58 protein-coding genes (2 of these 58 cut by a window edge) are annotated in these 56,935 nt (G+C 46.5%); 32 read left to right on the forward strand and 26 right to left on the reverse strand.

Annotated features, from left to right (window positions below; translation table 11 throughout):
• From AAAA73_RS02450 to AAAA73_RS02470, 5 genes are all read left to right on the forward strand, one after another.
• Positions 1-872, forward strand: the final stretch of a protein-coding gene (locus AAAA73_RS02450; protein WP_340596567.1) for a hypothetical protein. The gene continues 1,306 nt to the left of window position 1, outside the view; 872 of the gene's 2,178 nt are visible here — the last part of the coding sequence; the start codon falls outside the window, past its left edge; its stop codon occupies positions 870-872.
• Between the two features lie 173 nt (positions 873-1,045).
• Positions 1,046-2,626, forward strand: a complete 1,581-nt coding sequence (locus AAAA73_RS02455; RefSeq protein ID WP_340596568.1) for a penicillin-insensitive murein endopeptidase — start codon at positions 1,046-1,048, stop codon at positions 2,624-2,626.
• Between the two features lie 38 nt (positions 2,627-2,664).
• Positions 2,665-3,741 carry a phosphatase domain-containing protein gene (locus AAAA73_RS02460; protein ID WP_340596569.1) on the forward strand — a complete coding sequence of 359 codons (1,077 nt, stop codon included), beginning with the start codon at positions 2,665-2,667 and terminating at the stop codon, positions 3,739-3,741.
• Between the two features lie 9 nt (positions 3,742-3,750).
• On the forward strand, positions 3,751-4,299 hold the full coding sequence (locus tag AAAA73_RS02465; RefSeq protein ID WP_340596570.1) for a tetratricopeptide repeat protein: 549 nt from the start codon (positions 3,751-3,753) through the stop codon (positions 4,297-4,299).
• Between the two features lie 119 nt (positions 4,300-4,418).
• Positions 4,419-6,119 carry a DEAD/DEAH box helicase gene (locus AAAA73_RS02470; protein WP_340596571.1) on the forward strand — a complete coding sequence of 567 codons (1,701 nt, stop codon included), beginning with the start codon at positions 4,419-4,421 and terminating at the stop codon, positions 6,117-6,119.
• Positions 6,120-6,427: 308 nt separating this feature from the next.
• Here AAAA73_RS02470 and AAAA73_RS02475 read toward each other — a convergent pair whose 3' ends face one another.
• The 5 genes from AAAA73_RS02475 to secG form a co-directional block, all read right to left on the reverse strand.
• Complete coding sequence (locus AAAA73_RS02475; RefSeq protein WP_340596572.1) at positions 6,428-6,934, reverse strand: hypothetical protein; 507 nt, start codon at positions 6,932-6,934, stop codon at positions 6,428-6,430.
• A gap of 126 nt (positions 6,935-7,060) precedes the next feature.
• A complete protein-coding gene (locus AAAA73_RS02480) occupies positions 7,061-7,786 on the reverse strand; it encodes a Mom family adenine methylcarbamoylation protein (RefSeq protein ID WP_340596573.1) in 726 nt (241 codons plus the stop codon).
• 1 nt (position 7,787) lies between these two features.
• Entirely contained in the window at positions 7,788-8,750 is a 963-nt protein-coding gene (locus tag AAAA73_RS02485; RefSeq protein ID WP_340596574.1) for a hypothetical protein, read from the reverse strand.
• A gap of 66 nt (positions 8,751-8,816) precedes the next feature.
• A complete protein-coding gene (locus AAAA73_RS02490; protein ID WP_340596575.1) occupies positions 8,817-9,623 on the reverse strand; it encodes an AgmX/PglI C-terminal domain-containing protein in 807 nt (268 codons plus the stop codon).
• Positions 9,624-9,659: 36 nt separating this feature from the next.
• Positions 9,660-10,055 carry a preprotein translocase subunit SecG gene (gene secG / locus AAAA73_RS02495; RefSeq protein ID WP_340596576.1) on the reverse strand — a complete coding sequence of 132 codons (396 nt, stop codon included), beginning with the start codon at positions 10,053-10,055 and terminating at the stop codon, positions 9,660-9,662.
• Positions 10,056-10,193: 138 nt separating this feature from the next.
• On the opposite strand from secG, the gene AAAA73_RS02500 reads away from it, so the two are divergent.
• From AAAA73_RS02500 to AAAA73_RS02520, 5 genes are all read left to right on the forward strand, one after another.
• Entirely contained in the window at positions 10,194-10,661 is a 468-nt protein-coding gene (locus AAAA73_RS02500) for a hypothetical protein (RefSeq protein WP_340596577.1), read from the forward strand.
• A gap of 69 nt (positions 10,662-10,730) precedes the next feature.
• On the forward strand, positions 10,731-11,366 hold the full coding sequence (gene tmk / locus AAAA73_RS02505) for a dTMP kinase (RefSeq protein ID WP_340596578.1): 636 nt from the start codon (positions 10,731-10,733) through the stop codon (positions 11,364-11,366).
• A 12-nt stretch (positions 11,367-11,378) separates the two neighbouring features.
• Positions 11,379-12,335, forward strand: a complete 957-nt coding sequence (locus AAAA73_RS02510; protein ID WP_340596579.1) for a DNA polymerase III subunit — start codon at positions 11,379-11,381, stop codon at positions 12,333-12,335.
• A gap of 9 nt (positions 12,336-12,344) precedes the next feature.
• The gene (locus AAAA73_RS02515; protein WP_340596580.1) at positions 12,345-13,118 is read left to right on the forward strand and encodes a TatD family hydrolase; all 774 of its coding nucleotides are present in this window, start codon (positions 12,345-12,347) and stop codon (positions 13,116-13,118) included.
• A 138-nt stretch (positions 13,119-13,256) separates the two neighbouring features.
• Positions 13,257-13,883, forward strand: coding sequence for a hypothetical protein (locus AAAA73_RS02520; RefSeq protein ID WP_340596581.1), 627 nt, complete (start codon positions 13,257-13,259; stop codon positions 13,881-13,883).
• Positions 13,884-13,915: 32 nt separating this feature from the next.
• On the opposite strand, the gene AAAA73_RS02525 is transcribed toward AAAA73_RS02520, so the two are convergent.
• Together AAAA73_RS02525 and AAAA73_RS02530 are read right to left on the reverse strand one after the other, a co-directional pair.
• Positions 13,916-14,707, reverse strand: a complete 792-nt coding sequence (locus AAAA73_RS02525) for a hypothetical protein (protein ID WP_340596582.1) — start codon at positions 14,705-14,707, stop codon at positions 13,916-13,918.
• A 128-nt stretch (positions 14,708-14,835) separates the two neighbouring features.
• A complete protein-coding gene (locus tag AAAA73_RS02530) occupies positions 14,836-15,687 on the reverse strand; it encodes a S1 family peptidase (RefSeq protein ID WP_340596583.1) in 852 nt (283 codons plus the stop codon).
• A 107-nt stretch (positions 15,688-15,794) separates the two neighbouring features.
• Here AAAA73_RS02530 and trhA point away from each other — a divergent pair, with 107 nt between their 5' ends.
• From trhA to AAAA73_RS02565, 7 genes are all read left to right on the forward strand, one after another.
• On the forward strand, positions 15,795-16,430 hold the full coding sequence (trhA, locus tag AAAA73_RS02535) for a PAQR family membrane homeostasis protein TrhA (protein ID WP_340596584.1): 636 nt from the start codon (positions 15,795-15,797) through the stop codon (positions 16,428-16,430).
• A 141-nt stretch (positions 16,431-16,571) separates the two neighbouring features.
• On the forward strand, positions 16,572-17,549 hold the full coding sequence (locus tag AAAA73_RS02540) for a beta-sandwich domain-containing protein (RefSeq protein WP_340596586.1): 978 nt from the start codon (positions 16,572-16,574) through the stop codon (positions 17,547-17,549).
• A 114-nt stretch (positions 17,550-17,663) separates the two neighbouring features.
• A complete protein-coding gene (gene gap / locus AAAA73_RS02545) occupies positions 17,664-18,671 on the forward strand; it encodes a type I glyceraldehyde-3-phosphate dehydrogenase (RefSeq protein WP_340596587.1) in 1,008 nt (335 codons plus the stop codon).
• Between the two features lie 3 nt (positions 18,672-18,674).
• Positions 18,675-19,898, forward strand: a complete 1,224-nt coding sequence (locus AAAA73_RS02550) for a phosphoglycerate kinase (protein WP_340596588.1) — start codon at positions 18,675-18,677, stop codon at positions 19,896-19,898.
• A 48-nt stretch (positions 19,899-19,946) separates the two neighbouring features.
• Positions 19,947-20,669, forward strand: coding sequence for a triose-phosphate isomerase (gene tpiA, locus AAAA73_RS02555; RefSeq protein ID WP_340596589.1), 723 nt, complete (start codon positions 19,947-19,949; stop codon positions 20,667-20,669).
• A 65-nt stretch (positions 20,670-20,734) separates the two neighbouring features.
• Complete coding sequence (locus tag AAAA73_RS02560; protein ID WP_340596590.1) at positions 20,735-21,754, forward strand: YncE family protein; 1,020 nt, start codon at positions 20,735-20,737, stop codon at positions 21,752-21,754.
• A gap of 114 nt (positions 21,755-21,868) precedes the next feature.
• Positions 21,869-22,537, forward strand: a complete 669-nt coding sequence (locus tag AAAA73_RS02565) for an O-methyltransferase (RefSeq protein WP_340596591.1) — start codon at positions 21,869-21,871, stop codon at positions 22,535-22,537.
• Positions 22,538-22,569: 32 nt separating this feature from the next.
• Here AAAA73_RS02565 and AAAA73_RS02570 read toward each other — a convergent pair whose 3' ends face one another.
• Positions 22,570-23,019 carry a hypothetical protein gene (locus AAAA73_RS02570; RefSeq protein WP_340596592.1) on the reverse strand — a complete coding sequence of 150 codons (450 nt, stop codon included), beginning with the start codon at positions 23,017-23,019 and terminating at the stop codon, positions 22,570-22,572.
• A 12-nt stretch (positions 23,020-23,031) separates the two neighbouring features.
• A complete protein-coding gene (locus tag AAAA73_RS02575) occupies positions 23,032-24,192 on the reverse strand; it encodes a hypothetical protein (RefSeq protein ID WP_340596593.1) in 1,161 nt (386 codons plus the stop codon).
• 253 nt (positions 24,193-24,445) lie between these two features.
• On the opposite strand from AAAA73_RS02575, the gene ilvA reads away from it, so the two are divergent.
• A complete protein-coding gene (gene ilvA / locus AAAA73_RS02580; RefSeq protein WP_340596594.1) occupies positions 24,446-25,651 on the forward strand; it encodes a threonine ammonia-lyase in 1,206 nt (401 codons plus the stop codon).
• Here ilvA and AAAA73_RS02585 read toward each other — a convergent pair.
• The 4 genes from AAAA73_RS02585 to AAAA73_RS02600 form a co-directional block, all read right to left on the reverse strand.
• Positions 25,644-26,435 (reverse strand): substrate-binding periplasmic protein, encoded by a 792-nt coding sequence (locus AAAA73_RS02585; RefSeq protein ID WP_340596595.1) that lies wholly within the window; start codon positions 26,433-26,435, stop codon positions 25,644-25,646. The genes ilvA and AAAA73_RS02585 overlap by 8 nt on opposite strands.
• Positions 26,436-26,702: 267 nt before the next feature.
• A complete protein-coding gene (gene msrA, locus AAAA73_RS02590) occupies positions 26,703-27,200 on the reverse strand; it encodes a peptide-methionine (S)-S-oxide reductase MsrA (protein WP_340596596.1) in 498 nt (165 codons plus the stop codon).
• Positions 27,201-27,218: 18 nt separating this feature from the next.
• Positions 27,219-28,637 carry a hydantoinase B/oxoprolinase family protein gene (locus AAAA73_RS02595; RefSeq protein WP_340596597.1) on the reverse strand — a complete coding sequence of 473 codons (1,419 nt, stop codon included), beginning with the start codon at positions 28,635-28,637 and terminating at the stop codon, positions 27,219-27,221.
• A gap of 3 nt (positions 28,638-28,640) precedes the next feature.
• Positions 28,641-29,993 (reverse strand): hydantoinase/oxoprolinase N-terminal domain-containing protein, encoded by a 1,353-nt coding sequence (locus AAAA73_RS02600; RefSeq protein ID WP_340596598.1) that lies wholly within the window; start codon positions 29,991-29,993, stop codon positions 28,641-28,643.
• Between the two features lie 93 nt (positions 29,994-30,086).
• Between AAAA73_RS02600 and hisC the strand changes: the two genes are divergently transcribed.
• Positions 30,087-31,229, forward strand: coding sequence for a histidinol-phosphate transaminase (hisC, locus tag AAAA73_RS02605; protein ID WP_340596599.1), 1,143 nt, complete (start codon positions 30,087-30,089; stop codon positions 31,227-31,229).
• A gap of 41 nt (positions 31,230-31,270) precedes the next feature.
• A complete protein-coding gene (gene cmk / locus AAAA73_RS02610; protein ID WP_340596600.1) occupies positions 31,271-31,924 on the forward strand; it encodes a (d)CMP kinase in 654 nt (217 codons plus the stop codon).
• 91 nt (positions 31,925-32,015) lie between these two features.
• Here the strand turns inward: cmk and AAAA73_RS02615 are convergent, their stop codons facing one another.
• The 3 genes from AAAA73_RS02615 to AAAA73_RS02625 all read right to left on the reverse strand — a co-directional run bounded on the left by AAAA73_RS02615 (position 32,016) and on the right by AAAA73_RS02625 (position 36,039).
• Positions 32,016-33,833, reverse strand: a complete 1,818-nt coding sequence (locus tag AAAA73_RS02615; RefSeq protein ID WP_340596601.1) for a hypothetical protein — start codon at positions 33,831-33,833, stop codon at positions 32,016-32,018.
• 52 nt (positions 33,834-33,885) lie between these two features.
• Positions 33,886-35,007, reverse strand: a complete 1,122-nt coding sequence (locus AAAA73_RS02620) for a hypothetical protein (protein ID WP_340596602.1) — start codon at positions 35,005-35,007, stop codon at positions 33,886-33,888.
• Positions 35,008-35,202: 195 nt separating this feature from the next.
• Positions 35,203-36,039 carry a LysR family transcriptional regulator gene (locus AAAA73_RS02625; RefSeq protein ID WP_340596603.1) on the reverse strand — a complete coding sequence of 279 codons (837 nt, stop codon included), beginning with the start codon at positions 36,037-36,039 and terminating at the stop codon, positions 35,203-35,205.
• Positions 36,040-36,146: 107 nt separating this feature from the next.
• Here AAAA73_RS02625 and AAAA73_RS02630 point away from each other — a divergent pair, with 107 nt between their 5' ends.
• A complete protein-coding gene (locus tag AAAA73_RS02630; protein WP_340596604.1) occupies positions 36,147-36,539 on the forward strand; it encodes a hypothetical protein in 393 nt (130 codons plus the stop codon).
• 143 nt (positions 36,540-36,682) lie between these two features.
• Positions 36,683-37,081: a hypothetical protein gene (locus AAAA73_RS02635; protein WP_340596605.1), complete on the forward strand. Its 399-nt coding sequence runs from the start codon at positions 36,683-36,685 to the stop codon at positions 37,079-37,081.
• Here AAAA73_RS02635 and AAAA73_RS02640 read toward each other — a convergent pair whose 3' ends face one another.
• The 5 genes from AAAA73_RS02640 to AAAA73_RS02660 form a co-directional block, all read right to left on the reverse strand.
• Entirely contained in the window at positions 37,082-37,483 is a 402-nt protein-coding gene (locus AAAA73_RS02640) for a hypothetical protein (RefSeq protein ID WP_340596607.1), read from the reverse strand.
• A gap of 20 nt (positions 37,484-37,503) precedes the next feature.
• Entirely contained in the window at positions 37,504-38,637 is a 1,134-nt protein-coding gene (locus AAAA73_RS02645; protein WP_340596608.1) for a hypothetical protein, read from the reverse strand.
• A 154-nt stretch (positions 38,638-38,791) separates the two neighbouring features.
• Positions 38,792-39,682 (reverse strand): alpha/beta fold hydrolase, encoded by an 891-nt coding sequence (locus tag AAAA73_RS02650; RefSeq protein WP_340596609.1) that lies wholly within the window; start codon positions 39,680-39,682, stop codon positions 38,792-38,794.
• 126 nt (positions 39,683-39,808) lie between these two features.
• A complete protein-coding gene (locus AAAA73_RS02655; RefSeq protein ID WP_340596610.1) occupies positions 39,809-40,318 on the reverse strand; it encodes a hypothetical protein in 510 nt (169 codons plus the stop codon).
• Positions 40,319-41,608, reverse strand: coding sequence for a hypothetical protein (locus AAAA73_RS02660; protein WP_340596611.1), 1,290 nt, complete (start codon positions 41,606-41,608; stop codon positions 40,319-40,321). It lies immediately after the preceding gene.
• Positions 41,609-41,840: 232 nt separating this feature from the next.
• Between AAAA73_RS02660 and AAAA73_RS02665 the strand changes: the two genes are divergently transcribed.
• The 5 genes from AAAA73_RS02665 to AAAA73_RS02685 all read left to right on the forward strand — a co-directional run bounded on the left by AAAA73_RS02665 (position 41,841) and on the right by AAAA73_RS02685 (position 46,415).
• Positions 41,841-43,643 carry a 30S ribosomal protein S1 gene (locus AAAA73_RS02665; protein ID WP_340596612.1) on the forward strand — a complete coding sequence of 601 codons (1,803 nt, stop codon included), beginning with the start codon at positions 41,841-41,843 and terminating at the stop codon, positions 43,641-43,643.
• Positions 43,644-43,764: 121 nt separating this feature from the next.
• Positions 43,765-44,760: a signal peptide peptidase SppA gene (gene sppA, locus AAAA73_RS02670; protein WP_340596613.1), complete on the forward strand. Its 996-nt coding sequence runs from the start codon at positions 43,765-43,767 to the stop codon at positions 44,758-44,760.
• Between the two features lie 3 nt (positions 44,761-44,763).
• Complete coding sequence (locus AAAA73_RS02675; protein ID WP_340596614.1) at positions 44,764-45,378, forward strand: HIT family protein; 615 nt, start codon at positions 44,764-44,766, stop codon at positions 45,376-45,378.
• Complete coding sequence (locus AAAA73_RS02680; protein ID WP_340596615.1) at positions 45,375-46,124, forward strand: rhomboid family intramembrane serine protease; 750 nt, start codon at positions 45,375-45,377, stop codon at positions 46,122-46,124. The genes AAAA73_RS02675 and AAAA73_RS02680 overlap by 4 nt, the downstream gene beginning before the upstream one ends.
• Before the next feature lie 105 nt (positions 46,125-46,229).
• Positions 46,230-46,415 (forward strand): hypothetical protein, encoded by a 186-nt coding sequence (locus AAAA73_RS02685; RefSeq protein WP_340596616.1) that lies wholly within the window; start codon positions 46,230-46,232, stop codon positions 46,413-46,415.
• A gap of 76 nt (positions 46,416-46,491) precedes the next feature.
• Here the strand turns inward: AAAA73_RS02685 and AAAA73_RS02690 are convergent, their stop codons facing one another.
• Complete coding sequence (locus tag AAAA73_RS02690; protein ID WP_340596617.1) at positions 46,492-47,427, reverse strand: hypothetical protein; 936 nt, start codon at positions 47,425-47,427, stop codon at positions 46,492-46,494.
• A gap of 21 nt (positions 47,428-47,448) precedes the next feature.
• Positions 47,449-48,459 carry a L,D-transpeptidase family protein gene (locus AAAA73_RS02695; protein ID WP_340596618.1) on the reverse strand — a complete coding sequence of 337 codons (1,011 nt, stop codon included), beginning with the start codon at positions 48,457-48,459 and terminating at the stop codon, positions 47,449-47,451.
• Positions 48,460-48,619: 160 nt separating this feature from the next.
• On the opposite strand from AAAA73_RS02695, the gene AAAA73_RS02700 reads away from it, so the two are divergent.
• The 3 genes from AAAA73_RS02700 to AAAA73_RS02710 all read left to right on the forward strand — a co-directional run bounded on the left by AAAA73_RS02700 (position 48,620) and on the right by AAAA73_RS02710 (position 52,113).
• Entirely contained in the window at positions 48,620-49,129 is a 510-nt protein-coding gene (locus AAAA73_RS02700; RefSeq protein ID WP_340596619.1) for a flagellar basal body-associated FliL family protein, read from the forward strand.
• Positions 49,130-49,280: 151 nt separating this feature from the next.
• Complete coding sequence (locus tag AAAA73_RS02705; protein ID WP_340596620.1) at positions 49,281-50,699, forward strand: M16 family metallopeptidase; 1,419 nt, start codon at positions 49,281-49,283, stop codon at positions 50,697-50,699.
• Positions 50,692-52,113, forward strand: coding sequence for a M16 family metallopeptidase (locus AAAA73_RS02710; protein ID WP_340596621.1), 1,422 nt, complete (start codon positions 50,692-50,694; stop codon positions 52,111-52,113). Before AAAA73_RS02705 ends, AAAA73_RS02710 begins: the two co-directional genes overlap by 8 nt.
• A gap of 23 nt (positions 52,114-52,136) precedes the next feature.
• On the opposite strand, the gene AAAA73_RS02715 is transcribed toward AAAA73_RS02710, so the two are convergent.
• On the reverse strand, positions 52,137-52,922 hold the full coding sequence (locus AAAA73_RS02715) for a DUF3750 domain-containing protein (protein ID WP_340596622.1): 786 nt from the start codon (positions 52,920-52,922) through the stop codon (positions 52,137-52,139).
• A 75-nt stretch (positions 52,923-52,997) separates the two neighbouring features.
• On the reverse strand, positions 52,998-53,717 hold the full coding sequence (locus AAAA73_RS02720; protein ID WP_340596623.1) for an LPXTG cell wall anchor domain-containing protein: 720 nt from the start codon (positions 53,715-53,717) through the stop codon (positions 52,998-53,000).
• A 78-nt stretch (positions 53,718-53,795) separates the two neighbouring features.
• Here AAAA73_RS02720 and AAAA73_RS02725 point away from each other — a divergent pair, with 78 nt between their 5' ends.
• Positions 53,796-54,695 carry a LysR family transcriptional regulator gene (locus AAAA73_RS02725; protein WP_340596624.1) on the forward strand — a complete coding sequence of 300 codons (900 nt, stop codon included), beginning with the start codon at positions 53,796-53,798 and terminating at the stop codon, positions 54,693-54,695.
• A gap of 115 nt (positions 54,696-54,810) precedes the next feature.
• Entirely contained in the window at positions 54,811-56,616 is a 1,806-nt protein-coding gene (locus AAAA73_RS02730; protein WP_340596625.1) for a methyl-accepting chemotaxis protein, read from the forward strand.
• Positions 56,617-56,684: 68 nt separating this feature from the next.
• On the opposite strand, the gene AAAA73_RS02735 is transcribed toward AAAA73_RS02730, so the two are convergent.
• Positions 56,685-56,935, reverse strand: partial view of a hypothetical protein gene (locus tag AAAA73_RS02735; protein ID WP_340596626.1) — the 3' portion only. 262 nt of this gene lie beyond the right edge of the window; only the last 251 of its 513 coding nucleotides appear in the window; its start codon lies beyond the right edge, outside the window — the gene reads right to left on this strand; its stop codon occupies positions 56,685-56,687.

The raw sequence follows: 56,935 nt of genomic DNA on the forward strand, positions 1-56,935 counted from the left end.
TGCAAAAAGTTGCAGCTCGCGCAAATCCAGCGACTTGTGCAGCAACGACGAAGTACTTGCTTGAGGCTATGGACAAATCCGCAATCGCAGCTCGTGATATCATGAAGCAAGCGCAAAAAGATTTGGATACAGAGCTAAGAAAATCTCCAGAGTACAACCAAATCCAGGCTCGTCTTACGGTTTTGGCTGAAAAACAAGCTCAAGCAGCTCGTATCACAAACTCTTTGGATAACTTGAGAAAATACGCGAACTCTTTCAGCCAGTCTGAAATCGACGCTGAAATGGCTCGTTTGAGAAGAGGTCTGTTCGAGACTCGTACTTTGGGTATCAACTCTCCGGTAATGGCTTGGTTTGACTACACGTCTGGCTTGCACAGAGCGTCTGTTTCCAAGTTCAAAGCTGGTTTGGCTTCTTTGCAAGAGCGTGCATTCCGCATGACTGAAGCAGGGCAGTTCATCCAAACTTATCAAGGTCCAAAATTGAATCCAAAAATCATGGCTCGTGACCGTGCAGCGGCTAACAACCTTGAGACATTGGTTCCATCCTTGTTGGTTAAAAACACTCAACTTTACGCTGACACTTGCCGTGAAACGCAAGACGTATGGAACCGTTGGGTTTCTGCAGTAGACCACTTGGCAGCCATCGAATCTTTCTGCCAAATGATCAACAACTACGTATACGACAACCGTTCTGAAGATCAGGACATGGTTCAAATGTGCCGTGGTATGCAAGCCGCTCGTGGCGTTGGTGCTTACCAATCCACTTTGGGTCGCATGAAATCAGACTTGGTGAACCAGTACACAAACAACTGGGCAATTTTGATCAAGAAAAGAATCGATGCTCTTGGCTGCGAAGCTGTGACAGCGTTCTAATCTGAACTGAAATCAAAAATTCAAAAGACCGATCCCCCAAAGGATCGGTCTTTTTTTTTGTCTGAAATTCCGCGAATTTGGTCCCCTGTATAACTTTTGGACAGGGGAGATTGTCTATATTCCAGTAGGGCGTCTTTTGGTGGAGCATGGTTCGTGCACCTACAAGTTCAGCTATGGGAAGATTACTGTCATCTCTACTTATTTTAGGTTTAATAGTTTCAGGGTGTGCCCCTCGCGGCAACAATATGCCTTCCTTGGTTCAGGATACGGCAAAAGCCCCTGAGACTCCGCAAGTTCGTCAGGCCGGCGCTTATGAAGTAATCGAAGGCTCTACACAGCTTCAAGGGATGGAAGTTAAGTTTGATAAGACCAATGCAAGAGTGACTTTGCAGGGACAAATGCAGTTGAAAACCCTGGATTCCCATCAAACGATTCCTCTCAACGTTGAATTGCAAGGTACGGCCGACGACAATGGCTTCGCGATCCTTAAGCCCGTAGGCTCTGTGGGTGTGGCAGATCTGCAATTGGCAGCCAAGGCCACGTGTTTGGGAGTGGGCAGTGATTGCTCCAGTAATTTCATTGATATCTATATCGCTTACGAAGACCGAATTTATCACCACCAGGTTGAATCCATAGAAGACACATTGGAAATGCCAGAGGCTCCTCAGGAACCGGCACAACCGACTGTGGGCGAGCAAGGTGATTCCCATGGGGATGATAACTTTGCCGATGAAGACGGCGAAGAGGGCGAAGAAGACGGCCACGACGAGATGGTGCCACCTGAAGGTATGGGTCAGTACGTGGGTGACGTTGAAAATGATATCGAAAAAGTCCTGGATGTAAAACCTAAGGCGAAGGAAGAAACTCCTAAGAAGGAAGAACCGAAGAAATCGGAAGAGCCTAAAAAGGAATCCCCTAAGCAGGAGCCACCTAAAAAAGAGGAACCAAAAAAAGTGCCTCCTAAAAAGGAAACTCCAAAGAAGGATCCTCCAAAAAAAGAGGAGCCTAAGAAATCAGAACCGAAAAAGTCTGAACCAAAAAAAGATGACAAACAGGACGATAAAAAGTCCGAAGTCGCAGAACTTCCAAAAGCTTCCACACCGCCGCAATTCAATTTGTTGGCGAAGATGGATCAGGCAGTGGGTCCTGTAAGTGCGGGCCATTTGGAAAATGCGACAGATATTTTGAGTTACCAAAAAGCATATCCAGAGACGAACTTGAATATTCTGCGTCCTACGCGCATGACTCACTTCGGTACTGTCGAACTGGCTTACCTGGTTGCGAGAATGGGCAAGTACACTCGTGCCATCGCGCCAAGCCACAGTCTGCGTCTGGGAGATCTATCCAAAAAGAATGGTGGTACGCTGGGCAGTCATAAATCCCACAAGACGGGATTGGATGCTGACATTGCTTACTATTTCAAAGCGGATAAAAACATGGCGGGCTTCTCTTCTGCATTGAAAGGTGGAAAACCCATCGGTGAATGGATGGTTTCACAACAATGGAAATTGTTTAAGTACGCGGTGAGCTCCAAGTTCGTGGACCGCATCTTTATCCATCCAACATTGAAAAAGTCCATGTGTACTCACGCCCGCAGCCAAGGTGATTTTGACACTGAGGCGGGTAAAGAGGTCCTGCGTCGTCTGGTCTCTGAGGTAAATCACTATAATCACTTCCACTTGCGCATCAAGTGTTCAAAAAGTCAGGTGCGCTGTCGCCAAATGGCAGATCCGGCTCCAGGTACAGGCTGCTAGGACTTGCCAACGAGTGCCATTATTGATGAAATATCAGGATGGCAGACTGGCGTGAATTAAGCGAAATGAATGGCGATGTGGTGTTTTTTCGATATGTCTCTGAGGGCATGGAGAAATCTCACGACGAAGTCTTTTTGTGGGATTTGGATAAAACCTATCTTGATACAACCATCGATTCACTTTCAGGTTTGCTGACGACAGTTCTGGAACGCGCCCTGAACAAAAAAAACGTTCCAGGGACAAATACACTTTTGCAGACGCTGTCAGAGTACCGCAAGGCCCAGAAGGGCTATATGTACTTTCCGATTTATTTCATCACAGCATCACCGCCGCAGATGGAAGAAAGAATCTCTGAAAAATTCGCACTGGATAACATCAGACCGTTTGGTTGTTTTTATAAAGACAATCTTGCGAATCTTCGTCCCGGCAGATTTTGGCGGCTGACCAAGCAAGTGGGTTTCAAGCTGCAGGCCCTTATGCAACTGCGCACACGTCTGGCGGAAAATGTTCGTCAGATTTGCTGGGGGGATGACAGTGAAACCGACGCGATTATTTATAATCTGTATTCAGATATTTGTTCGCGCCGTCTGGGGCCTCATGATATCCGCACGACACTTGAAAAGTTGAACGTCACGGGTGAGCAGGTCGACACGATCCTGGAGCTACAGGCGCAGATTCCTGAAAATGATCCGGTGGAAAAGATCTACATCAATCTTGCGACTGACACCGATCCCGATTACTACCTGAAATTTGGTCGCCGAACTTTGGCGACCTATAACACCTTTCAAGTCGCCATCGACATGTTCCAGGATGGACGCCTAAGTCTTGAAGGTGTTTATGCGGTTATTCAGGATATGATCTATAACTACAGCTATACTCCTGAAGAGTTGATGAAAAGCTTTGACGAGTTCATCCGTCGTGGAGTGATCGGGCAGGCGGCCTACGAAGCCGCACGCGCCTTCTTTATCGAAAAAGGTTTGTTGTATCCGTCTTATCAACCCACAGTGGCTCCCTTAAAAGAGAAAACCGTGGTCGAAGGCCGCGTCTATGAGATGGAAGGTCTGCATGAACCGTGGATTCCTGATCGCATCGATTATCTGCACGACTATCGCTAGGATTTGAATATGGATAGCAGAACTGAAATGAAAGAAGATGAAAATCTAAGATCCATACCTGTCGATCCTGTCGGATTGCGAAAGTATGTCATCGAACTATTGGATTCTCTTTCCTCAGTAAAAAGTCATGGCAAACGTGCGAGCATCCTGGGTGAGGCCGGCGTTCATCTAAGATGCCTGGGGGATCTGAAGGAAGCAGAGCAGGTTTTGCGCGAGGCGCTTCGCATTGTGGGTGAAGAACAGTTGGGGGCTCGTCGGGAGTTTCAGAATAAAATCCGCTTGGGCCATGTCTTGCAATATCAGGGGAAGTTCAAAGTCAGCAATGCACTGTTTGAAGAAGTTGTCGCAGCCTGCCGGGTGAACGAAGAGCTATCAAGCCTGTTGCCGTTCGCCCTTCAGCACGCCGGTAAAAACCTGTTTGACCAAAATAGATTCAGCGAAGCCCTGCCATTTTTCGCCGAAGCGATGGAGCTTAGACTGAAAAGCGATGCTCCCCAGGATCAGATCAAATCATCCGCGAGAGCAATTGAAAGAACCAAGGCACTTCTGCAGAATTAAACTGCACCTTAGCTGAAGCGCTCCAAAGCGATCAGGCTTGAGAGGTGGATTTTTGCGAGGAGAGGTCGTTTACGTCAGGAATCTCTAAGCCTTTTTCTGTAAATACCGATGTATTTATTATGAAGAAGTATCCTGTAATCCAACCTGCCGCGATTCTCAATATGATACAGAAAGAGACTAAAGCTGAATACTGGCGCCATCGCAACGAGGCGGAAGGAATACTCAGTGAAATTGTCGACAGCGGAAGTGCATTGGGACCTCTTTTGTTCGTTAAAGCCCCTTCATTTACGACAGTCCTTCTAAGAGGGGATATTAGTTATTCGCGATTTCGACCTGGAGATCGAGTTGATCTTCGTATTCAAAATAGTAAGAGTGATGCTTCGGCGCTATTGTCGGAAAATGGCATAGTTAAAAAAATCATTTATCCTTCTCCTGGGCGAATTGAGGTTCTAGTTGAATGCAAGCCATTTGAATTGGATGGTGTTAGGGAAGTTTTCTTATTCCAAAGTTCATCTGAAGTATTTGGTAAAATTTTAAGAAAAAGAATTGCTGAAAAAGTGAGTTCAGAGCCAGCGATTCTTGGCAATGGTCGATATGACCTTAATGACTCTGGTGCCAAATTCCGAGACCTTTTCGAGCAATTGAATCCTCCCCAAAAAGAAGCACTGAGATATTTAATGGAAAACAATTTATCAGGAGCTATACAGGGGCCTCCAGGGACGGGCAAAACCCATCTATTAAAAACCGTCGTTGAACTTGCAGTAAACTCTGGCATGAAAGTCTGTTTGGCGTCTTTTACCAATGCTGCTGTGGATAACTTGCTGTCGAGAATTGTTGGAAGCGGTGTGAAGTTTAATTGGTGGCGAGTGGGTGATATAACAAAAGTTCGTTGGGACTTATATAGTGAAAATGTGAGGGAGAACGACTTCATATCAACCATTTTTAATGAAGAGATCAACGAAGCTCAGTTAGTCGGTTCTACTTTGCACAAGCTTGCCTTCAATAAATCAGTTCCTAAATTTGACCTGTTGATTGTAGATGAAGCTGGTCAAGTTCCAATTTACTTCTGGCCTTATATTGAACGAATAGCCAATCGAGTAGTTTTAGTTGGTGACCAGCATCAGCTTTCTCCAGTTTTGGTTGCGGAACACAATGATCTTCCCTGTGATGATGTATTCTCGTTTATCGTTGGCAGTGATTCACCAATGCTGGAAATCCAGTATAGAATGCGCAGTGAAATCCAAGCGTGGTCTTCAGAAAAATTTTATCGAGGGAAACTTACTCCGAGTTCATCAAATGCCGACCGTGATTTCTTTCAGGGCAATCCTGCATTGTATACCGATGGGTTTGTCGTGCCTAAGAGATTTGATGGTGATGGGCGCGGGAATTCCTCAATAAAGGAAGCTAACTATATCTCTGATAAGGTTGAAAGACTGATTAAGAATGGTGTGGACCTCAGTAAAGTTGGAGTTATTTGCCCGTATAGGGCGCAAGCGGGGCTCGTTAACTCAACCCTGCAAACCAGGTTTGGGGTTGAGCTGGCCTCTCAGGTGTTGATCGATACTGTGGAGAGGTTTCAAGGGCAGGAGCGAGAAGCGATATTCTTGTCGTTTGGAAGCACTAGTCGAAATCCAACTGATTTAAAGTTCTTGGCAAATGCAAAACGACTGAATGTTTCAGTCACGCGCGCAAAATCCAGATTTTATTGCCTTTACGACACTCAGCTTTGGGAGAACTCGCATAATCGTGTTTCAGCCGATTTAAACGAGTTCTTACGCTGGGTAAATTTTGGGAAAACCACGATTCGTAGAGCTGCGTAGTTGCCCGACGGGCCCAGTAGGACCCGCCCTTTAAGGATAAATCGAGACTTCAAGTTTTTCGATGAACTTCCAGAATTTTTTTGTATCGTATTTTTCGCCAAATACAAATCTGTTCAGGGATCGGGCTTTGACGGAGTCGGTGGTTTAATGCGTCATCAGCGCAGTTAAAAAGCGAATTCAAAACTGGCTAGGCTACGGAGAGAAGGTCAGCTCGTCCCAAATAATAATTGGTGACTCTTGAGAGCCACCGTACTTCGCTGGCAACGCAACCTTTTGAAGGCTATGTCGCTTGAGGCAAATATTGGGATCTATTGAAACTCAGGGAATGCTGTTACTTCTTTCCTTTTAACATTTGAAACATTCCATGAAGCAATGGCAATTGGAGAGGTTGTAGCAACTGGATTTCTGGTTGCGCTAATATTTGTTATCCATTTTCTTCCGAGGGAATCTTCATAATATAGTTCAATAGAAACTTTAGATGTACCGTTTGTAGGTAGATCAATGTGGTATATGTTGCTAGACTTCGCTAAAACTGTGCCATTGGCGGAGTATTTAGAGTCATTAAAGAAATAACCTTTTAAGTAAATGTTCACTGTTCCGACATTTTGAAGTGCGACTATTGGCACGGTTGCAAAGGGCGCTTGGGAGTCCAGAACTTTCTCTTTTTGTCCAGGGGTTGCTACGATTTCAACTACATCCTGCAGGTTTTTAAGGTCTTCATTTATACTGTTTTGCACAATTCCGATATAAATCGCAGCTATCAGGGCGAACGCTGCAATTATAGTTTGGGGGTCAGTCCATTTATTGCTAGGCATATTTCTCATTTCTTTGACGAATCAAATCGATGACATTGTCGTAACCGAGTTTCATTTTTTTTGCAAAAGAATCAAGTAATAGAGTGCATGCGCCTTAGGTAGTTAGGCTTGGTATTGTTTATGTTACTATTTATTTGTGTTCATTGGAGATGATGCAGTTCGTTTTGGGTAAGGGCTGATTTTCTTTGCAAAGAGTTTGAGGATTTCATGCTGATTGCTTCCTAAAATAAATACATAACGGTGTTTTTTGTGAATTGGAATTGCTTTTACCGACAAACCTTTTTCCGTGAGAGTTGTGATATTTCTTGTCCCGTATATCCTGTAAACTTTTCGAGGATGGAACAGTATTCCGTTGATGTCGAGATACTTTGCACCTCCAGGATCAGTTAATCCCAAGTAGACAGCGCCGCACGCTTGATAAATTGTTCCGACTTCTCCAGCTTGGGGGTCTGCATAGCAAAATACCAAACTACTATTGTAAATGCGTTGGATTTCCTTCAAGGATCTTCTGATTAAGTAGCTTGGACCCCATGTGGGACAATTAGGTGCGCTGGCGCCTCGATGTAATTGGAATGCTTTCGCTATTTTTTTTGTGCCTTTCGAGTTTAAATTAATCGTTCGTCCTAGGTGACTTCCAAAAACCACAACTGCGATTAGTTTTGTTTCGTGCCGCAGGCCAAAACAAATATTTCCCCAGCCCATATTTCCAAGCCATTCATACTCCAATATGAAATCCTTTGCTTCTTGATATGAAATCGGCTCGACGCACACGTTACTCGATAGTATGGGATTTGATTGAAAATTCTGATGTTGGGATTTTTCTTTTTTAATTAGGTATTGCCAGCATTCCATATCAACTAATTTTCTCGCGGAACTTGTATGCAGCAGACACAAGAAAGGTTGCTTGAAGTGTAGTAATGCAATGTTCGATGATATTCGAACTTGTTGTACCAATCATTATTGCCTTTAGAAACACAATTGTGAGAGTCATTGCCAAAATTGAGCAATAGACTTCCAAGTAGTCCATTTTGTAAAAAATTGAAATTGTTGGAGTTTTGAAACAGTTACTTTTGCTACTTATTACTATGCTGCCAAGCGGGTGATCTTTTATAGAGCTGAAATTTAGTGGAATAACTGTGCGGTTGCATTTGCTGGAGATGACGATTTCTTTCATGTGATGGGAACCTGCTTGTGTTGGGATATCCACCGAGAAAGTTGGGCAATTGCTATTTCCAGTATATGATGGAAACAAACAAACAATGTTAATATAGTAGTCGATATTTGCCTTTGGCTGATATATCGAGTGACAATTTGAGTTTTTAGGAGACAGCCGTTTTTCATCGAAGTGGCAGTTGTCTTCCGAGTCACTGGCGAAGATTTCTAGGTGCAAGAAACAACAGGTCCCTAGCCCTTTATTTTTAATTATGTCTGATAAGTGTGAAAGGTGGTTGCTCCAATCGGTACTCCGAACTGAGATTTCTTTGTAATTAGCCGTGCATTGGAAAGCTAAATGTTCGAGTGAAGTTTTGGATAGCTCTGCATGAGAGATAAAATTTCCAAGCTGAACGTTAAAAAAATGAAAGTCCCCGAAATTGTTTATATCCAGCACCTTTCCAGTGCGAATTGGGATAAACGTTTCATCTAACTCTATCCCATAAATAACGTCATTTTGATTCTTGTTTGTGAGATCAATTTCGGCGGAGATGAATTTTGTCTCGTAGCGGTACTCATTGCAGTGGCCAATTGGAGCAGCAATTGTATTAAGTAAATTCTTTAAGTGTAGTTCGTGTTTAAGTTTGGATTTGAGAATTAACATGCAAAGATAGTATCAATAAATAAAACTTTATTGATACTAGACGAAAGGTCAGAATAGACGATTCAATTATTCAAATTTAAGAGGGAAAACCGTCGAGATCGGATTGCCGGAGAAGCTTTTGAAGTCCACACGGCGAATGGCCTCGGTCAGGCATTTTTTAAATGAAACATCGCTGATTGTGGAGTTGGTCACAGAAGGGTTGCTGACCTTACCGCTGCGTTCGATGGTGAAGCCAACAGAGGCCTGGCCCACGACGCCTGGAGTTTTTTGCAACAGCTGTGTATAGCACTTAAAGAAGGAATTACGGTGTGTGCGTAGAGTTTCCTGGATGAATTCAGAAGTCAGGCCCTCGCCCGCGGATTTAGCTCCGGCAAAACCTTCCGTGGAAGGTGCCATGTCGGGCAGGTTTCCGCTGGCCGCTTGTTTGCGATAGTTTGCTTCGTAGTCATTCGCCGTCCAGCGAACACCATCGCGTGAAATCATCACGGACCCATCGCGGCCCGCGGTTTCCATTTGCACATCACCGCGCTTGATCAGAATCACCTGGCGTCCGTACTCTTCATCCAGAGTGATCAGGGAATTTTCCTGAATGCGAATGCGATAGGCGGAATCAAACGTCATAGTGGCATCGCCATCAGGACCTGTTTCCACGGAGTCCAATGGATACAAGGAGGCCGTGCGTGTCAGGTTTTCTTTTTGAGTCATGTTTTTGCGAAGTACGAAGACGGTCCCCATGTTGAGATCAACACGTGCCAAGGGGCGAACTGAGACTTTTTGTTTTTCAGTGAAATTGGAGACAAGGAGAGAGAGTGCGACACTCAATACACCAAGACCGATAAGAGATGGAATCAACAAGCTGTTCTTCTTCGCCATAGAGAAACTATAGCGAAGAAGTTAAAAGATGACAGCTTATTTTGCAGGAGTTGCAGTAGCTGCTGGGCTTGCTGCAGGTGTAGCTGCTGCTTCAACTGGCATCGCCGTAGTTGCTGCTGCCGCTGCATCAGTTGGAGCCGGAGTTGCTGCTGGAGCAACTGGAGCCGTCACAGGCAAAGAATCAACAACAGATTTAGAATGAGTAGAAGAAGTAAATACAGACAAAGCCAGGCAAGTTACTGCGAAAATAACTGCAGCCCAAACTGTCATTTTACCAGCCAATGATTGAGCGCCCGTAGCACCCAACAAGCTGTTTGAACCTGAGCTTCCGCCCATGCCCAATGCGCCGTTGCTTTTTGAATCTTGGATCAAAACTAGAACGATCAAAACAAGTGCAACGATGATATGGATAATTCCAACAAAAGTAGTCATTTCAAGTATCTCCCAAAGTCCCACAATATAGGGATAAAGCAGACCCTTCGTCCACCCAAAACACGGTTTCCCGGGGTTATAACGCATAATGTCGTGAGCGGTTGTGTTTAATCCCGGCTCGTTCGTACACTGAAAGTCATGAAAAAACTCATTCTGCCCCTGCTTCTCGTGATGTCCTGTTTGGTTGCCTGCACCTCGGATGAAAAGTCTCTAAAAAAGGCGGCGGAGGCGGCAGCTGCTGCTCAATTCAAGAGCACCATCGAAGAAGAGGCCAAAGGTTATCTGACCCAGTCGGATTCCTTCCTGAATGCGTATGTGAGCTTTATGGTGAAATTCGCGGAATTTTCTGCTGAAGACATCAAACTGAATGGCGGAGTTATGGGCAGCACCACGGTCTACATCACGTCTTATCCACCAGATGTCCGAAAGGGTATGTTAAAGGTTGCCGCGACCGTGTCGCCGGCGGCAGTGAATCGATTCAATTTCGCCAACGCTTACCAGTTGATCGCCAAGGAAACCGGCCGGCCCGGTGAACCCATGAAATATCTCTTTGTGGTTTATAATTTAAGAAAAGACACCCACGGGGATTGGGTGGTTCAAAAATAGACTGATTGCTGCCCCTTGTTGAGAGTCCTTTAGTTGACCGGGCTCCACGAATATCTGACAAAACAAGGCATGTCTTTTTTGGTATTTGAAGGCCTTGATGGCTCCGGCAAAAGCTCACTGATGAAGGCTCTGGAAGCAGAGCTGCAAAAACGTGGAATTCCCACATACATGACTCGTGAACCGGGTGGCACTCCATTGGGGGATGAAATCCGTCACATGATTTTGCGTAAAGAAGGCCCGGCGCCGACCGCACGCACTGAGTTGCTTTTGTACGAAGCCAGCCGCTCCCAACACGTGGATCAAGTGATCCGTCCACAACTTGAAAAAGGCAGTTGGGTTTTGTGTGATCGCTTTGCAGCAAGTTCCGTTGCTTTTCAAAGCGGTGGCCGCGAGATTTCTGAAAATGAAGTTGTGATGTTGAATAACTTTGCAACCGGTGGGCTGAAGGCACACCTGACAATTCTGCTGGATCTTCCGGTCGAGGAGTCCCGCAAACGTCGTCAAGGTCGTGGCGAGCAAAATGGAGAAAGCGAAGACCGCATCGAATCTGAAGCGGATACTTTCCATGAAAAAGTAAGACAAAGTTTTTTGGCGCAAGCGAAAGCGGATGCTGCCGCTTGGTTGGTTCTGGATGCCAAAGAAACTCCGGCTGTGTTGTTTGAGCAATTGATCAAAGCACTGACCGACAAAAAGATTTTGAAATAAGGAAGCAAACAAGTGGCAAGGCTGCTGGATTTTATCCTGGGACACCAGGAGACGATAAAAAAAATGACGGATTCCTTCGAAGCAGGGAAGCCCGGGCAGACTTTTTTATTTGTGGGTCCGGCGGGAGTCGGTAAAAAAATGACGGCCATTGGTTTGGCGCAGGCCTTGATGTGCCCGCAAAGCGCCCGTGGTTGTGGTCGTTGTCCTTCATGTTTCCGTGTGGCGCAAAAAGATCATGCGCATGAAAACCTGCGCATCATTGCTCCATCCGGGGCGAATATCAAAATTGAACAAGCCAAAGAAGTTCTGGAATTTTTAAGTCTGAAAAGCCTGGGCGGAAACCGCGTGATCATCATCGATCAGGCTCAGTTGCTAAACCCTCAGGCCGCAAATTCACTGCTTAAAACGTTGGAAGAACCACCAGATGGAACTTTCTTCTTTCTTATTGCTCCAAGTGTCGCGGGCATTATGCCAACGATTCGTTCGCGTTCCCGCATTGTGCAGTTTAAGCCTTTGTCGATGGAAGAACTGGGTAAGCGCGTGAAGGCACCAACCTGGGCGCTGAAATCGGCGGGTGGCAGTTTTGAAAAACTGGCGCAGCTGCAGGATGGTCCGGAACTGGAGCTTCGTGAGAAGTCCGTGGAAATTTTGAATGTCTTTTTGAAAGACAAAGATTTCCTGTTGAACGAGATGTGGCGCGCGGAATTCAAAGACCGTCAACAGGGGCAAAGACTGCTGTCCTATTGGGTGAGCTACTTCCGTGATGCCATCGTTTATCAGGAAGGTGCCAAATCCCAGATTGCGAATCTGGATCAGGCCCCTTTAATTAAGACCTTGGCCGAAGAGTCCCGCGAAAAACTGCTCGTATTGATTCAAAAAGCCCTGCAGTCGGAACAAGCTTTGGGAGCCAACAGGGATTCGCAATTGGTGATGGAAGAATACTTCATTACCAGCCAGGATATAGTGTAGAATAAGACCATGACTGAATGGATTGATGTTCACTGCCATCTGAATATGCTCGAAGAGGGCGTCGAAGCCGCAATACAAAATGCGAAGGCTGCGGGCGTTCGCAAAATCATCACGATCGGCACAGAGCTGAATGATCTGCCTTTGGTTTTGGATCTGGCTCATAAATACGCGCCGGACGTGTATTGCACTTTGGGGATTCATCCCCATGACGGCAAAACTTATACCGATGAAGTTGGTAAATTCATTTTGGAAAATGCACAGGATCCGGCCGTGGTCGCGATCGGTGAAATCGGTCTGGATTATTACTACGATCAATCACCTCGCGATGAACAGCAACACGCGTTCCGTGAACAATTGAAAATCGCAAAGCAGACAGGGTTGCCAGTCGAGATCCACACTCGCGACGCGGAAGAGGACACAATCGCTATCTTGAAGGAATTCAAAGGCGAAGTGACAGGAATCATTCACTGCTTCACGGGGACATCCTGGTTGGCAAAAGAAGCGCTGGATTTGGGTTTCAATATCTCTATCAGTGGTGTGGTGACTTTTAAAAACGCAGATGATTTGCGCAACACAGTTCGTGGCTTGCCTTTGGATCGCATCCACGTTGAAACAGATGCGCCATTCCTGGCGCCGATTCCGATGCGTGGGAAAAAGAATACTGCGGCTTACGTCGTTCACACCGCCAAATTCGTGGCTGATTTAAAAGGTGTGACCGTCGAACAATTGGCTGAACAGACAAAAGCCAATGCCTTGAAAATGTTCCCCAAAATTTCCTGGTAGTTTGATTACAATGCATTTAGCAATACATCTTATGTGCTGAGTTCCCGTGGGAATTGGACAATGGTCTTGTTCTTAAGCCGAGTTTCTCTCCGATAAATTGTTAAGAAATTTTATTTAACATCCCATAGGAGCAGAGGCTTGAGATCGTTCGGCGTCGTCTTGTTATTAACACTTTTTTCGATCGTGTCGATCGTACCGGGCCTTTCCAGAGCTTCTGGTCCGGGGGGATTTCGCACGACAAAAATGGGTTTGTTCCAAACGGTGTTTTCAGGCGACGAGGGAAAGTCTTTGGCGAAAGGCTCTCCTGCCGTAGGGGTTGAGTTTCTTCGCGATGCTGGTGGCGATATACTTCGGGGCTATATCAGAGGCCGATTTGGTAGTTCGTCAGGACAGCAGAATTTTTTGGATGGAACTGACGAGGTTTTATCTCCGTATACATTTTATTTCGGCCAAGGGGAGTTGGGTGGAATGTTCTTTCCCGTTCCGCGCAGGGATTCCGGAACAAATCTTTATTTGAGCTGCGGAGGATATGTCAGTTACAACCAGCTCAGTCTGAGTACTTCAGCCACGGTCAGCTCATTGAAGACTCATCAAACAGCGCCCGGCTATGGGTACAGTGCTGCTGTAGGAGTTGAAATGCTTTTTGGAATGAGTAAGAAACTTTTGAATTTTGAAATGAGCTATCGCCAGGAATCCGCACAACTAGCCGGTCAGACACGATTTGATCTTACCGGTCTGACGTTTTGTTTAAGTTACGGGTGGTAGGAACGAAAAAAGCCCCTTCGCAGGGGCTTTATTTATTTTGGCCATGGATTGTTGAATCTCCAGTCCTGAGCGAAAGTGAAATTGGGAACCCAGTAAACTTTGACGGTGTAGTTCATACCGCGGAACTGTTTGCTGCGAATCTCAATAATCGCTCTGGTGCCGCCGACGGTGCGCTCATCAATACTCCAGTTGCCGTTAGTGCCGTCGTGCCAGTTGCTGATCACTTCGTAACCAACAATCGTTGCGTAGTTGGTGTTGAAGACCACATCGTGTTCAGTCACACCGAAACCGCTGTTTTCCTTAACTTCGTATGTTTCCTCGAATACATCAGCGTATGGGAATGATTTCGTACCGAACATCCAGTTATTCAGGGATTTCGATGATTTTTGCAAAGTGTAGGGTTTTGGTTCTGGCATATTTAGTAAAGAACCGTAGGCATTCTTCAAATCCTGAATGCGGTATACATGACATTTTAATCCGAACATATTTTGTTCAGCGCCACGCAGGGAAATATCCTGCTCATGATCAATGGTCACGTCCTGTTGCCACTGAAGAATATTGATGTGAAGTGTGGGTGTTGCGCCACCATCGTCAGTGATTGATACAGTTCCCCAGTCGCGGGAACGATCATCCCGGAACTTTATCACTGAATTGCTTTCGATAAAATTGTATGAGTTGCCTGTAATTTGTAAGGCGATGTCGTCGCTGTTGGGCAGGTAATAGGTGAACTGACATTGTAGTTGCGGTTTCATCGCAGCTTGCGCTTCGGAATTTAGCAAAAGGCTTGAAGCTAGTAGCAGGGAAGCGAGTATTAGATTTTTCATGGGAACTCCTATTTGGTGTTTCTTGCAGGCATCAGCGCCTCACACAAATAGGTATCGTCTTTTTATTCCAAATGCTCCATCAGCACCTTTAAGGCATCAAAATTTGATACCCAGGCGCCATCAGGGGATCATTGCCGCCCCAAAGCCAGTCTTTCTTCGCGCTTAAACCAAGCGTAATTTGGTGCGACCTTGGCCGCCTGCGAGTGCTCCATGCAGGAGTGCTGACCGTTTTCCAGCATTCGACCGAAGTTTGCAGAGGTGACGCCAACGATTTTGGTGACGCCTTTATTGGTGTAAAACTGCGGTCCACCAGAATCACCTTGGCAAATGTGCGCGGTGGAGCTGGCTTTCAACAAATACAAATCATCCAGCTTGTCGTAGTTGCTATGCACCTGAACGATTCCTCGATGCAGGACTCCGACAGAGTCGCGCAGATTTTCACCTGGCTTGCCGGTGTAGTCGCGGGATCTGCCGTAACCATAGACGTACAGGGTTTTGCCGCCGTAGTTGGCATTGATGTCTGAATCCATCACCGCCGGCACAAAGCCTGAAGGTGCAGTGCCTTCAAAGACCGCCATGGCAAAGTCATAGTTGTAAAGGTTGTTGGAGTTGTACAGAGGATGCTTTTTGAAAACTACTCCACGACGGATCAGTGCAGGGCTTCTGGTTCCGAATTGATTCGCGAACACAACCTGAAAACCAACGAAGTTTTTAACGTGTTTCGTGTCAAAGCAGTGAGCGGCGGTAAGTATTGAGCGAGGCCCCACCAGGGCTGCTGAACAGGCGGTGCGAACTGTCCCCTGGGGAGTTAGTAGTTCGATAAACACCAAGCTTTTTGATGCCGGGGTGTTACGAGAAATAACGGGCGTTCCATTGATGACAGCGGAATCCTGGGCGGCCGTAACCGAAGATGTGTGGCCACCTTGGCAAGCAGCCACGGTCGTAAGTGATAACGCAACGAGAAGCAGTCTGTATTTCATAGCGCGTATTTATCGAACTCAGAAAACTTGGCAACTAAATTCGAAAATAGACCAGATTGCATTGAAGATCCTTGCGCAGTTTTACTTAAGGGTTTTAAGCTTAGGATGTGGAACGTCTTTTATCTGTGCAGCACGGTGAAAAATTTAATACTTTTAGCCACTTACTGGGGGCGTTGATCGCCTTTGTGGGAGTGGGTTTCCTGATGCACACGGCCTTCATTCGCCAAGACATGCCGCGCATTATTACATTTACGATATACGGCGTTTCGACCGTTTTAATTTATATTTTGTCGGTACTTTATCATTCTGCCAAAGGCGAGCAAAAGCGCACTTTTCAAAAGCTCGATTACATCGGCATTTATTTTAAAATTGCCGGAAACTATACGCCTTACATGATTTTGGCGATCAGTGGTGTCGCTGGGTACTCAGTTCTGTTGGTGGTTTGGGGTTTGGCTTTGCTCGGTATATATCTGGAGGTTTTCAGGAAACCGAAGGGTGCCACCTTGCGTAATATTTTGTATGTCACAATGAGTGCTTCTGTGATCCCTGTTCTGAGTGACCTCTATCAAGCGGTCTCAATGTGGGGATTCACTCTGATCATGGTGGGCTTTTTGGCCTATGTGATTGGTTTCATTTTCTTTTTATTCGATGAAAAAATTAAACATGGCCATGGAATCTGGCACATGTTCGTGATCACCGGAAGTATGTGTCAGCTGATTTGTCTGCTGATGTTCGTAGCCTAAAGGTTTCCGTTTAAAAATACGTAATAAAAATTGGAATTTCTTTTCAGTGGAATTAGGGCCAGTATGGCCCCGATTTTAGTGGCACGAACTTTGTTATAGGGTTCATTGCGACTTAAAACTCCTATCGAAAGGGAACCACTTATGAAAACAAATCACCTGATTCTTGGCGCGGCACTCTTCGCCTCTGTCATGCAAACTTCAACTGTAGCTCACGCGGCTTTCGATAAGGGAGATGTGGGCACAATCATCGGTGGTGTTATCGGGGGCGTTGCTGGTTCCGGTTTTGGAAAAGGCAACGGCAAAACGGCGGCAACTATTATCGGTGCAATCGCAGGTTCTGTGATCGGTAACAAACTTGGTCAAAACATGGAAGACAACGATCGCCGCGCTTATGGCGAGGCTCAACGTCGTTCTCTTGAGGGTAACATCGGTGAGAATTGCGGTTGGGATGGTGGCCAATATGGTTCTCGTTCCGGCGCGCGTGGATCTTTCAACTCCACTCGCGAAGGTTATAACTCTCGTGGTGAATACTGCCGTGAATATGTCAGCGTTATTGAAATGCGTGGCCGTTCGGAAAGAACTCAAGGCATTGCCTGCCAAGGTCACAATGGTTCCTGGTCAGAAACTCGCTCTTCAGATGTAAGCTGGGGCGGTCGCCCTGGTCACGGTCGTCCAGGCCGTGGTGATGGCGGTTACGGACCTCGTCCAAATCCACGCCCTCGTCCACCAATGCCACCTCCACCAAACCCAGGTGGTCGCTATGACCGTGCGGAAGTTCAGGTTTCCAGCATCACGCGCCGTACGGGTGGTGAGTGGGTTCGCCTAAGTTTTGCTTACCCTCAAGCTGTTGATCAGATTGAAGTTCGTACCTTGACGGCGGGTGTTCGTGTTCATGACGCGATTGTCTATACGCAAAGAGGCCAAAGACAATCCCTTTACAGTCTTCAAGGCCGCGGAACGATGTACGCAGGTCAAAGCGCGGTTTCTGAAAACTTCTACCGCGGTGATCGTGTGACTGCCATTGACGTCCGTTTGGAGTCCATGGGTGGCTACGCAGACGTCCTTTTGACAGTGTTCTCGTTGGACGGTTACCCGAATATTAACGTATCCCGTTTCTAATCCGGGTCTTCCGTTTATAAAGCCATAAAAGCCAGTCGGGACAGGGTGTCTAGACTGGCTTTTTAGCGTTCAAAAGCACATAGTGAGCTGTTTTTTTAAACAAGGAGCTCATTCATGGCAAAACTTCGTATTGGTATTAATGGTTTTGGTCGTATCGGTCGCGTTTTCTTCAGAGCCGCGCACGAGCAATTCGACATCGTAGGTATTAACTCTTTGGATAGCATTGAAGGTAATGCGCATCTTTTGAAATACGACTCTGCTCACGGCACTTTTGCCGGTGACGTTTCTCACGACGGTGAAAACCTGATCGTTAATGGTAAAAAAATCCACGTAACAAAATCCCGCAACCCAGCTGAAGTTCCTTGGAAAGCTTGGGGCGTGGACGTTGTTGTTGAGTGCTCTGGCGCATTCAAAAACAAAGAAGACTTCATGAAGCACATCGAAGGCGGAGCGAAACGCGTATTGGTTTCCGGTCCTGCTGAAAAAGGTGCAGACATCACTATGGTTTACGGTATCAACCACGAATCATACGATCCAGCAAAACACCACGTAGTTTCAAATGCATCTTGCACAACAAATTGCCTGGCGCCTCTTGCAAAAGTATTGAATGAAAAATTCGGTATCGAGCATGGCACTATGATGACAATCCACTCTTACACAAACGACCAAAAAATCCTGGACGCTCCTCACTCTGATATGCGCCGTGCACGTGCAGCTGCAGTAAGCATGATCCCGACAACAACGGGTGCTGCGAAAAACGTAGGTTTGGTATTGCCAGAACTTAAAGGCAAAATCGACGGTATCTCCGTACGCGTTCCAACTCCAAACGTGTCTTTGGTGGATTTCACATTCCAAGCTAAAACTGACGTGACTAAAGAAGCGGTTAACGAAGCTTTGACTGCGGCAGCTAACGGCGCTTTGAAAGGCGTTCTTGCTGTTGAAAAAGAAGAACTTGTATCTGTTGATTTCAACGGCAACAAATTCTCTTCTATCGTAGACCTTGCATCCACTATGACGGTGGGTCCTCGTATGGTTAAAGTTCTTTCTTGGTACGACAACGAAACTGGTTTCTCTAACCGTATGGTTGACGTTCTTAAGCACATGGCTGCGAAAGGTCTTTAATCAATGAGCGCAGGTCTTAAAGGCATTAAAACCGTTCGTGATTTCGCGTTGGAAGGCAAAGTTGTCTTCCTTCGCCTGGATCTGAACGTTCCAATGGAAGATGGCAAGATCACGGATGAAAACCGTATCACGGCTTCACTTCCAACTATCAAGTATTGCATGGAACATGGTGCGAAGATCGTTATGGCTTCTCACTTGGGTCGTCCAAAAACGAAAGACGATAAAGAGTTCTCTCTGGAGCCTGTTGCAAAACGTCTTCAGGAGCACTTGAATGCGGAAGTGATCTTGGTTGAAGAACCAGATTCTGATGCTCCAGTTCACTTGTTGCCATCTTTGAAAAAGAATCAATTGATCCTTCTTGAAAACGTACGTTTTGAAGCGGGTGAAACGAAAGACTCTATCGAGTTCGCACAAAAAATCGCGAACTACGCAGAGATCTACATCAACGACGCGTTTGGTGCCTCTCACAGAGCACATGCGACGATTCATGCGTTGCCGTCGGTGATGAAAGAAAAAGGCATTGGTTTCTTGATCGAAAAAGAAATCAACATGCTGGATTCTCTTTTGACGAATCCAAAACGTCCGTACATCGCCGTAATGGGTGGTGCAAAAGTTTCCGACAAAATGCCGGTTATCGAAAAATTGATGGATATCGTTGACGGTTTTATCATCGGTGGCGCTATGGCTTACACATTCTTGAAAGCTCAAGGTGTGTCTGTTGGTAACTCTTTGGTTGAGGCTGACAAAGTTCGCTACTGCAAAGAAATGATCGAACGTATCGCGGCTCGCGACAAGACGATCCTTCTTCCGGTGGATCACGTTGCGACGAAAGCTTTTGGTGATGTGGCGAATGCTCACACGACAAAAGACGTTGTGATTCCAGACGGCGAAATGGCTTTGGATATCGGTCCACAAACTATCCGCAATTATTCTGCAGCTCTTAAAGAAGCGGGCACTATTTTCTGGAACGGTCCAATGGGCGTTTTCGAAAATCCAGCGTTCTCTAAGGGGACTTTTGGCGTAGCGAAAGCGATCGCTGAATCCAATGCGACTAAAATCGTTGGTGGTGGTGATTCTGCGGCGGCGGCTGAAATGTCGGGTTATGCAGATAAGATGACCCACATCTCTACAGGTGGCGGGGCATCCTTGGAATACCTTCAAGGCGACAAACTTCCAGGTTTGGAAGTCCTTCGTACGAAAACTCGCCCAGCGAGCAATTACGAGTAGTATCTTTGGAAGGCTCCATAAAAGGAGCCTTTCTTTATTGAGGTTTTTATGAAAAAGATTTTTGCGGGTAACTGGAAGCTTTTTAAATCTCCGGCGGAGACTCGTACTTTTTTGAATAAGTTCAAAGAGGTGATGGGTTCTGTGACCGGGGAAGTTGTGTTTTTCCCTTCGGCTATTTCTTTGGAAGCGGCTTGTGAGGCGGTGAAGGGTTCTGCTATCAAGATTGGTGTGCAGAATGCTTATACTCAGGCTTCTGGTGCTTTCACAGGTGAAAACTCAGCACAAGTTGTGAAAGAGATCGGTGGAAACTATATTTTGATCGGTCATAGCGAGCGTCGTTCTATCTTTGGTGAGACGGATGCTTTGATCGCTGACAAAGTGGCCTATGTTCAATCTTTGGGTCTGACTCCGATGTTGTGCATTGGTGAAACTTTGCAGGAGCGCGAGGCGACTCACACGTTCCGTGTGCTGGAAACGCAATTGTTGTTGGGTTTGGCTAAAGCTGACAAATCAAAACCGATTGTTGTAGCTTACGAGCCGGTTTGGGCGATTGGCACTGGCAAGGTGGCAACTCCTGAACAAGTGGCGGAAACGCACACGGATGTTCACAACATCCTGACTAAAATGGGCTTCACAGCGCCGATCCTTTACGGTGGCAGCGTGAAACCGGATAATGCCGGTCAACTGATCAAGCAAGCACACGTCAGTGGGTTCTTGGTTGGTGGCGCTTCACTGGAAGTTGATTCCTTCCACAAAATTGCGAGTGTTTAGTGAAAAGAGAGCTGATGAAGCTCTCTTTTTTTATTTCTAACGTACAGGAATAAGAAGGACTGTTTATGAACGTATTTCCGATTCTGTTCGGACTTTTCGTTTTCGTTCAAGCCAATGCCAAGGATGAAAAATCAGTTTTGCTGGCGATCTCCAAGACGGAACACAAGCTTGTGTTCGTCGATTCTGTGTCGCTGAAAGTCCTGGGTAAAGTTTCGGTCGGGGAGGATCCCCATGAAGTTGTGGTGTCCGATGACGGCAAGACCGCCTACGTTTCAAATACTGGAAGTGGGCTTTTTCATGAGATCAACGTCATCGATATTCCCGGAATGAAAGCCATGCCTTCAATAGACACGGGGGCGTTGTTGGGGCCTCATGGAATGACTTTCACCGATGGGAAGTTGTGGTTCACCTCTGAAGGTTCTAAATCCGTTGCGCGTATTAATCCGAAAGACGGCAAAGTCGATTGGATTATGGGTATCGGTCAGAATCGCACGCATATGATTCAAGTTTCTCCTGATGCGAAACAGATTTATGCGACGAACGTGGATTCAGGAACTTTAAGTATCTTGGATAATTTACTTCTCCCTCCGCCGATTCCTCCCATAGGCAAACCGTTGCCGACCGCGAAGCCGCAGATGGGTTGGTTACAGACGATCATTCCTGCGGGCAAAGGCGCTGAAGGCTTTGATGTATCTCCGGATCGCAAGCAGATCTGGGTCACCAATGCCCATGATGCCACTGTTTCGATTGTTGAAATCGCCTCTAAGAAAGTTATTAAAGCCGTGGATACCAAAGTGTTGGGTATCAGCCGCATCAAATTCACTCCTGATGGCAAACGAGTTTTGATCTCCAGCTTAAGAACAGGTGATTTGCTTATCTATGATGTTGCGACTTACAAAGAGATCGGAAAACTGAATCTGGGTAAAGGAGCGGCCCATATTCTTATAGAAGACTCTGGCAATCGTGCCTTCGTGTCCTGCACGCCGGCGGGTTATATCTCGATCATTGATTTAAATAAGATGGAAGTGGTCGGGAAGTTGGATGTTGGACTTCGTCCGGATGGAATGGACTGGGCGCAAATGTGATTCAGTCTTGAAATTTTCAATTCGTTATCTCCTAACGAGTAAAATAAATTTGGAGTGGAATCTGTGCTTGGATGGATGTATCAAACTTTTGAAAATTAATAAGACAGGAAAAATATGAAAAATTCATGGCTGGCAAATCCTAAAGTTCAATCTCTTCTGGCAAGTCTTTATAAAGACTCTGCGGATAACGATGCGGCAAACCGCAAGGAAGCCAATGAACTTCCGGATACAGCAACCTCTGCGGAGTTCTACACAGCTATGCGCAAGGTCTACATGGCGGTGGGTAAGGACTTCGGAAATATGTTGTATGCGCAAGCCCGTGCGACCAATGCAAAAACGATTGTCGAGTTCGGTACTTCGTTCGGTGTTTCCACAATTTATTTGGCGGCAGCGATCAAAGACAATGGCGGCGGCAAAGTGATCACGACGGAATTCCATCCGGAAAAAGCGGCGAAAGCAAAACAGAATCTGACTGAAGCGGGCTTGATCGAATACGTTGAGTTCAGAGTAGGGGATGCATTGCAAACCTTGAAGCAGGATCAACCACAGAATGTAGATATGCTGTTTCTGGATGGCCCCAAGGGCATGTACATGGATGTTCTTAAGTTGATGCAAGGACAATTGCGCAGCGGTGGCATTCTTGCCAGCGATAATACAGATCACGATGGTTTGCAGGAGTATCTGGCCTATATCAGAAACACTGAAAACGGTTATATCTCATCGGCGATGCATACGAAGCGTGGCGACCGATATCCCGCTCATGAAATCAGCGTGAAGATCTAAACTAAAAAGGCAGCTTGTGAGCTGCCTTTTTGTTATCCGTTTCCTTTGGAGTTTTCTCTAATGGCGTTTTGAATTGATTTCTGTAGATTCGAAGCCTCGGACGATGGAAGGGTCTTGAGTGCTTTTTCAAATCGCGCACGTTGTTTCACTGCAATGGGTGATACGATTTCAGAAGCATAAACCCAAGGGTCTTTTTTGTTGCTTGCCGAAGCGATTTTAAGAATTTCAGCAAGAAGAAGCTGATCTTCTGGTGATTCCAAATATGCTTTTACGGCTTCTTCCAGAATCTTGAAGGCCTTGTCCTGTTGTTTTAAGACCGGGTCATTCTCTTTGTCCAAAGACTGATACTTATACATGTCAGGTAATGCAGTGATGATTGTTTCGGCCTTCTTCAGGTCAATAAGGGACTGATCCGCTGAAACAGCCACGGCATTGAAAGTAATAGAAAGCGTTAATATTGCGGTAACCATGAAAGTTTTCATAATTAAATCATCCTATGGCTTAATCATTACGCCAATAATTCTGTACGGTTTTCCGTTTGCTTTGAATCTACGTGCTTTAGGGGAGGACAGGAAGCTATTGTCCGACAAAAAGTCGCTGACATAACCGCCGTTGGTTCCCCACTCCGTTTTAATCTGCACATCTCCCGCCTGTCTTTTGTCAGAGGTCTCATAGACGAGGACGGCACCCTTCGGAGCATCATCCGGAGATTTAATGATGCCTTTATAGGGTTCATCCATCAGGTTGACGAAGCCTTGAGCCTTTAAATCTCTGACTGCGTTCTTGGCAAAACCACCCGGAGGACGACTTTTAACCAAGCCACCTGATTGCAATGCTGTCTTCACATACGAATAGCACCAACCTGTGGAGTGGGGCTCCTTGTTTCGGACACCGGCTTTGATCGTTTTTGCGACTTTGCTGCTATTTGAATAGTTTGTCACTGTGGGAAAGTTTTTCCACTCATGCTCGGTCATTGTGTATTTGCGTTTTTTATAAAGATCAAAGTTTGTTTTTTTGGATTTCGTAGCCGCCGCAATTTCAGAATTCTCTTTGGGCTTCTTTTTGGCAGCATCATCCAAGGCTTTCGTTGCGATATTCTGCAGGTCATTGCGATTGGTTTCGCTGCTGCCGCAGGTACCGTTCAATTTACAATTTCCACCCATGCCGGCTTCTGTTTTTGCAGAGTCGGGCATAGCCTCATTGGGATCGACACTTTTATCTTCGTTCGACGGTGGAGAAGGCTGCGGGTCACCGGACTTGCGGGAGGATTCAGCCAATGCATTTTCAGGGTTTTGCAATTCCATGTCTTCGCCATCGCGGAACTTCAACCATGGATTTTTCTTGTTGTAGTAAACCCAAACCACGTCACCGACTTTGGTTTTTGATTTGCCTTTGCCAAGTTTGGTAATGCGAACCTGAACGGCGTAGGAGCCAGGAGAGTTCATGCGCGTCGTGGTAACCACTTCGGCTTTCGATCCCGTGGGGACTGTTGACAGGATATTTCTGGAGGCTTTTGTGAACTCAGGCGAGGAGCGACCGTTCACTCTGCCGTTGAAAACAAGCTCACGAATGTTGTCAGATTCTTGCGCATGTGCGAAAGCTCCAAGCAACATCAATGATGTCGTAATCAAGAGTGTCTTAAGTCGTTTAATCAAACAATACCCCTCACTGGACTTTTCGGCGAAATGGCCAAAATCATGAGTGCTTTTGAGTATTTCGGCCACTTTCGGGGAGTTTGTGCGACATAATATTTCTGAGAGAATTTTAGTATTTATCAAAAAAACCCATGATTACAGTACTTTAGCTTCATTTTGAGAATTCCAGGTAAATTCGGGGCTTTGGAAAGCCTCTTGCCCGAGGTGCTATTTTGGAAGAAAGTAGGTCCACCAACAGGAGTTTCGGTTTCCTATGAAAGTTACTTTTGAAGACATTCAAAAAGCGCGCGAGCTTATTAAAGATATCATCAGCCCGACTGAGATGAGTCACTCCATCAGTGCGAGCAATCTCCTGAACAGTGAAGTGTATTTCAAATTCGAAAACACTCAGCGTACGGGCAGCTTTAAATTCCGTGGAGCTTTCAATAAAATTTCAAATTTGAGTGCCGAAGAAAAAGCCCGCGGAGTGGTGGCAAGCTCTGCCGGAAATCACGCGCAAGGTGTGGCGTTGTCGGCAAGGTTGGCGGGCGTGAAGTCCACCATCGTGATGCCAGAGAATTGCTCGATCAGCAAAGCGACGGCGACTCGGGCTTACGGTGCGAACGTGATTCTTAAAGGTGAAATCTATGATGAAGCCTACGAACACGCACAGAAGCTTGAAAAAGAACACGGGTATACTTTCGTACATCCTTATCAGGACCCATTCGTGATCGCAGGCCAGGGCACAATTGGAATTGAAATTCTGGAGAAAGTTCCAGATCTGGACACCGTGATTATTCCAATCGGTGGTGGCGGACTTATCAGCGGAGTGGCGCTGGCGGTAAAAACCCTGAATCCTAAAATCCGTGTGATCGGCGTGCAAAGTGATCGTTCGCCGGGAATGGCCTGTCTTTACAACAAACAAACTCCTGATCAAAAAAAGAAACGGGCGGCAACGATTGCGGATGGTATCGCGATCAAGAATCCGTCACAGATTATTTACGACAGCTTTATTTCCAAGTATGTCGATCAGGTGGTGACGGTCAGTGATGACGAAATTGCCGAAGCGATTGTATTCCTGATGGAGCGTGCAAAAACAGTGGCCGAGGGCTCTGGAGCGGCGGCGATGGCAGCGGCCATGCATGCGGGAATTAATCTGGGCAAGAAGTGCTGTGTGATCATCAGTGGTGGCAACATCGACTTGAATATCGTCAGCAAAATCATTGATCGTGGTCAGGCGTTGCGTGGGAAATTGTGTGAACTCTCTGTGATCGTCGACGATTTGCCGGGGAACTTAAGTAATTTGACCCAGGTTATTGCGGCAGAAAAAGCCAATGTTCTTGAAGTTCGTCATGACCGTGTATCGCAAGGTTTGTCTTTGCGTGAAACCAGAATTGATTTTGTGTTGGAGACTTCCAGCATTGAACATGTGGAAAAAATCAAAAAAGCCCTGGAAGCATCCGGAGCTAAAATTATTTAGTTGGATCCGGTGTCGTTGAGTGGGGGTCCCAATCAGGGACTCCGTATTTCATCAGGATGCGCGCCAATTCACCGTTTTGGCGCATCTCTATCAAGCCCTTGGAAAAAACCTTGGCATATTCTTCCGACTTTTTATTGGCCGGGGAAAACGCCATAAACAGCTTTGCATCATTGGCAACTGTGGAGCTGACGGCTTTGTATTCGTCAGGATTTATTTTCATTTCGGCCAGAACCGTGCGCAGAACCAGCTGATTTTCGATGAAGGCATCCAGACGTTTGCTTTCCATCATTTTCAGAATTTGCTCCAGGGGATGTTCGCCCGATATGGATACAAAGATTTCCCGATTTTCATTGATGATGCGATCCACATCACCGCCGTAGGCATAACCGTTGATGACCCCAATTTTTTTACCCGTCAGGGAGGAGTAATCCTTGTAAGTCCAATTGGAGTCTTTTTTGACGAAGAAGAAATCCTGGCCAAGTCCCAGTGTTTTTGTCGGGAAGACAAAATCGGGGCAATCGTTATAGTTGGCACCCACAACGGCGGTGGCCTTATTTTTACGGGTTTCATTGACCGCACGGGCCCAATTGACCATCGAGAACTTTACTTTGTGGCCGGCTTTTTCAAAGATTTTGGTGGCGACTTCAACCATATACCCTGGAGCCGAGCTGCTGTCGCAGACGTATGGGCACCATGCATCGGATCGAACTAGAATCGTGTCAGCTTTCGCCGGCAGCGACTGAATTCCGAAGATGAGTATGATTGCAGACACAAGAGTTTTCATTTCAAGCCGCCCCTAATTCTTACGGCTGCTTCATTCGTTACCGTGTCTTTCAACAAGTTACCAATTCAAAATCAGTTATTACTAAGTTGTAACTGCAGCGGGTGGTCGAATTTAAAGAAATTGCTCTATGGATTTCAGAGGAGAAATAAACTAATTCTAGTGTTCCACGAGATTGTGTGAGATTGCTTTTTTCGAGAGTAATTTAGGTCGCAAAAAGTAGCTCTGTGAAACATAAGATGCTTAGCGCCCCTAACGGACGCAGTAGTTCTAGAAATCGACTTTGCGAACGAAGTGGCATGTGTATCCGCCCGGATTTTTCAGCAAGTAATCCTGATGATACCCCTCTGCAGACCAAAATGGAGAGGCCTCTTCAACTGTGGTGGCAGCTGGCTTGCCCCAAGCACCGGATTTGTCCACACGGGCAATGACCTTTTCGGCCGTTTGTTTTTGCTCTTCGGAGGTATAGAAAATCTCGCTGCGATATTGGGTGCCAATGTCGTTACCTTGGCGGTTTTCCGTGGTTGGATCATGGATTTTGAAAAAATAGAGCAGAAGATTCTCGTAAGACAGTTGATCTGGATTGAATTCAACTTTGACGGATTCAGCATGATTTGTCGTGCCGGTTTTGACTTCGTTGTAGGTGGCATTTTGGGTGTTGCCACCCATGTAACCCACTTCAGTCTTCATGACCCCAGGCAGTTTGCGTAAAAGGTCCTCCATGCCCCAAAAACAACCACCAGCCAGGTATGCGATTTCTGATTTCATGGAGCCCCCTTGTTTAAGCTATTCGACAATGACCTTTGTTTCCGGTCGGCCGTAGCCACCGCCAGATCCTGAGCAGAAGCTCACGATCTCGCCTTTTAGAATCTTTTGTTGTCCCAATACAGGCAAGCTCTTTGTTGTGCCTGCGTGTTCAATGGTGACCTCGGAAGGGTCCCCATGCGAGCAATTTTTTGGCAAGCGAGGGCGATGCAAAGTCATATCTGTCAACCACGCTGCTTGGAGATCTTCCAAGGCCTCGATTTTACAAATCATGCCGCGACCACCGTTGAACTTTCCTTTTCCACCGATGGAGTTGCGACGGTCGATACGGTGAATACGCACCGGGAACTGTCTTTCCAAAGTCTCGACCGACAGGGTTTCAATGTGGGCACTGCGTCCTTCAACTTCAGACGTTGCTCCCTGACCACCACCGATGCTCAGGAAAGTCTGAGTGGACTCATGATTCAGTTGCACCAAAAGGGGAGTGGTTGAGCTAAGTGATTTTTCATTTTTAGTGTGAATGTATGACAAAGCCAGATCGACAGCCGTTTTCAGTGCCGCCACTCCGCAGGTCATTCCCTTCAAAGTTGACGCCGGGTACTTGGCCATCAACCAGCAGCCCGCGGGCTTGGTGACTTGTAAAATTGAAAAAGAACCTGTGTTTGCATAGCGATCAAAGCCGTAGAAATCACTGATGGCTTTAAAACAAGTCCCATAAGCCGCTGACTCTGTCAGGTGCAGGGTTTTGGCAGCCGAAGTGCCCCCGAAATCCATGGCAACGCGTCCGTCCTGAATTTCCAGATTCAAGCGCAGCAATTCGCCACTATCCAAAACAACATCAACCCGCGTTTCACCAGAGGCTCTTTCGGAAATCTTTTGCACCGCCAGTTTCTTGGACAGATGCAGATAGTCTTCGATCAGTTCGCCGGTGACGGAAATTCCAGTGCCTTCGATTGTGTCATGCAGCTTTTGAGCACTGGCAATCATGTCTGCGCATTGTACTTTGATCCACTCCGTGAAATTCGCCGGGCATGCAGGGTGAGCACTCATCGCTCCCAGAATCATTTCATTGAGCTGACCTTTTTGGCGTAAAGGAGTCGGGGGAATTCTGAGGCCTTCTTCTTCGACACTTTTTGCGAACTTGATGTTCTTGTTCAAAGTTCGGCGGTTGACCCAGATCAGATCTTCGGAAACGGCCATGATAAAAGTGATTTCATCCAGGGTCGTTCCACCGCTGTAAGGATCGTTCAATAGGGCAATATCGCCTTCAGCCAATTTCAAATACTTTGAAGCGGTGTTGGCAGCCGTCACCAAAGTGCCATAGGAGACCGGGTTGCTTCCACGTACCATGAGTACGTCATTTTCAGTTGTAAGCAGGGCTGATTCGCCTTGCAGGAAATCAGAAAGCAAAGAATGAAAAAGTTCGATATGGTAAGACATAAATTAAACCTTCGCCTTCATGCCCACCGCAACCACGGCGCGGGCTTCAGCAAAATCCTGATCATCAATAGTGGCATTGCTGTCTTTTTTGAAACCATTTGCAAAAAGCTCAGCCAGGGGGCCTGTGACTTTGATTTTTTTATTCTGGCGATGCAGAAGGGATTCCATCACGATTTTCTGCATGCCCAGGCTTTGCATTTCTTTGATCACAGTTGAAATTTCAAGATTGCGATCATAACTGGATTTAACCAGAGTCAGAAGAGCGGTTTTAAATTTTTGAATTCCCGCAGCCACAGTACGATCCTGCAGTCCCTCTGTTTTGGTCAGTTTGGCGTTCTCAGTCCAAAGATCAATCAGTGTGGGTTTTTGCCCGCGACCGATACTCATTGGGCCGGGTTCCCAACCCTCAATGCTGTTGCTGAAATCAAAGTGTTTGAATGAGTTCAGTTTTAAACCCATTGTCGGTTGAATCTTCAGTGGACGAATTTGCACACTTTTGATTTCAACTTTGCCCCAAGGACTTTCCCAGGTGTTGCTCCACGAGTTGGGAGAGATCAATACAAAGTCCTCAAGTCCCAGATGCAAAACATCCATCTGGGATTTTTGATACTGCAGTCCCAGCGCGCTATAGGAACCAAATAGACTGCCCACGCATTTGTGAGTCTCGTCCTGAAAGATTTCACCTTCAGCGCCTACGAAAAATACGCTGGCCTCGGAGACAGCATCTTTCATGCCCTCAAGAAGATCTTTTTTCAGATCCTGAAACAGGCCGGAGACAGTGGCGTTAAGCGCATTTTTTCTCCAACGAGTGACCTCGTCCTGATTTTCAGTTTTTTCAGGGATGTAAACTTCGATGCCTTTTGCCTTGAACAACTCAAGCGCCTGCTTTTCATGTGCAGGATTGATGTTCGCATGCAAAAAGTGAAGACAGACCTTTTTGATATTCATCAAAAGAATTTTTGCGGCAATGCCTTCAATTTCCTGGTCGTCCAACGGATGCAGAATCTGACCTGAAGCCAGCACTCTTTCGCGGACGGAAAAATGCAGTTCGGAAGAAGTGAGTGCTGATCCTGAGCAACCGCGAAGTTCAAGCCAGTTTTCAAAACCCTCGGTCGTTACATGTGCAACGGCACCGGAGAGTTTATAATCCATGAGTTTGTCGGAAATTCTCAGGCTCACGAAAGCTTTGGCAATGCCTTTGTCTTTGTGAGTTGAAAGGAATTGTTGAAGAGAATTCTTTAAGTTCTCACGGGACAGGTAGGCGCGTTTGGCTGCAACCGTGTTTGATCCATCCAGCAGAATATATTCTGCGAAGGATTCGCCCACACTTACACCTAACATGAAACTGTTTTGCATTTTTAAACGCTCTCTATTGAAATCGCACTAGAATGTGTTAAAGCTAGGCGATCAGATATAGCAAAGATATGGCCGTAAGAAAAGGATTGTTACGTGAAGATTTCTCCAGAAATTCTAAATCTAGTACCCTACAAACCTGGAAAACCGATCTCCGAGACTCAGCGCGAATACGGCTTGAAAACCGTTTATAAGCTTGCCAGCAATGAAAACCCGCTAGGGCCGAGTCCTAAAGCTATGGATGCCGTTAAAAAAGCACTGGAGCACCAAAATCTTTATCCAGATCCTTCTCATTATGAGCTTTTACATACAATTTCAAAACAATGGGGTTTCCCGACAAATCAACTTGCAATCGGCAATGGCAGTGATGAGTTGATCGATCTGCTAACACGCATTTTCTGTGAGCCGAAGCAGGGGGTTTTGACTTCCGTGGCCGCTTTTAATGCCTATGAAGTGAGTGCCGCAGCGAACAGAGCGGCGATTCGCAAGGTGCCTTTGACTTCGGGATATCGTTTTGACTTGGAAGCGATTGCTGATTACTTCTTTGCCCATCCCGAACAGGATATCCGTCTGATTTTTGTTTCAAATCCGAATAATCCTACAGGAACGTATGCCTCCAAAGCCGAAATCGAATCTTTCCTGGAGCGCGTTGGAAATCGTGATGATGTCATGGTTGTCTTCGACGAGGCTTATAACGAATTTGTGCGAGCTGAAGACTATGCATCTGCGCAAAATTACATGAGCAAATACAATAACCTGATTGTTTTGCGCACCTTCTCGAAAATATACGGTTTGGCGGGCTTCCGCATTGGGGCGATGATCGCGCCAGCCGCTGTGGTGGAGGTTTTTAACCGTGTGCGCAAGCCGTTCAATGTCAATGATTTAGCGCAAGTGGCTGCAAATGCGGCCCTGCAAGATAAAGAATTCCTACAACGCTCGCAGCAAATTTGCTGGAAAGGGCTTGATTACTTCTACAAGAAATTAGAAGAATTAGGCCTGCCGTACATTCATTCCCAAGGTAACTTCGTCATGTTTGACACACTTCGTGACGCGGTTAAAGTCAATGAAGCCTTGCTTCGTCGTGGGATCATCATGCGCCCTGTTCTTAATTATGGGTTCAAGACGCATATGCGTTTGAGTGTCGGACTTGATCATGAAAACGAAGCTGCAATTGCGGCTTTGAAAGAAGTGCTCAAAGAGATTCCTATTTTGGCTGGAACACCGATTCCAACAGTTTAGTTTTCTCGGCATTTTGTGTAGATTGGATTTTTGGAGTGGAAATGGGATTAGTAGTAACGATCGATGGACCTGCGGCCTCTGGTAAATCTTCAGTGAGCCGTGAACTTGCCCACCGCCTTGGCTGGAAGTGGGTTTCTACAGGTGCCTTCTATCGTGGCTTGGCCTATGCCGCTATTCAATTGAATGTGGACCTTGATGACGTGACGGCTTTGGCTGAATTGACTCATAATCCAGTTTGGAACGTGAGCCTGGAAGCGGATCGCACGCGCGTGTATTTCAAAAATCAAGATGTAACAGACGCGATTGCTCACGAAACCGTTGGTAACTTCGCTTCCAAAGTCAGTCATTACCCTGAAGTTCGTAAAGCTTTGTTGGATGCGCAACGCAATTGCAGCAATGGTGAACATGGACTTGTGGCGGAAGGCCGTGATTGCGGAACAGTTGTATTCCCAACAGCTGAAGCCAAAGTTTATCTGACAGCATCCTCTGAACACAGAGCTGCTCGTCGTGCGACAGAGTTGGGTCTTGATCACGGTGACATGGTAAAAGCGCAAAAACAACGCGATCACCAGGACTCCACTCGTAAAGCGGCACCTATGTCAGTTCCGACAGGCGCTTTGGAACTTGATTCCACTGAATTGGACCTGCAACAGGTCGTCGACAAAGTCGAAGCTTTCGTAAAATCTAAAATCTAACGCAGGCAAATTGCTTTCTCCTGCGTTGCTTCTCGTCGGCATACAGGAGTATGCCTTCTCGTCGCGCCTGGGATAAAACAATTTTCCAGCGTTAGTTATTTTGAGATTGCATGCGCTGCTTGGTTTCAAGCAGCAGGGCCAGTCTTAGGTTCGCGCGATAGATATCCTCGAAGCGGCTTTGTGGGCTTTCTTGAATATCGCGCAAGTTTTGTTCTTCCATTTTAAAATAGGCATCCATGGCCAGACGAAGTGATTCTTTCATTTCTGGATCCTTGGTATTCAATGTTTCTTCAAAAATTCCCAGCTGGCCGGTTTTTGATTCCTTCTGGAATTCCTCGCGGATTTCAGACTCCCAAAGTTTGAAGTAGTCCAGCGTTTCATCATCCCAGTACTGCACATCCTTGCCGTAACGAGCCTCAAGATAACCGCGTTGAGCTGCAGAGAAACCGATGAAAGACCAATAAACCCGCGTCTCCATCATGTTGATATAAAGATTGCGCCACAGGTGGTTTTTGTTTTCCGATGATTTTGCCACGCGAACCTGCAGAAGTTCCTGAACCAGAGGTTGCTGCGACTGGTTTTCTGCTCCGATCGTCTTTAGTGAGCCCAGATAGAACATGACCTGGCTTGGTGACGGATCAATGATTCCAGGGATGTCGGTTTGTGCCTGTCCTTTCAAAGCTTTTACCACCATCGAAGCACAATCCAACGCCAGCGTGTAATTGCGATAGCGTTTCCCGGTTTGCATTTCCAAGTAGCGTTTCAATTTATTTTTTTGTGCCTGACCGAGCTTCAATCGCGCCGTCTGCATAACTCGCTCGGTTTTATCCAAGCCTGTCCATGCAATACTTTTTTGCAAAATAGTCTGCTCAGGTGTTTGACCTTGAGTCAGTCCTTCCTGAATTACATCGGCAAGCACATATTCGCGCGTGGTTTTAACCGTCATATGTGTTTGACCATAAGAATAGACCAAGCCGTCCATTTCAATGGCCATGTGTGGGAAGGGAACTGTTTCGTTATAGATTCGCACTTCGTCAGAGGCCAATTGGAACTTGGAATCATTCAGGAATTTTCCGGATTCAACCGTGGCGCTTGGGTCATTGAGTTGTTCGTACCAGTTGTAAGCTTCAATTAAGGAAACTGCGATGATCGCATTCAATGCATAATCAGCGACACGACGGATTTTAACCCAAGTGCGATGCTCATTTAAAAAGTCCTGACGCTCCTTAAAGATATTCTCGGCCTTGTATTTTTTTAGAGTCGTTACTTCTTCGGCAGTGGGACGGTATTTGGGATCGCGCCAAAGTTTTTTAAAGATCTTTTGCGTTGGAGTCAGACCACCCGGCAAGTCAATACCATGAGGGATCAGTAGCATGTATTTCAAAGGGCCATTGTACAGGGATTGCGTCAGGCGCAGGCCTTTTTCTTTCGCAGTCGGTGCCGTGAAGAAGTCCGGGGTCCCGCCACGAGTTGCAGAGTATTGGGCATATTGTTGCAAAAGACGAATCGGAGCTTCCATGGCAGCTTGATAGTAAAGCACTCCTTCGAACATTTTCATTTTGCGCGGGGAGGAAGTCATGAACGCAAGTTCATCAGTCGTCAAACGCTGTTTGTTTGAGCCGATACCGGAAATCATTTTCTTGGTGATCTCAGTAAAACGTTTGTCAGCAATCGGGGAGGAATTGTCCTTAGCCTCGGCCGCAAAAAGCTTATTATAAGTATACAGCGCTGACAGATGTTGAAGTGCCGTGGTGTTCTTCATGACAGCCAGCTTTTTATTCAAATAACTGTCGTAAGTTTCTGTGACCGTTTTTTCTGAAGAGAAAACCGATGAGCACGTCAGGGCCTGAGCGTGGGCCGCCCAAGGTACCAGTGCTATCATCATGATTTTAAGCAATAAGTGCTTCATATTCTCTCTTCACAAAAAACTGGAGGAGCCCCGAGAGGCTCCTCCAGAGTTATTACTTCTTAAGATTGAAACCGATCAAAGCCAATTTCGCGGAAACAGAACCCAGCATGCGCTCGATTTCTGTTCTTACTTGAGGGTCTCTAACGTTGTTTGAAGTCAACTGAGACTCAAGCAAAGCCGCCAATTGCAAAGCCATTTCTGTATTTTGGATTGCCAACTCTTTCGTGTTCGCATCAACTTGCTCGGAAGACGTCAAACCTTTGATAAGGTTGCGTACTTTCAATGCCGCTGTCGTCGCGTTGCGATCAACGATGTTTTTATCGGCCATCAACTTGATCACATCAAGATTGTACAGGCTGCTGTCTTCGCTGAATTTGTTTGCAACCGCCTGGCGGATGATGTCGTCATAGATAGCGATCTTAAGTTGTGATTGCTGGTCCGCATTCAAGCTGAAGATTTCAGAAAGACCGCGTACTTCCGCGTCGATGCGGGAGCGGATTACTTTGTCCTGGCCTAGGATGCTGCGCACTTGCGACATGGACATAGCTTCCTTGGAGTCATTCATCATAAAGAAGAATGAACCTGCCGCACTGGCTGAAGCAGATGAAGTACCTGAAGAAAGCATTGTGTGCTTGTTGATAAGCAATTTAATAACCGGCTCGATGATGCGCTCATAAGTAAACTCCATGGATTTGCCCGAGCTTTCCACGGATTGTTCGAGTACTTTATCAAGGCCGGTAGCGATCGAGAATTTATCAAGACCTTCAATAGAAAGTTTACCCATGGTTTGAATAGAGCGCAGAACCATCGTCAATGGCACCAATACGAATTCAACTTTTTTAACGGATTCCACTCCTAGATATCCAGCACCGATGGTCACGCTGGAAGTTGGAACTCCACCCAGATAAGCGGTACGCAAGTAAGTGTACTTTTTAGCTACAGCAGCATCAACAGCAACCAATTTGCCAGCGCTGCTTTCAACTTTAGTTGTCGCGATGATCAAAGATAGCAAAGTCGCTGTGGATTGATCCAATGCGATTTCTGAGGCTGTTGATTTTTTTACGGCTACGCTGCCAGTGATGGAAGCGTCTTCCATTGGGCTGCGTGCAGAAGCAAATGCGGGTGCAACCAAAGTCATTGCCGTCAATACAGATACTGCCTTTTTAGATTTCATGGGTCTCTCTCTTTCGTAAATCAGCGTCTCGTTTTGAGACGCGTTGTTAATTGGTTTCACGAGAGAGATTGAATGCAAATGAGTTTCCAGTGTGGGATGCAATGGATAGTGTATAAACCCAAAAGGGGTGTTTAAGGCCCGCGTAGTTCCCTAAAAGTGGCACTATGGTTATCTAATTGTAACCGAGCGAAATGACTAGAATTTGAGGGACTGTTTGATTCCTTCAATGACCAGCTTTTCTGCCGGATTCCTGCCGAATTCAGGGCGATAAACCAGACAGATTTCATCGGAGTAGGAGGGGAGATCTGCAACGGGTTTCAGTTTGAATCCGGATGCCGAGACTGCGCGTGAAGGAATAACTCCCAAACCCAGGTTTTCATTTACCATGCTGCAGATCAATTCCAAGCTGTCCGTTTGAATGACCTTACCTGGCTTGCTTTTCCATTTTTTAAAGATGGACTGAGTCTGAAATAGTTCCGTATTTGCAATGACGGTATCTTTGTCGACAGCGCCTTTACCCTGCCAGACAGTAACAGTGTCGGTTGCGAGCTTTTGAATTACCAGGTCTGGATTGGGGACAGGATTGATAACGATACCAACATCGATGGTGCCACGTTGAATTCCCAGTTGAATGTTTCTGGATAGGTCATGTCGCAGCTCCACGCGATAGTCCGGAGCTGCAGAGCGAATATGGCGCAGAGCTTTCGGGATCGTATACTGAGCCACCGTAGTGTGACAGCCGATGGTGATGCTTCGACCCGCAAAAAGGGCTTTGTCACTATCGGGGAATTCAAGTTCAGTCAGAGTGCGCAAAAGGATTTGAGCTTTGCCCAGGAAGACTCGTCCACTGGCGGTCAGCTCAATGCCGGTTCGCGAACGATAAAACAATATGGTTCCGGCGTCAGTCTCCAGACGTTTCAGACTTTCTGATAAAGCCGGCTGGCTGATTTCCAGTTTGGTGGATGCCTCCACAATTGTTCTGCAACTGCTGGTGGCTACAAAGTTCTCGATATCGCGGATTCTGTATTTCATAAGTATTTACCTATTGAAAGTATAGTTATTATCATATTTTACATATATTCCAAAACGAAATATCTCTACATGCAGGAAAAGGGGAATTTATGAAACAAGTTATTGGAATGTTATTGATGGTGTTCGCTACGTCTTCAGCTCATGCGCTCTCGATTAAAGAGACCAAATGCACAGGCGGTAATGGTTATGGTTTGCATCTGGTGCGCGGTGAACGGGATACGATGCGTGGGTTCATGCAAGATGCTTACAACTCCGCAGAAATTATCTGCGAGCAGGGTGGCTGGGGTTCTTTAACTTATCAGGGTCCGATGAAATGCATTGGACTTTGGCAATCGGCCTATGATTCAGACGGGCAGCCCACTAAGCGTATTGCAGAGATCACCATGCGCATGGGGGTAAATCTTCCGGATGCTACAGCCACTTATGTAAGGAACTGGGACGAACGCAATCCTGATACGATCGTTACTAAAGTACTTTCTTGCGAGGTAGAGATATACTAAGTCTGCTTAGGCGGAAATAGGCCCGGCCCTGTCATTTCTTCAAAGCAGAAACGCGAATCCCTGTTCCTTTGGAATAGGTAAGACTTGAGGGGCGGTCCGGTCTTTGTACCTCTGGTGGCATTTGGTTGTCCCGGAGGTCTTTTGTGATCAAAGTTTTTGCAGTGTCTGGTTTGATTTTTCTAAGCTCGTTCGCCCATGCTCAAAAAGAGGTGGTGGTGACTTGTCAGGGATCATTGAATCCGAGCATGAAGCCGCAGGAAAAATATTCGGTGGTTTTGAATGACGTGGGTGATGTGGTCCTTGAAGGGCAAGACGCGAAATCTTCACAGATCTATGTCAGAGTGGATTCTATTAGAGATATCAAGCGTAATGATGATTTTGGTTTGAACCTGGAAAGTACCAAGCGTCAGATGGGAATGGTATTGTCCCGCCAATCGATTGATATCGACTATAGAACGGGAAAAGGCCTGGCCCAAGATTCGTTGAATTTCAACGGTGGGTCCAAGCCTCGTTCAATTTACCTGGCTTCGTGCGCGCGCTAACTATTTAGTCTTGTAAACGCATGTACCCAGATCACGGTTGTCTTTTTTGTAAGTGACCGTGATTTCTTTAGCTTTGATTTTTACGATCGTCGTTGAATCTGATCTCACCTGACCTTGGCAGATTTCCTTATCCACACGGGTCAACACTGTAGAAGACGAATCGTCCATACGAGTGTTGCTCTGAGTGAATTCGCAATTGTCATCCAGATCCGACTGCATTTTGATATCTTCATTTTTCAAAGGCAGAATATCAGTGCCGACAGTCAATGTTTTCAACTTCAGATCTCGCTTCGCAATTTCAAAGTCGTTGCAGATGTCTTCATCACCGCTGGTCATTTTATAGGTGCCCAAAGTCAAATCAGGAATCGATTGGGCTTGCGCCACACCTGAAAATGCGATCATGGAAAAGCAAATAAGAGTTATTACTTTTGAAAACATAGTGCGAACCTTTCCATGTGCGGAAGCATTTGACGTTTAACGCGATGACCACGTGTCGGGCCCCAGTATTTGTTTCCGGTTGTGGCTGTACTTCCACGAGCCAGCTGCGTGTCTTTCATTATCTCAATAGCACACTTGGCTTGTCCAGCGGCTGTTTTCACATTGGCACACTCCGGCCCCCGGCTGGCGCGAATGATCGGGCTCAGTTCGACTGTCCAGATCCCTAAACCATCTGTTGGATTCAGGCGTTTTCTATTGCCATTTCTATCGGTGTAGAACTGACCGTGTCTTAATCCTGGGTTACAAGTCGAAGATTCTTCCTGACCCAATGAAGTCCAAAACCAATTCCAGGCTTTCAGTTTGTTTTCCGTACTAAGATTATTGAATCGTGGACACAATCCACCCAGAGCATTGCTTTTCAAGTAGTATTGGCTGTTTCTGGCGTCCGCCATTGTCGACATCATGTATTGACCCAACTGATTCGGGCTGCCTTGGGAGTTCATAAGTAGATTTTGACATTGGCTGGTCATGCCACGGGATTTTTTACCAGAAACTCTTTTCTTTAGAATAACGGCACGTTTGCCTGATTGGGTCGAAGGCTTTGAGCAGTTCACGCAGGAATCATTTGCAACCTTGGTGGCATTCGATCTGTTGATAGCTTCAATGGCTTCTTTGTTAGCTTGGTCTTTTTTGTTTTTAAAGTCAGGATCTTCAATCGCCGGCTTTTCTTTTTCAACTTTCGCGGCTTTTGCCTGAGTTGATGTTTTGGTTTTCTTGCCTGAATTCCAATCTGAAGGCATTTCTTCGTATAAAGACAGATCTGAATCACCATCGCGATGGTAGACCCACATCTCGTCACCTTGATTGCGACCATTCATGACTTTGATTTTAATTCCAAAACTGCCGGAGCGAAGTTTTTTGGTTTCAAGTACTTGTCCACGAGTGCCGCGGGAAAGTGTCGTCATAACGTTGCGGTCACTGCTTGAAAAAGAAGCTGATGAACGCCCATTAAGCATTCCATTCAACTCAACATATTCTTCAGTGCCGGTAAAACCCGCCAACAAAGAAATGCTCAAGGTGCCTATCAATATTCTGGTTGTTAACTTCTTTAGTTCCATGAAGTCAGGTAGTGCAAGGATCAGGCACGCCTGGCATCATGAAACTTCCAAGTATTTACATTAAGTTACTGGATTCCGCCCGAATTCCATGAGTATCAGAATGAGGCGAAATCGCAGTTTTGTCACCGGGCTGTCAACAGACTGAACAGGGGCATCAGTGATGCTTAAGGCTCTGTTCCTCGCTTAAGCGGCCCAGGTTTCGTCCAGCCATCACTTCAGATGGACTGCCCAGGAATTCCAATAGGTCGGAATTAAAGCGCTCTGGCTGCGTTTGCGCCAGCCCGTGATCGGCTCCGTCATAGACCTTAAGAGTCGCGTTCGGAATTAGCTTCACCGCCTCAATGGCAGAGGCGCCGATCGGCACAATCTGATCGTCGCTACCATGAATCAGTAAAGTGGGAACATCGATTTTCTTGATGTCGTCGGAATAGTCCACTTCTGAAAACTGCTCGATGCAGTCCCACTGAGCCTTGATTCCACCCATCATGCCCTGCAGCCAGAAGGAATCACACAGTCCTTGGGATGTTTTATTCATCATGCGGTTGAAGCCGTAAAACTTTTTCGACAAATCCTGATAGAACTGCGACCGATTGTCGGCGACTCCCTGGCGAATATCATCGAAGACCTCTTTGGGAAGGCCGCCGGGATTCTGGGGCGTCTTCAGCATCAGGGGAGGAACGGCTCCGACCAAAACAGCCTTCGCAACACGGGTTGTGCCATGGCGGCCAAGATATCGAGCCACTTCACCTCCACCTGTGGAATGACCGACCAGGATAAGATCGTGCAAATCCAATTCATCAATGAGTTCTGCCAGATCGTCGGCGTACTGATCCATATGGTTGCCTTCCCAAGTTTGGCTGGATCTTCCGTGACCACGACGGTCGTGGGCTATCACACGATAACCTTCATGAAGCAGAGCCAGCATCTGTGACTCCCAGGCATCCGAAGTGAGTGGCCAACCGTGAGAAAACAGTACGGGCTGCCCTTGGCCCCAGTCTTTGTAAAAGATCTTTGTACCATCGGAGACAGTAAAGAATGAACTCATGTGGGTTTCCTTTCAGATAATCCGTTTTTGCTTTACAGATTAAAGCTAACATTCAGTGATGCCGGCGAGGGACGGAATTGCTGTCTGCATGAGAAAATGCAGATGCTCATACTGTAGGGTGACATGTTATGAGTTGCTGGCAGCTTGTTTCTCGGCGAAAGATCGCAGGGTGTAAGTCAAAAAGAATGCCGTGGTTATCGTTACCAACTTGATGAAAATTTCAAAGATCTGTTGGAATACTGGCAGATTCATCCAGTACATCTCACTCAGTATCAGCACCGTGATGCACAGTAAAAAGTTTCCGATGACGATCCAGTTGATGAGTCGTACGGAAAACACCAAGGGCACAAGCGCCACCACGGTCAAAGTGATATTTGCATTCTTTGTTGTCGCTGCAAAACTGGTTGTCAGAGTTACACCGAACAGCATCAGGAGGCATTGGATGATGACGGCGGGGGCGTTGCGGTGCTCTTCGCGAAACATGCGGGCTCCCAGCATTCCCAAGAAGGCGATCACAGCCAAGGTAAAAATATTTGGCCTGGAGATATCAAAGGCCAAATAAAATATGCAAAAAGCCAGGCAGGCAATCCAGATGCACGTCAGTAAATATCGGGCCATCGTGTTTCGATCGGTCATTTAAAACCTCTCCGCCAGAAGCAAGGCTTTGATTGCAGTGGCAGTGGTATAAGCCGAGGAACGCCACACGACCGGATATCGCGCCACAAAGGTCGCCGCAAAATAAACTTCCCCTGGCCAATAGACAAAATCATGCCGGTCACGCGCACTCATGCCTGCCAGATATTTGGCACCATTGCGTACCGCCTGACGGTGGCGGGGATTTTCCGGGTCACCCAATTGCGCCAGGGCACTAAGAGCCCACGCGGTGGATTGAATGCGATCGGGACGGGTGAGGTATTTATTTTTCCATCCGCCATTGCGTTTTTGTTTTTTTAGAATGAAGGCGACGATGGCATCACGTGATGGCTCTAGGCAGCTGCCACCCTTATCAATAATTTCAGCCATTGAGTAAGGCAGGATGTAGCGACTGGGATAGTACATGCCACAAAAGAAAAAGTCTTTTTGCAGGGCCATGCGATTAAGGTGGCGGCAGGCGGCTTTGTATCCCGGGCCCTCGGTGTTTTTGGTCAGAGTCAGCAATTTCAAAACATTGGCATTCACGACGCAATCAACGTCATTGCGATTGAAGGGGACGCGAGTGCCGTTGTGGGGCTTTGAAAAAAGATTGCGTGGCATCTTGGGATCGTCTTCATTCCAAAGCCACGTCAAAAAGGCTCCCGTGTTTTTTTGTCCCTGACCGGCATTATAAACGTGCGCTTTGCGATCCACATCACGGGCCAGCGAAAAGGAACGAAGCACGGAGGCGGGCAAATCCTGATGGCTGTTTTCTCCGTGTTCAATTTTATTTAGATACTGCATTGTCGCGTAGGAGACAGAGGTGGTGTCAGCATCCGGTGGAATATTCGCAAAGCCTTTGAAGCGCGGAGCGAGATACATGTAGCGCGGCTGTCGCACTTGAACTCCGCGATAAGTTGTCGGTGGATAAAAATTAAAAAGTTCTTTCCAGTAGAAGTTGTTGAAGCCCTCCACGGTCTTTCGGATCATCGGTGGAATATTTTCGTGCTCGGGGGCCAGGAAATAAATCTCCGCCAAAACATTGGCGACAGAAGCTGCGACAAATGCGGTGGGTTCGTCATAGGGGTGATTGAACTTACCCACGCCCACGGCACTGGGCAGATAGGAAGTGACTCTCGCCACCCACTGGCCCGGGTCATAGCCTTCTTTCCCGGTGGTTTGATAGTGCTCGATAAAGCGCAGCCCCGAGGAAATATGGCCCCGATATTGGGGTCCTGCGAAACAAAGTGAACTGGTGGAAACCACGAACAAAAGAATGAAAACTGTTTTCACTTTGCCTCCCTAGCTCTCAGATCAAATATGTTCGAGTTCAGCAGGGAAATTGGGGGATCGGCAAGAGGCCCTGTTAGCTTACATTTAGACACCTTTTGAAAAGGCTAACGAGTCGCGTAAAACCTTTGACTTCCGCCCCCTTAGCTCGCTAAACCATTGGTTCGCCAAAGGCGAAGAAAGGTACGGGTAAGGTCCTCGAGGCTTTACTACGTGGAGGTATTTAAAAAACGATATGACAAAACAACTTAACAAGGCTGAACTTGAAAAACAGAAAGTGCTAGCTTTCTTGGATGCAGAAGATTCTAAAGTCGCTGCTAATCCTGGCATCTACGGTGCTAAAAAATCTGAAAAAGGCGAATTCGATTCTCTATTCGAAGCGTCCATGAAAGAGCAAGATTTCAAAGTCGGCGACGTTGTTACTGGTACAGTAGTGGAAGTTCAATCTGACTACGTTCTAGTGGACATCAACTACAAGTCTGAAGGTTTGATCGCTATCAATGAATTCCGTATTGTTGACGGTGTTCGTGAAGTGAAAGCTGGAGACAAAGTAGAAGTTCTTATCGACCGTATCGAAAACGAAAACGGTATGATCGTTCTTTCTAAAGATAAAGCAGACATGCTACGTGCATGGACTGATATCTCTAAAGCAGCAGAAAACGAAGAAGTTATCGAAGGTACTGTTGTTGCTAAAGTTAAAGGCGGCTTGAGCGTTGATATCGGCGTTAAAGCATTCTTGCCTGGATCTCAAATCGATCTACGTCCGGTTCGCAACATGGACGTTTACTTGGGCAAAAAGTTCAAATTCAAAGTTATCAAATTCAACAAAAAGCGTGGCAACATCGTTCTTTCCCGCCGTGCGCTTCTTGAAGAAGAACGCGACAGCTTGCGTTCTCAAACTCTTGACACTATGGCAGAAGGTTCTGTTGTTACTGGTATCGTTAAAAATATCACTGACTACGGTGCGTTCATTGACCTTGGTGGCATGGACGGATTGTTGCACATCACAGACATGTCTTGGGGCCGTGTAAAACACCCTTCTGAAATGTTGAATGTTGGCGACGAAATCCAAGTTAAAGTTCTTAAGTATGACAAAGAAAAAGAACGCGTATCTTTGGGCATGAAACAGTTGCACAACGATCCTTGGGAATCTGTTAAAGCTTCTTACCCAGCAGGCACTAAGCTTAAAGGTAAAGTTGTTTCATTGGCAGAATACGGTGCATTCATTGAACTTGGCGAAGGCATTGAAGGCCTAATCCACGTTTCTGAAATGTCTTGGACTAAACGTGTAAAACACCCTTCTCAAATCGTTAACGTTGGTGACGAAGTAGAAGTAGTAGTTCTTGAAGTTGACACTGAAAACCGCCGCATTTCTTTGGGCATGAAACAGCTTCAACAAAATCCTTGGATTGAACTTAAAGAGTCTTACGCTCCAGGTACAATCATCGAAGGTGAAGTTAAATCTGTTACTGACTTCGGTATCTTCATCGGCATCGAAGAAGGTATTGACGGCCTAGTTCACATCTCTGACTTCTCTTGGACTAAACGTGTAAATCACCCAAGCGAAATGTTCGCTAAAGGTGCTAAAGTACGCGCAGTTGTTCTAGGTGTAGACATCGAGAACGAAAGATTCTCTTTGGGTATCAAACAACTTGAGTCTGACCCTTGGTCAAACATCGAGAACAAATACGCTATCGGTACACAACACGACGTTAAAGTAACTAAAACAGCTGATTTTGGTGCTTTCGTTGAGCTTGAGTCTGATATCGAAGGTTTGATCCACATTTCTGAACTTACAACAGACAAAATTTCAACTGTTGAAGACTTCATTAAACCGGGTCAATCTGTAAAAGCTGAAGTTATCTCTATCGACAAAGACGCTCGTAAGATCGGTTTGTCTGCAAAACTAGTTAAACTTCGTGAGTCAAAAGCTGACGTTGATGACTATGTTAAGAAAGCAACAGCAACTTCTAAATCAACTTTCGGTGACTTGTTCGCTGACCAGTTGAAAAACATGAAGACTGACGGCAAGCAGTAAGATTGGTTACTCCGACGCAAGTCGGAGTGCAAATCAGACGCCCAGCGTAATTGACTGAAATGTCTAAAAAGGGGAGCCTAACAAGGTTCCCCTTTTTTTATTTTCAGCAGGAGTCAGCAGCGTGGCGCAGAAGAATGGTTTCTTCAAAAAACTTATCATTATCATCCTAGTATTTATCGGTATCGGTGCTTTGCTCAAAGCAGGCTCTGGCTTCTTCGGCGAACAAGAGAAAACTCTTTCAGCGAAAAACACGATCCTGCATCTTGAGATGAATGGCGTGATCCTGAACGGGAAACGCTTCCTGAAAAACCTGAAAAAATATGCTGACGACAACCGCGTGAAAGCGGTGGTGATTAACATCAACTCACCGGGCGGATCAGTTGGTCCATCACAAGAAATCTATCATGAGATCAAAAAAGTTCGCGATGAATTGAAAAAACCAGTGGTTTGCGTGACGACGGGAGTGATGGCTTCAGGTGCTTATTACTCGGCTGTGGCCTGCGATAAAATTGTGGTCGCTCCGGGTGCCTTGGTAGGCTCCATCGGGGTGATCATGGAGTTCGCAAATCTTGAAAAGCTTTATGACTGGGCCAAGGTGTCCCGCTACTCCATCACTTCCGGAAAGTTCAAAGACTCCGGAGCAGAGTACCGCCCTATGCGTGAAGACGAAAGAACTCTGTTCCAAAGCATGATCAATGAAGTGTACGCCCAGTTTAAAGGGACCGTTGCTAAAGAACGCAACCTGAAAGACGACGTTGTGTCAGAATATGCAGACGGTCGCGTGTTCACCGGTGCAACGGCAGTGAAGGTGGGCTTTGCGGATCAGGAAGGTTTCTTTGACGACGCTGTGAAGCTGGCGGCAGACCTGGCTAAGCTTGGTAAAGACTATGACGTCTTTGAAGTGCCGAAGAAAAAAATGAACATCTTTGATTTTGGTGGCCGAGATGACGAGGACGACTTGAACTCCCTGGCGGAGTTTGCCGATGTTCTTAAAGGCAAAGCGGCAGTTGCGGCTGGGATCACTCCGGGCGTGAATATGGAAAGCGCTGTTAAATACCTTCTGCGCTCTCAGTACTTGAATCAGCCATTGTACATGATGCCAGGTTACTGGGAGTAATTGATGGCCAAAAAGAAAACAGTAAAAAAATCATCCACTAAGAAGACGACTCCGAAAAAGTCGTCTTCAAAAGTTTCTGGCGGTACCGTCAAGGCGACAATTTGTATTAATCATGAAATCTGGCCGATGGAGCGTGATGTTTTGTTCCGTCCGGATCGCATGAAATACGTTCGTAAGCTGATCAAACCGGAAGGCTGTGTCTTTTGTAACGCTGCCAAAAACGGTGTCTCCTTTGACAGTTTGTGTGTCTACAAAACCAAGCACTCCATGGTTGTTCTGAACAAGTTTCCTTATAACAGTGGACATGTTCTGGTTTTGCCACGACGACACTGCGGAGATTTATTGAAACTCAGCGATGCTGAATATACTGACCTGCAGGAGACCATCCGTGTGACGATGGCCGCGATCAACTCTATTTATGAACCAGGCGGAATCAACCTTGGTTTGAATCATGGAGCTGTGGCCGGGGCGGGAATTCCCGAGCATCTTCACTACCATATGATTCCGCGGTGGTCCGGGGACCTTAACTTCTTCCCATTGATTGCTGAGACCAAGGTCTTGGTTGAAAGTCTGGAGCAGACCTATGAGAAGTTTTTGGAGTATTTTAAAAAGATATGAATAGAGGCGTAAGTTTTCAAACAGCACCGCTAACTCCTGCAGTGAAGTGGTTGTTGATCATCAATGTGGCGATCTGGTTCCTTCTGCAAGTAATGGTGGAGGGATTCGCTAAGATTCCAGTCACTTCTTATCTTTCCCTGGTGCCGGGCAAAGTTCTTTTTAATTTCGAGATCTGGCAGTTGTTCACGTACATGTTCGTGCACTCCATGCAGGTCACGCACATCCTCTTCAACATGTTGATGCTTTGGTTCTTTGGAGCCGAGCTTGAACAGCGCTGGGGCACGAAGTTCTTCCTGACCTATTACTTCTCCTCCGGCGTGGGTGCTGCGATCATCTACTGCGTGGGTGTTTGGGGTTACGCTTTGGCGACGGGCTCAGAGACGGGCTTGATTGTTCCAGTGGTTGGGGCCTCAGGGGCTATTTTTGGTCTGTTGCTGGCTCAGGGGATTATCTTTGGCGAGCGCATTGTTTATTTCTTTATGCTCTTCCCGATGAAGAATAAATGGTTTGTGGCTTTGATGGGGGCGGTTCAATTTGCCTCCATGATGACTTCAAGCGTTACGGGCGGTGAAGTGGCTTATTTGGCCCATTTGGGCGGAATTGTGGCTGGTTTTATCACCCTTCAGGTAAAAGCCTGGTTTACAAGGCAGGATTTTAAGAAAAAGGCCAAGAATAAGGGCCGAAATCTGCGTCTGGTCGTCGATAACGAGAAGAAGTCGGACAAACCACCAAAATATTGGAACTAATCAAAGGGCCTCAAAAGGGCCCTTAGTTTTTGGGGCGGAGCACTGGACATTCCCCCGGTATTTCGCTATAAATTAGGGCGATTTATATTATTTAAAGGAGCACGCATGTCTTTGGCTGAAGCTAACAAGAATCTAAAATGGGACACTAGAATGACTGAAACTAAAATCAATTCTGGTGAGCTTAAAAAAGAAGAAATGCAAAAGCACCTTGAGCAGCTTCCAGATCTTGCTCACAACGTTGAGAAATTCACTATCGATGGTAAGTCTTCTTCTTCTGAAGAGTCTCACTAGTTTTTCTATCACGCCGGAGCTTTAGCGAAGGCGGACAGTATTGAAAAAGCAGCCTCAGTGGCTGCTTTTTTTATTTCTAGATTCCGAAGTATTCAAAAACTTTGATGGCGATTTGGAATTCTGATTCCATATCCAGCGGGTCGGCTGCCATGTTCAATGGCTCGCCCTTGACGGGTTTGTGGATCTTCGCAAGCTTCGTTTGGGCTTCCTTCCAATAACGTTCCTGCCATTGGGGATTCGTCACCCGAGTGAAGAGCTCGTTGATTTCCAGACTGCGTTCGGTCGCATCCTTGTTCATTTTCTTTTGTCCGGGGAAGACGTAATCAACAACTTTGACGATGTCTTCAGGGTTCACAAGTTCCAGCGTGCAATAAGTCGCGCACACCATGGCCAGCAAATACTTGCGATAAGTTGCCAGATCTTTTTTGTGATACGAATGCTCGCCACCGGAACGGTAGATAACTTTTAAGTCTTCAAAAATCGGGGAGTGCTTAGCCCCCAGTTCGTCGCCCAAGGCTAAATCCAAAACAACGACCAAGCTTTCCGCAAAATTTAAATATCTGCGAAACGCGGTGGCGTCCTTCGGTGCCGGGGGCAGAAGTCGCCATAGCACGCGGTGATTTTGCTCGTGATACAAAGAGATCTCGTTAAAGCGTCCCAGGGCTTCCAGTTCTTTTTCCGGATCGGCCAGTTCATGGGAGTGATCCTTAAACCACAATAGCTCTGACCACGAGGGCGAGTACTGAATCACATCCGCAAACAGATCCTGGGCGCTTAAAGATCGCATGGTTGAACAAACTTTCGCTTCGAAGATTCCACCCAGCTCCAGATACATTTCGCGACTGGCGCGATACAGGGAGCTGGTATGCAAAAGCTGCCCATCAAGCGGGTATTCAGAGAGTACTAATTTGTCATGCTTCTTGGAAACCGGCAGGTTCGCCAGTTGATTTAAATCTTCCAGAAAATACTGAACGTCGGACTTCTGCGCAGCAGGGGACGACTTTTTCGCCATTTGTTATCGTCCCTTATTTTGCTATTGAGTCTGCTGAATGTTGCCAGCTTGCGCTGTCATGGAGTTTTCGCGAGCAATAGCTGACGAAACAGCTTTTTGGCTGAACGGAGCCCACTCTTCACGAATGATTTTATAAGTGTCACCGGATTTTACCGCGTAGATCGTCTTCACACCGTAATCGATGTGCTTGTCGGATTCATAGCGCTGCAAAGTCTTAACCAGCAATTGGTCATTGTGTTGAACAATGTAAGGTTGGGAAAGGTGAACTTTGATGAATTCGTATTGTTTTTTCAAATTGGCTTTATGGGTTTTCCAGCCGGCAAAATCAAAACCTGGAGCTTTGAATTCCTTGTCATAGAAGCTCATGTACTTGTCGATATCCTGAGCTTCCCAGGATTGGCGCCAGCCTTCCACGAAAGTGTTCAAAGCCATGCGACGTTTTTCGTGTTCATCTTTGGAAACGTAGCTGACCTGATCAAAGATAAGGATAGGTGTTTCGTTCAGTTTGATATAGTCGGCCAGTTTTTTGATCACTTCATTACGAACCACGACGCAACCACGGGAGCCGCGGGTCAATGGAACCGTGTCGGGGATGGCGTGCAACCAGATGCCAGAACCTGTTTTGTTTTCGCGCTTGTCGAAAAGATTCGGGTAGTTGGTTGTAAAAGCCAAAGCACCATATAAGTTGAACGGAATTTCAGGTTGAGTCAGACGCTTTTGCAGGAAGTAAATACCTTCTGGCGTCTTTTTATCATCGCGTTTGGTTTTGTTGCCACCAGCGGCGCCGATGTCGGCAGGGAACTCATCCACTTTTTTGATTTGTTCGCCATTGCGTTCAAATACGGAGAGTTTGCGTTTTTCCTTATCTACCAGGAAAACGAATTTAGAAAAGGCATCTGTCTCGGAGATTTGTAGCAGCGGTGCCGGCAACAAATCGTTCGCCCCAAATTGAGACGGTGCAGAAGATACAGATTCCGCCTTTACAGGCAAACAAGCTAAAATAATAAGACTGACCGAGAGTAAACTTCTCATAATACATTATTTCGGAAGACTCGTGATTTTTGTCAAGCCTCAGAATCAAAATGTCTAAAGGTTAGACGAAAAGTATGAATTTCCCTTGGAAAATTTGAGTCTATTCCCGTTAAGACCTAGGACTGAAGCACCGATAGTTCCCTTGAAGTGAGAGGTTTACATGGCACAGAGTCAAGAGGGACAGGCAGCAGCAAAGCCCAAAAATTCCGGTATGATCCTGCAGATAGCTTTTGCAGTCCTTAATTTGGCGGTCATGGGGGGCGGGGCCTATATGGTTTACGCCGCGACAATCGGATGGGAATCGCCATCTATTGGTGAGGAAACGGCGCAAAGGGAACTGGCGTCAGTGGAAACGACTGAATTGGCCCCAATGGTTTATACCATGGACAAATTCACCGTTAATTTAAATGGTGAGCCGAAAAGAACCATCCGCCTTGAGGTCAATTTGCAGATGCTGGGCAAAGACGGTTTTGAAGAGGTCATGGAACCAGAGAACCGCGCCAAAGCCCGCGATAAAATCGTGCGTATCCTAAACGATGAAGGCTTCAATAACCTTGAAAGCATTCAAGGGAAGCTTTTCCTTAAAGATAAAATTGCGATGGAAGTTAACAGCATTCTTCATCGCGGCGTTGTGAAAGACGTCTTCTTCTCTGACTTCGTCGTTCAATAGTTTTAAACTGCCAAATAGCACACAAAGGTCTGGCCCTCTTGGCGAAGGTCGGGCTTTGTCTTAAGTCTTAAATATCCTCAAATCATTGTCATCTTGTCCTCGGAGCACCAAACTTACATCTATAGAAATTACTCCAAGGAAAGAAGCAACTATGAAACGGATTTCTAATTTGCTTGTCGCAATGACATGCATTTTCGTGACTTCAGCCCAAGCCGTCGAACCGACTCCAAATAAAAGTCTTAATCCCAATCCCGAGGTCATTGGCGCCATCAAAGGATGGGCAAATACCGGTGCATTGAAACTCAGCCTGCCGGTTACGAAGTTTCAGTTGAAAAATGGGTTGACGGTGCTGTTGGTCGAAGACCATACCGTGCCGATGGTCAGCTATCACACTTGGTACCGTGTTGGATCCCGTGACGAAACTCCGGGAGTGACGGGCGCGGCTCACATGCTTGAACATATGATGTTCAAGGGTGCGAAGAAATACGACGGCAAAGCGTTTGATCGTATTTTTCATGAGAACGGTATTTCCAATAATGCTTTCACGACAAATGACTACACCGGTTTTTACCAGAATCTTCCTAGTGACAAGCTGGAACTGGTTATGGATATGGAAGTCGACCGCATGAGTGCGCTGGCTTTGAAGCCAGAGGACTTAAAAAGCGAAAAAGAAGTTGTGAAAGAAGAGCGTCGCTGGCGCATTGATAACAACCCAATGGGTGTGGTCCGTGAGACCATGATGGGCACTGTTTTTAAAACCAGTCCTTATCGTTGGCCGGTGATCGGTTATATGAAAGATATCGAGCAGTATGACTCTGACAAGCTGCGATTTTTCTATAGCACATTCTACGTCCCGAATAATGCCGTCTTGGTACTGGTCGGGGATTTTGACACTGCAAAAACAAAATCTTTGATCGAAAAATACTATGGCGCGCTGGAGTCCCGTCCGCTTCCAAGAAGAGAATATCCAAAGGAAAGAACTCAATCTGTTCAACAAAACGCGGTGATCCGTCGTGATGTGCAAAATGATTCATTCATCATTGCCTTCCAAAGCCCGAAGCAAAGTGATCCTGATATGTTTGCCTTGGACCTGGCGGCAAATATTCTGGGCAATGGGTCTTCTTCCAGATTGTACAAGCGCCTGGTTTATCAAAAACAGGTGGCGACCTCCACGTACGCCTTTAACTATGCCCTGCAGGACGCGGGTGTCTATGCGACGGGTGTGATGATGAAGCCGGGGATCAGTCATAAAGAGACCTTGGATGTGGTTTACAATGAGATCTGGAAACTAAGAAATCAAAAAGTCACAGATGCAGAGCTGGCGAAAGCCAAAACTCAGGTGATCAAGGATCTGGTCGACAGTTTGAAAACCATGGACGGCAAGGCGCGCGCTTTGGCGGTTAACGAGATTCAAACGGGAACTTACGAAAATCTGTTCAATGATGTTGAAAAGTATCAGGCGGTGACTGCTGATGACATCAAACGTGTCAGTGAAAAGTACACCAATCAAACTCAACGCTCCATCATCGTGCTGGAACCTAAAGTGAAACAAGGAGCTGCAAATGAATAAGCTTATTCAACATCTGACCTTGCCGGTTGTCTGTGTGGCGCTGGCTTCCTGTGCTGGAAAAAGCTCCAAGCAGGATCACCCTGTGCCGGCGGGTTACACGGCTGGTAAAAGTGCCGGCACCTTTAAGTTGATGCCTTATAAAGAAGTTGTTCTCGAGAATGGTTTAAAGATTATCTATGTTCGCGACAACAGTTTGCCGCGTATCAGTCTGACGACTTTGATCAAAACCGGGAATATGCAGGAGCCCAAGGATCTGGCGGGTTTGAACGCCATCACTGCATATCTTCTGGAGCAGGGGACGCAATCCCGTGATGCGATGAAAATCGCAGATGAGTTTGGTCAGATGGGGACCGCTGTTGATGTGAATCCTGGCTATGACACAACAACCGTTTATGCGGACGCCTTGATCAACGATGCTTCAGCACTTTTACAGGTGTATTCAGACATTCTGATGAATCCCTCTTTCAAGGACGGGGAAATCAACAGAATGCGTTCGCAATTGGTTGCCAGCCTGAAAAAGAAAATCGACCATCCATCGGCTTTCGCAGACGAGCAAATGGATCAATTCCTATACGGCGAACACCCCTATGGTCGTGATTCCAATGGCACACTGACGGGCCTGCAAACTTTGCGCAAGCAGGACATCATTCGTCACTATCTGACATACTTCCGTCCGAACAACGCAACTATGGCGGTTGTTGGGAAGTTTGATGCAGCCTTTGAAAAAGAATTTCAGGATACGATGGGTAAGTGGACGAAAAGAACCATCCCGGAGGCAGAAGTTACAAAAGCACCAGCTATTGAAAGCCTGCAGGTTAAATTGGTTGTGAAAAAAGGTTTGCAGCAGACTCAGATTCGCGTTTCGCAATTGGGTATTGCCAGAACCGACAAGGACTTTATCCCGCTTCGTATGGTGAATGAGTCTTTGGGGGGGAGTTTCGGAAGTCGTCTAAATCAAAAAGTACGTGATGATCTGGGACTGACATACTCCATTTACTCTGGGTTCGATGCTCGTAAAGATCGTGGCAGTTTCGATATTTCCACTTTCACCAAGAACGAAACCGCAGCCAAAGCACTGGATGAGACTTTGAAAGTTGTAAAAGACTTTGTGGAAAATGGTGCGACGGAGCAGGAGGCTGCAGCAGCTCGCAATCAATTGGTGGGACAGTTCCCAAGAGCGATTGAAACATCAGATCGCCTGGCCTATAACCTGTTGGTTTTGGATTACTATGGTATCTCTTATGATTATCTGACTGATTACGTTTCCAACGTGAAGAAGATTAAACAGAAAGATGCCAATGCGACGATCAAAAAGCACTTGAGCCCGGTGAATTTTAAAGTCGTGGTTTACGGGAATGATTCAATCATTTCGCAGTTTAAGGACTATAAACCGGAAATCGTCAGAGTCCGCTAGTACCAAAAAAGATAGTTCTAAAATCAGCCGGGTTCTTCACTCGGCTGATTTTTTTTAGAGACTTCGCTTGAGTCATTTGAAAATATGGGTGTGTCACTCATTCCCACTCTTCCGATAAAAGGAAGTTTTAAAGCCGGGCGCGCGAAGTCGATTCCGAAACTCATGCCCAAAAAATTCAATTCAATTCCCTCGGCCAATCCGATACTGGCTCCAAGCATGCCAAAAATCGAAAGCTGTACTCCGGTGCCTGATTCAGTGATCCCTACCGGCTGACCCTTGCCAATCCAGTCCTTGCCGACCGCATGGGGCGGTAGATCCGTATAAATGCCAGGCGTGTTTCTCATGACGTAGGAAACAAAAGTGTTGCTGTTGGGGCCGGGGTAGATGCGGTAAGACTGTGGATAGGGATAACTTTCGATGGATTTCACCAAGTGCGGAATCATTTCTTCAGCGGCAGCGCCTCGGACATCCAAATGCAGTGTCGGGTCGTTGCCGAACCACTTTTGATCCGGCTGGCGCTGTGTTTGGCGAATGACCGGGAGACCGCGATTGGCGTAGTAACCGATCACCTCAACAACATTCCAATCTGGTGCGTTTGCATTTTTATAAGCGATCCATGAGTGAACGGCTAAGTTGCCTTTCCATCCATAGGTACGTGCGGAATAGATCTGAACGATGGCGCGGGGTTCTTGTTGGGGAGTTGGTGCGATTCCAACAGAGCTGCGATCTGCAGTTCTCCAGTCGTTGGCTGTGGCGGAAGATGAGGCGATTAAGAATAGACCCAACAGGGTGATGGCTTTGATCTTCATACAGATAAGAGTATCTGAAAAGAAACAAAAAAGGGGTGTGAAAATCACACCCCTTAAGGAAAATAACGATTTCTCTTATTTGCGCTTGTTCTTTTTCGCACGCAGGAAAATAAAGGCGCCCAAAGCAGCTAGCAAAAGGGCACCGAATAACAACAGCCCCTTGTTGGATTTGCCGGTTTTAGGACCGTCTTGGTACATATCCTCAGGCATGGCTCCTTGGATGCCTTCGCCAAATGTGCCACCACCAGGACGCAACGGACCCAATTCAGGTTTAGCCAAAAGATTTTTAGAGGCGATCACGCGCAAACTCATGACAGCTTTGAAAAAGTCAGAGCTGTACTTTGTGTAGTATTGTTTGTGAGCAGAGAAAGTAACCAGAATGGCAATCTTGTCTTTGATCGTTGCAACGTAACGAGTGAAGTAGTTCGGTACTTCCGAGTTCATGTGCAAGGCGTCGACCCAGATTTGATCGTTTATGGTTTCTTTTTTGCTTTTATAAACCACTTTGGAAGTCAGAGAACCGCCGCCTTTAGTGACGATTGAAATTGGTGAGTCCAAATGTGTCTGGTAAAGCGGGTAGGTATCTGTCGGTCCCACCTCTTTAGCAGTCAGAATAATGATAGCTTCTTTGGATTCTTTGTTCTGTTCGCTTCGGCAAACCCATTCGGTTTGTTCAAGATTGCATTTCCAGGTTTCTGGAAGCTCAAAAGAAATGTAGGCGTTGCGGAAGACTTTTGCATTGGCGCTAAAACTGAGTAGAATAATTGCGAGCGGCGCTAACAAACGTAACATCATGTTGATTCCTCCAGATGCAGACGATTGTAAGTATAATAACAAAAACCGCCCGGATCAAATCGCAAAGGAGAAATTCTCGTGAAGAACCTATACCAGCTGACAACCTTTGTGACTGTCATCAGCGAGGGCAGCATGACTGCCGCTGCCGATAAGCTTTATTTGACTCAACCTGCAGTCAGTCAGCAGATCCGCAATCTGGAGGAAGATCTAGGTGTGGAGCTTTTGGTTCGAGGCGTTCGCCAGATCAAGGCAACACCTCAGGGTGAAGTCTTGTTTGATTATGCCAAAAAGATCATTCATTTGACCCAGCAGGCGGAAATCGCCATTAAGTCCATCGGAAATCAAATGAAAGGACAATTGCGAATTGGGACGCTGAACTCGATTGGTCTGCATTTAATGAGTCCGATTGTGGGCAGGCTTATGCGCCACAATCCGGATTTGTCTCTTAAAATCGACTATGAATCCGGCGAGGACCTGATCAAGAATTTTAAAAAGTCCTTATATGATGTGATCATTCTGCCGGAAACCAAGTTGGAGTTTTCAGAAGACATGGAAGGCTGCGAACAAAAGTTCCTGGTAAAGGAAGAGATGTGGCTGGTAGGGTCCAGTAAAGACGAGAAAATGCCTCAGCAGATCACATCCAAGGATTTGAATGCGTTTCCGGTGGTGGACTTCACTCAGGAGTTCCCGCGCTTTAATCGCATCCTTAAGGAAAAGATGGACGCCTCCCAGGCTCATGCCATTTTCGAATCAGCGAATGTGGGAACATTGAAACGTGTGATCGAAGCGGGACTGGGTTGGGGTTTTCTGCCAGCTCATTCCGTGAAAAAACAGGTTCGCTCCGGGCGCTTGAATCGCGTTTACGTTAAGGATCTTTCGTACGAAATGGATCTGACGTTCTATTATAAAAAGAACTCCACCAACAAGCCTTTGGTCGAGATCTTCTATTCGACTTTGGCAGGGCAGGAAAAAGCCTAGCCCTTGGTTCGTCTATAAAAACTGTCACATTTTTCCGAAAAGTACATTGACGCAAGTTTAGTAACTTTTTCGGAAAAGGTGCTTTGTGAAAGTTAAACCGTCCATACAAATTAAGATGTCAGTGCCAATCATCTTCATCGCCATTCTCGTATTCGCGGCGATGAACTTCCTTGTTGCACGAAACAGCTTGAAGACAGCTGAAAAGCAGGCTGTGGATGAAACTACGGCGATTGCCAAGGCCTATGCCAATGAAATGCGCCTTCAGGCGGAAGCGGGTTTGGGGACAGCGCGGATTCTGGCGCAGCACCTAAAATCCAATCGAATGAATCAACATGTCGAGAGAACCCCTGTTGAACACACCTTTAAAAGCATTCTTGAAAGCAATAAAAGTTTGATTGGTGTTTGGACTGCATGGGAACCGAATGCCTGGGATGGACAGGATGCCAAGTTTGCCAATACACCTGGTTATGATAGCACGGGTCGCTTTATTCCATACCTAAGTTACGCCGAAGGCAAAGCAGTTCTGACGCCGTTATTGGATTATGAAAAACAGGGAGCAGGGGACTATTATCTTGTGCCCAAAGCCCGTGGTAAGGAAACCATGGTGGATCCTTATCTTTATCCGGTGGATGGTCAGCAGGTATTGATGACTTCAGCGGTGGCGCCGATTTTTGTGGATGGTAAATTTGTGGGTGCGGCGGGAGTCGACCTGCCATTGAAGTCATTGCAGGAAGAAGCTTCTCACATCAAACCATTTGAATCATCAGTTGCATTCTTGGTGACGGACAAAGGGCACTTTGCTGCGCATCCGGATTCCAAAATGATCACTCAGAATGCGAAGTTTGCAGTAGATGATGAAAAATTCAAAGCGGCTTTCACCAAAGGTGAAGGCCTGGTTGTGAGTGGGATGGATCCTGAGCTGAAGGAAGATTTCTTGTACGTGGTCACGCCGGTGCCAATGGGTTTGACCGAGACCTCCTGGTCCTTGGTGGTCAGAACTCCACTTAAAGATGTCATGGCTGATGCCCGTTCCATGGTGATGACTCAAATTATCATCGCAATTGCCGGGACTTTGATTCTTCTTGTAGCAGTTCAATTTATTGCAATCTACATTTCCAAATCCGTCAGTCGTATCACAGATCGCCTGTCGGCATCCGGCGACAATGTAAGTACAGCCATTGAACAGCTTTCGTTGGCAGGTCAAAGTCTGTCCCAATCGGCAAGTGAGTCGGCAGCTTCTTTGGAAGAGACTGTCGCGGCCTTGGAGGAAATGAGCTCCATGGTGCGCATGAATTCCGAAAATGCAAAACAGGCGGCGACGTTGTCGTCGCAGTCTTCGGAGTCAGCGCATAAGGGTGAGGTCGAGATGGAGGCGTTGATCCAATCAATGACTGAAATCGCGAAATCCAGCAAAGAGATCGAAGAGATCATCAACGTTATCGATGATATTGCATTCCAAACCAATCTGCTGGCGCTGAATGCTGCCGTCGAGGCGGCAAGAGCCGGAGAGCAGGGGAAAGGTTTTGCGGTCGTTGCAGAAGCCGTTCGTGCATTGGCAGCAAGGTCTGCAGTTGCAGCAAAAGATATCAACACACTGATTAAAACCAGCGTGACCAAAGTTGAAAACGGCGCTCAGCAAGCTCATCGTTCTGGTGAGGTTTTAAAAGGCATCGTTATTTCAGTTAAAAAGGTTTCTGATTTGAATCTTGAGATCTCGACTGCGAGCGAAGAGCAGGCGACGGGGATTCAACAGATTTCAAAGGCCATGAATCAACTGGATGCTTCGGTGCAGTCCAATGCGGCTTCTTCAGAGGAGATTGCCGGGACTTCCACGGATATTAGCCATCAGGCGAACGATATGAAGTCCGCCACGGTGGATATGAATGTCTTTGTTCATGGTGAAGATAAGCGCGCGGCTTAATGCGAAAATAGAGAATCGAAAAAGAAAAATTTAGAGCGAGGGGTGGTCTCCTCGCTCTTTTTATTTGTTTAGTTGGTTGGTTCAGGTTCTGGGGCTGGAGTGCCTTCTGTAATGGATTCCAAAGCCAAGGTGGTTTTTGTTCCCGCAGTAACATCTGTCACTTCGTGCTTGATCACACCAAATGGAACGTCGCCCATCCATGTTTTAATGATACGTCCGTCATCAGCAGTCACCGTTGTGCGGCAGGCTTGATAGGTGCCGGTTGTAACCGCGACTTCCTCCATTGTGCCTCCCATCATCGCACAATTCGTCATGGTGT

This window comes from Bdellovibrio sp. GT3, assembly GCF_037996765.1.
Classification (GTDB): domain Bacteria; phylum Bdellovibrionota; class Bdellovibrionia; order Bdellovibrionales; family Bdellovibrionaceae; genus Bdellovibrio.

What these genes read in the sequence shown, in the direction of transcription:
- AAAA73_RS02455 (WP_340596568.1), top strand. Translation starts at nt 1,046, where the DNA reads ATGGGAAGATTACTGTCATCTCTACTTATTTTAGGTTTAATAGTTTCA.
- AAAA73_RS02460 (WP_340596569.1), top strand. Translation starts at nt 2,665, where the DNA reads ATGGCAGACTGGCGTGAATTAAGCGAAATGAATGGCGATGTGGTGTTT.
- AAAA73_RS02465 (WP_340596570.1), top strand. Translation starts at nt 3,751, where the DNA reads ATGGATAGCAGAACTGAAATGAAAGAAGATGAAAATCTAAGATCCATA.
- AAAA73_RS02470 (WP_340596571.1), top strand. Translation starts at nt 4,419, where the DNA reads ATGAAGAAGTATCCTGTAATCCAACCTGCCGCGATTCTCAATATGATA.
- AAAA73_RS02475 (WP_340596572.1), bottom strand. Translation starts at nt 6,934, where the DNA reads ATGCCTAGCAATAAATGGACTGACCCCCAAACTATAATTGCAGCGTTC.
- AAAA73_RS02480 (WP_340596573.1), bottom strand. Translation starts at nt 7,786, where the DNA reads ATGGAATGCTGGCAATACCTAATTAAAAAAGAAAAATCCCAACATCAG.
- AAAA73_RS02485 (WP_340596574.1), bottom strand. Translation starts at nt 8,750, where the DNA reads ATGTTAATTCTCAAATCCAAACTTAAACACGAACTACACTTAAAGAAT.
- AAAA73_RS02490 (WP_340596575.1), bottom strand. Translation starts at nt 9,623, where the DNA reads ATGGCGAAGAAGAACAGCTTGTTGATTCCATCTCTTATCGGTCTTGGT.
- secG (WP_340596576.1), bottom strand. Translation starts at nt 10,055, where the DNA reads ATGACTACTTTTGTTGGAATTATCCATATCATCGTTGCACTTGTTTTG.
- AAAA73_RS02500 (WP_340596577.1), top strand. Translation starts at nt 10,194, where the DNA reads ATGAAAAAACTCATTCTGCCCCTGCTTCTCGTGATGTCCTGTTTGGTT.
- tmk (WP_340596578.1), top strand. Translation starts at nt 10,731, where the DNA reads ATGTCTTTTTTGGTATTTGAAGGCCTTGATGGCTCCGGCAAAAGCTCA.
- AAAA73_RS02515 (WP_340596580.1), top strand. Translation starts at nt 12,345, where the DNA reads ATGACTGAATGGATTGATGTTCACTGCCATCTGAATATGCTCGAAGAG.
- AAAA73_RS02525 (WP_340596582.1), bottom strand. Translation starts at nt 14,707, where the DNA reads ATGAAAAATCTAATACTCGCTTCCCTGCTACTAGCTTCAAGCCTTTTG.
- AAAA73_RS02530 (WP_340596583.1), bottom strand. Translation starts at nt 15,687, where the DNA reads ATGAAATACAGACTGCTTCTCGTTGCGTTATCACTTACGACCGTGGCT.
- AAAA73_RS02540 (WP_340596586.1), top strand. Translation starts at nt 16,572, where the DNA reads ATGAAAACAAATCACCTGATTCTTGGCGCGGCACTCTTCGCCTCTGTC.
- gap (WP_340596587.1), top strand. Translation starts at nt 17,664, where the DNA reads ATGGCAAAACTTCGTATTGGTATTAATGGTTTTGGTCGTATCGGTCGC.
- AAAA73_RS02550 (WP_340596588.1), top strand. Translation starts at nt 18,675, where the DNA reads ATGAGCGCAGGTCTTAAAGGCATTAAAACCGTTCGTGATTTCGCGTTG.
- tpiA (WP_340596589.1), top strand. Translation starts at nt 19,947, where the DNA reads ATGAAAAAGATTTTTGCGGGTAACTGGAAGCTTTTTAAATCTCCGGCG.
- AAAA73_RS02560 (WP_340596590.1), top strand. Translation starts at nt 20,735, where the DNA reads ATGAACGTATTTCCGATTCTGTTCGGACTTTTCGTTTTCGTTCAAGCC.
- AAAA73_RS02565 (WP_340596591.1), top strand. Translation starts at nt 21,869, where the DNA reads ATGAAAAATTCATGGCTGGCAAATCCTAAAGTTCAATCTCTTCTGGCA.
- AAAA73_RS02570 (WP_340596592.1), bottom strand. Translation starts at nt 23,019, where the DNA reads ATGAAAACTTTCATGGTTACCGCAATATTAACGCTTTCTATTACTTTC.
- ilvA (WP_340596594.1), top strand. Translation starts at nt 24,446, where the DNA reads ATGAAAGTTACTTTTGAAGACATTCAAAAAGCGCGCGAGCTTATTAAA.
- AAAA73_RS02585 (WP_340596595.1), bottom strand. Translation starts at nt 26,435, where the DNA reads ATGAAAACTCTTGTGTCTGCAATCATACTCATCTTCGGAATTCAGTCG.
- msrA (WP_340596596.1), bottom strand. Translation starts at nt 27,200, where the DNA reads ATGAAATCAGAAATCGCATACCTGGCTGGTGGTTGTTTTTGGGGCATG.
- AAAA73_RS02595 (WP_340596597.1), bottom strand. Translation starts at nt 28,637, where the DNA reads ATGTCTTACCATATCGAACTTTTTCATTCTTTGCTTTCTGATTTCCTG.
- AAAA73_RS02600 (WP_340596598.1), bottom strand. Translation starts at nt 29,993, where the DNA reads ATGCAAAACAGTTTCATGTTAGGTGTAAGTGTGGGCGAATCCTTCGCA.
- cmk (WP_340596600.1), top strand. Translation starts at nt 31,271, where the DNA reads ATGGGATTAGTAGTAACGATCGATGGACCTGCGGCCTCTGGTAAATCT.
- AAAA73_RS02615 (WP_340596601.1), bottom strand. Translation starts at nt 33,833, where the DNA reads ATGAAGCACTTATTGCTTAAAATCATGATGATAGCACTGGTACCTTGG.
- AAAA73_RS02620 (WP_340596602.1), bottom strand. Translation starts at nt 35,007, where the DNA reads ATGAAATCTAAAAAGGCAGTATCTGTATTGACGGCAATGACTTTGGTT.
- AAAA73_RS02625 (WP_340596603.1), bottom strand. Translation starts at nt 36,039, where the DNA reads ATGAAATACAGAATCCGCGATATCGAGAACTTTGTAGCCACCAGCAGT.
- AAAA73_RS02630 (WP_340596604.1), top strand. Translation starts at nt 36,147, where the DNA reads ATGTTATTGATGGTGTTCGCTACGTCTTCAGCTCATGCGCTCTCGATT.
- AAAA73_RS02640 (WP_340596607.1), bottom strand. Translation starts at nt 37,483, where the DNA reads ATGATCGCATTTTCAGGTGTGGCGCAAGCCCAATCGATTCCTGATTTG.
- AAAA73_RS02645 (WP_340596608.1), bottom strand. Translation starts at nt 38,637, where the DNA reads ATGGAACTAAAGAAGTTAACAACCAGAATATTGATAGGCACCTTGAGC.
- AAAA73_RS02650 (WP_340596609.1), bottom strand. Translation starts at nt 39,682, where the DNA reads ATGAGTTCATTCTTTACTGTCTCCGATGGTACAAAGATCTTTTACAAA.
- AAAA73_RS02655 (WP_340596610.1), bottom strand. Translation starts at nt 40,318, where the DNA reads ATGACCGATCGAAACACGATGGCCCGATATTTACTGACGTGCATCTGG.
- AAAA73_RS02665 (WP_340596612.1), top strand. Translation starts at nt 41,841, where the DNA reads ATGACAAAACAACTTAACAAGGCTGAACTTGAAAAACAGAAAGTGCTA.
- AAAA73_RS02675 (WP_340596614.1), top strand. Translation starts at nt 44,764, where the DNA reads ATGGCCAAAAAGAAAACAGTAAAAAAATCATCCACTAAGAAGACGACT.
- AAAA73_RS02680 (WP_340596615.1), top strand. Translation starts at nt 45,375, where the DNA reads ATGAATAGAGGCGTAAGTTTTCAAACAGCACCGCTAACTCCTGCAGTG.
- AAAA73_RS02685 (WP_340596616.1), top strand. Translation starts at nt 46,230, where the DNA reads ATGTCTTTGGCTGAAGCTAACAAGAATCTAAAATGGGACACTAGAATG.
- AAAA73_RS02690 (WP_340596617.1), bottom strand. Translation starts at nt 47,427, where the DNA reads ATGGCGAAAAAGTCGTCCCCTGCTGCGCAGAAGTCCGACGTTCAGTAT.
- AAAA73_RS02695 (WP_340596618.1), bottom strand. Translation starts at nt 48,459, where the DNA reads ATGAGAAGTTTACTCTCGGTCAGTCTTATTATTTTAGCTTGTTTGCCT.
- AAAA73_RS02700 (WP_340596619.1), top strand. Translation starts at nt 48,620, where the DNA reads ATGGCACAGAGTCAAGAGGGACAGGCAGCAGCAAAGCCCAAAAATTCC.
- AAAA73_RS02705 (WP_340596620.1), top strand. Translation starts at nt 49,281, where the DNA reads ATGAAACGGATTTCTAATTTGCTTGTCGCAATGACATGCATTTTCGTG.
- AAAA73_RS02710 (WP_340596621.1), top strand. Translation starts at nt 50,692, where the DNA reads ATGAATAAGCTTATTCAACATCTGACCTTGCCGGTTGTCTGTGTGGCG.
- AAAA73_RS02715 (WP_340596622.1), bottom strand. Translation starts at nt 52,922, where the DNA reads ATGAAGATCAAAGCCATCACCCTGTTGGGTCTATTCTTAATCGCCTCA.
- AAAA73_RS02720 (WP_340596623.1), bottom strand. Translation starts at nt 53,717, where the DNA reads ATGATGTTACGTTTGTTAGCGCCGCTCGCAATTATTCTACTCAGTTTT.
- AAAA73_RS02730 (WP_340596625.1), top strand. Translation starts at nt 54,811, where the DNA reads ATGTCAGTGCCAATCATCTTCATCGCCATTCTCGTATTCGCGGCGATG.